This window comes from Brevibacterium sp. FME17 (assembly GCF_014897515.1).
Classification (GTDB): domain Bacteria; phylum Actinomycetota; class Actinomycetes; order Actinomycetales; family Brevibacteriaceae; genus Brevibacterium.
Window position 1 is genome coordinate 1 of the sequence record NZ_JABUYD010000010.1, and the last position, 57,671, is coordinate 57,671.

Annotated in this window: 52 protein-coding genes and 1 pseudogene (1 of these 53 running past the window's edge); 36 read left to right on the plus strand and 17 right to left on the minus strand. The window is 63.0% G+C overall.

What is annotated here, in order from left to right:
• Positions 1 to 45: 45 nt before the first annotated feature.
• The 15 genes and pseudogenes from INT40_RS10510 to INT40_RS10580 all read left to right on the plus strand — a co-directional run bounded on the left by INT40_RS10510 (position 46) and on the right by INT40_RS10580 (position 16,987).
• On the plus strand, positions 46 to 360 hold the full coding sequence (locus INT40_RS10510; RefSeq protein ID WP_193096045.1) for a hypothetical protein: 315 nt from the start codon (positions 46 to 48) through the stop codon (positions 358 to 360).
• Between the two features lie 93 nt (positions 361 to 453).
• Positions 454 to 2,064 carry a PucR family transcriptional regulator gene (locus INT40_RS10515; RefSeq protein ID WP_193096046.1) on the plus strand — a complete coding sequence of 537 codons (1,611 nt, stop codon included), beginning with the start codon at positions 454 to 456 and terminating at the stop codon, positions 2,062 to 2,064.
• A 149-nt stretch (positions 2,065 to 2,213) separates the two neighbouring features.
• Positions 2,214 to 3,719, plus strand: coding sequence for a diaminopimelate decarboxylase (locus tag INT40_RS10520; RefSeq protein WP_193096047.1), 1,506 nt, complete (start codon positions 2,214 to 2,216; stop codon positions 3,717 to 3,719).
• 315 nt (positions 3,720 to 4,034) lie between these two features.
• Positions 4,035 to 5,642, plus strand: a pseudogene (locus INT40_RS10525) (ABC transporter substrate-binding protein).
• A gap of 90 nt (positions 5,643 to 5,732) precedes the next feature.
• Positions 5,733 to 6,806: an ABC transporter permease gene (locus INT40_RS10530; RefSeq protein ID WP_319021973.1), complete on the plus strand. Its 1,074-nt coding sequence runs from the start codon at positions 5,733 to 5,735 to the stop codon at positions 6,804 to 6,806.
• Positions 6,806 to 7,786, plus strand: a complete 981-nt coding sequence (locus INT40_RS10535; RefSeq protein WP_226831145.1) for an ABC transporter permease — start codon at positions 6,806 to 6,808, stop codon at positions 7,784 to 7,786. The genes INT40_RS10530 and INT40_RS10535 overlap by 1 nt, the downstream gene beginning before the upstream one ends.
• Positions 7,786 to 9,441 (plus strand): ATP-binding cassette domain-containing protein, encoded by a 1,656-nt coding sequence (locus INT40_RS10540; protein WP_193096048.1) that lies wholly within the window; start codon positions 7,786 to 7,788, stop codon positions 9,439 to 9,441. The genes INT40_RS10535 and INT40_RS10540 overlap by 1 nt, the downstream gene beginning before the upstream one ends.
• Positions 9,434 to 10,537: a S66 peptidase family protein gene (locus tag INT40_RS10545; RefSeq protein ID WP_193096049.1), complete on the plus strand. Its 1,104-nt coding sequence runs from the start codon at positions 9,434 to 9,436 to the stop codon at positions 10,535 to 10,537. The genes INT40_RS10540 and INT40_RS10545 overlap by 8 nt, the downstream gene beginning before the upstream one ends.
• 96 nt (positions 10,538 to 10,633) lie before the next feature.
• Positions 10,634 to 11,452, plus strand: a complete 819-nt coding sequence (locus tag INT40_RS10550; RefSeq protein WP_226831147.1) for a serine hydrolase — start codon at positions 10,634 to 10,636, stop codon at positions 11,450 to 11,452.
• Between the two features lie 71 nt (positions 11,453 to 11,523).
• A complete protein-coding gene (locus tag INT40_RS10555) occupies positions 11,524 to 11,838 on the plus strand; it encodes a DUF3870 domain-containing protein (RefSeq protein WP_101573918.1) in 315 nt (104 codons plus the stop codon).
• 153 nt (positions 11,839 to 11,991) lie between these two features.
• Positions 11,992 to 13,143 (plus strand): DUF819 domain-containing protein, encoded by a 1,152-nt coding sequence (locus INT40_RS10560; protein WP_101573920.1) that lies wholly within the window; start codon positions 11,992 to 11,994, stop codon positions 13,141 to 13,143.
• 99 nt (positions 13,144 to 13,242) lie between these two features.
• Positions 13,243 to 14,313: a dipeptidase gene (locus INT40_RS10565; protein ID WP_193096050.1), complete on the plus strand. Its 1,071-nt coding sequence runs from the start codon at positions 13,243 to 13,245 to the stop codon at positions 14,311 to 14,313.
• Positions 14,310 to 15,020 (plus strand): type 1 glutamine amidotransferase, encoded by a 711-nt coding sequence (locus tag INT40_RS10570; RefSeq protein WP_193071212.1) that lies wholly within the window; start codon positions 14,310 to 14,312, stop codon positions 15,018 to 15,020. Before INT40_RS10565 ends, INT40_RS10570 begins: the two co-directional genes overlap by 4 nt.
• Before the next feature lie 40 nt (positions 15,021 to 15,060).
• A complete protein-coding gene (locus tag INT40_RS10575) occupies positions 15,061 to 16,491 on the plus strand; it encodes an APC family permease (protein ID WP_257930219.1) in 1,431 nt (476 codons plus the stop codon).
• A 100-nt stretch (positions 16,492 to 16,591) separates the two neighbouring features.
• Positions 16,592 to 16,987: a universal stress protein gene (locus tag INT40_RS10580; protein ID WP_101573928.1), complete on the plus strand. Its 396-nt coding sequence runs from the start codon at positions 16,592 to 16,594 to the stop codon at positions 16,985 to 16,987.
• An 82-nt stretch (positions 16,988 to 17,069) separates the two neighbouring features.
• Here the strand turns inward: INT40_RS10580 and INT40_RS10585 are convergent, their stop codons facing one another.
• Positions 17,070 to 18,152: an NAD(P)/FAD-dependent oxidoreductase gene (locus tag INT40_RS10585; RefSeq protein ID WP_193096051.1), complete on the minus strand. Its 1,083-nt coding sequence runs from the start codon at positions 18,150 to 18,152 to the stop codon at positions 17,070 to 17,072.
• Between the two features lie 485 nt (positions 18,153 to 18,637).
• Here INT40_RS10585 and INT40_RS10590 point away from each other — a divergent pair, with 485 nt between their 5' ends.
• The 3 genes from INT40_RS10590 to INT40_RS10600 all read left to right on the plus strand — a co-directional run bounded on the left by INT40_RS10590 (position 18,638) and on the right by INT40_RS10600 (position 23,638).
• On the plus strand, positions 18,638 to 20,902 hold the full coding sequence (locus tag INT40_RS10590; protein WP_193096052.1) for an HNH endonuclease signature motif containing protein: 2,265 nt from the start codon (positions 18,638 to 18,640) through the stop codon (positions 20,900 to 20,902).
• Between the two features lie 88 nt (positions 20,903 to 20,990).
• A complete protein-coding gene (locus INT40_RS10595; protein ID WP_193096080.1) occupies positions 20,991 to 22,064 on the plus strand; it encodes an LLM class flavin-dependent oxidoreductase in 1,074 nt (357 codons plus the stop codon).
• A gap of 485 nt (positions 22,065 to 22,549) precedes the next feature.
• Positions 22,550 to 23,638 (plus strand): C40 family peptidase, encoded by a 1,089-nt coding sequence (locus INT40_RS10600; RefSeq protein WP_193096053.1) that lies wholly within the window; start codon positions 22,550 to 22,552, stop codon positions 23,636 to 23,638.
• 259 nt (positions 23,639 to 23,897) lie between these two features.
• On the opposite strand, the gene pepN is transcribed toward INT40_RS10600, so the two are convergent.
• Positions 23,898 to 26,720: an aminopeptidase N gene (pepN, locus tag INT40_RS10605; protein WP_193096054.1), complete on the minus strand. Its 2,823-nt coding sequence runs from the start codon at positions 26,718 to 26,720 to the stop codon at positions 23,898 to 23,900.
• Positions 26,721 to 26,804: 84 nt separating this feature from the next.
• Between pepN and INT40_RS10610 the strand changes: the two genes are divergently transcribed.
• Positions 26,805 to 27,953, plus strand: a complete 1,149-nt coding sequence (locus tag INT40_RS10610) for an FUSC family protein (RefSeq protein WP_193096055.1) — start codon at positions 26,805 to 26,807, stop codon at positions 27,951 to 27,953.
• A gap of 12 nt (positions 27,954 to 27,965) precedes the next feature.
• Here the strand turns inward: INT40_RS10610 and INT40_RS10615 are convergent, their stop codons facing one another.
• The gene (locus tag INT40_RS10615; RefSeq protein WP_226831149.1) at positions 27,966 to 28,589 is read right to left on the minus strand and encodes a helix-turn-helix domain-containing protein; all 624 of its coding nucleotides are present in this window, start codon (positions 28,587 to 28,589) and stop codon (positions 27,966 to 27,968) included.
• A gap of 65 nt (positions 28,590 to 28,654) precedes the next feature.
• Here INT40_RS10615 and INT40_RS10620 point away from each other — a divergent pair, with 65 nt between their 5' ends.
• The 7 genes from INT40_RS10620 to INT40_RS10650 all read left to right on the plus strand — a co-directional run bounded on the left by INT40_RS10620 (position 28,655) and on the right by INT40_RS10650 (position 33,750).
• Complete coding sequence (locus tag INT40_RS10620) at positions 28,655 to 29,476, plus strand: AzlC family ABC transporter permease (protein WP_193096056.1); 822 nt, start codon at positions 28,655 to 28,657, stop codon at positions 29,474 to 29,476.
• On the plus strand, positions 29,473 to 29,979 hold the full coding sequence (locus INT40_RS10625) for an AzlD domain-containing protein (protein ID WP_193096057.1): 507 nt from the start codon (positions 29,473 to 29,475) through the stop codon (positions 29,977 to 29,979). Before INT40_RS10620 ends, INT40_RS10625 begins: the two co-directional genes overlap by 4 nt.
• Positions 29,980 to 30,148: 169 nt before the next feature.
• On the plus strand, positions 30,149 to 30,472 hold the full coding sequence (locus INT40_RS10630; RefSeq protein ID WP_193071220.1) for a DUF2516 family protein: 324 nt from the start codon (positions 30,149 to 30,151) through the stop codon (positions 30,470 to 30,472).
• A 21-nt stretch (positions 30,473 to 30,493) separates the two neighbouring features.
• Positions 30,494 to 31,309 (plus strand): alpha/beta hydrolase, encoded by an 816-nt coding sequence (locus tag INT40_RS10635; RefSeq protein ID WP_193096058.1) that lies wholly within the window; start codon positions 30,494 to 30,496, stop codon positions 31,307 to 31,309.
• Positions 31,310 to 31,318: 9 nt separating this feature from the next.
• Entirely contained in the window at positions 31,319 to 32,770 is a 1,452-nt protein-coding gene (locus INT40_RS10640) for a glycosyltransferase (protein ID WP_193096059.1), read from the plus strand.
• A gap of 31 nt (positions 32,771 to 32,801) precedes the next feature.
• Positions 32,802 to 33,329 (plus strand): YbjN domain-containing protein, encoded by a 528-nt coding sequence (locus INT40_RS10645; protein ID WP_226831151.1) that lies wholly within the window; start codon positions 32,802 to 32,804, stop codon positions 33,327 to 33,329.
• 22 nt (positions 33,330 to 33,351) lie between these two features.
• Positions 33,352 to 33,750, plus strand: a complete 399-nt coding sequence (locus tag INT40_RS10650) for an iron chaperone (protein WP_319021975.1) — start codon at positions 33,352 to 33,354, stop codon at positions 33,748 to 33,750.
• Here the strand turns inward: INT40_RS10650 and INT40_RS10655 are convergent.
• Positions 33,731 to 34,354, minus strand: coding sequence for a GNAT family N-acetyltransferase (locus INT40_RS10655; protein ID WP_226831174.1), 624 nt, complete (start codon positions 34,352 to 34,354; stop codon positions 33,731 to 33,733). The genes INT40_RS10650 and INT40_RS10655 overlap by 20 nt on opposite strands.
• 2 nt (positions 34,355 to 34,356) lie before the next feature.
• A complete protein-coding gene (locus INT40_RS10660; RefSeq protein WP_193071224.1) occupies positions 34,357 to 35,436 on the minus strand; it encodes a bile acid:sodium symporter family protein in 1,080 nt (359 codons plus the stop codon).
• 196 nt (positions 35,437 to 35,632) lie between these two features.
• On the opposite strand from INT40_RS10660, the gene INT40_RS10665 reads away from it, so the two are divergent.
• A complete protein-coding gene (locus INT40_RS10665) occupies positions 35,633 to 36,376 on the plus strand; it encodes a phosphoglyceromutase (protein WP_193096060.1) in 744 nt (247 codons plus the stop codon).
• 8 nt (positions 36,377 to 36,384) lie between these two features.
• On the opposite strand, the gene INT40_RS10670 is transcribed toward INT40_RS10665, so the two are convergent.
• A complete protein-coding gene (locus tag INT40_RS10670; protein ID WP_193096061.1) occupies positions 36,385 to 37,329 on the minus strand; it encodes a LysR family transcriptional regulator in 945 nt (314 codons plus the stop codon).
• Positions 37,330 to 37,400: 71 nt separating this feature from the next.
• Between INT40_RS10670 and INT40_RS10675 the strand changes: the two genes are divergently transcribed.
• Positions 37,401 to 38,351, plus strand: coding sequence for an EamA family transporter (locus tag INT40_RS10675; protein WP_193096062.1), 951 nt, complete (start codon positions 37,401 to 37,403; stop codon positions 38,349 to 38,351).
• A 10-nt stretch (positions 38,352 to 38,361) separates the two neighbouring features.
• Here the strand turns inward: INT40_RS10675 and phoU are convergent, their stop codons facing one another.
• Positions 38,362 to 39,024 carry a phosphate signaling complex protein PhoU gene (gene phoU, locus INT40_RS10680; protein ID WP_101573960.1) on the minus strand — a complete coding sequence of 221 codons (663 nt, stop codon included), beginning with the start codon at positions 39,022 to 39,024 and terminating at the stop codon, positions 38,362 to 38,364.
• Positions 39,025 to 39,274: 250 nt separating this feature from the next.
• Between phoU and INT40_RS10685 the strand changes: the two genes are divergently transcribed.
• Both INT40_RS10685 and INT40_RS10690 read left to right on the plus strand, forming a co-directional pair.
• Complete coding sequence (locus INT40_RS10685) at positions 39,275 to 40,621, plus strand: sensor histidine kinase (RefSeq protein ID WP_319020857.1); 1,347 nt, start codon at positions 39,275 to 39,277, stop codon at positions 40,619 to 40,621.
• Entirely contained in the window at positions 40,618 to 41,301 is a 684-nt protein-coding gene (locus tag INT40_RS10690; RefSeq protein WP_101573962.1) for a response regulator transcription factor, read from the plus strand. The genes INT40_RS10685 and INT40_RS10690 overlap by 4 nt, the downstream gene beginning before the upstream one ends.
• Positions 41,302 to 41,464: 163 nt before the next feature.
• Here INT40_RS10690 and INT40_RS10695 read toward each other — a convergent pair whose 3' ends face one another.
• Positions 41,465 to 42,046, minus strand: a complete 582-nt coding sequence (locus INT40_RS10695) for a hypothetical protein (protein WP_193096063.1) — start codon at positions 42,044 to 42,046, stop codon at positions 41,465 to 41,467.
• Positions 42,047 to 42,396: 350 nt separating this feature from the next.
• Between INT40_RS10695 and INT40_RS10700 the strand changes: the two genes are divergently transcribed.
• The 4 genes from INT40_RS10700 to INT40_RS10715 all read left to right on the plus strand — a co-directional run bounded on the left by INT40_RS10700 (position 42,397) and on the right by INT40_RS10715 (position 45,278).
• Complete coding sequence (locus INT40_RS10700; protein ID WP_009883639.1) at positions 42,397 to 42,879, plus strand: CarD family transcriptional regulator; 483 nt, start codon at positions 42,397 to 42,399, stop codon at positions 42,877 to 42,879.
• An 11-nt stretch (positions 42,880 to 42,890) separates the two neighbouring features.
• Positions 42,891 to 43,748 carry an IspD/TarI family cytidylyltransferase gene (locus tag INT40_RS10705; RefSeq protein ID WP_101574389.1) on the plus strand — a complete coding sequence of 286 codons (858 nt, stop codon included), beginning with the start codon at positions 42,891 to 42,893 and terminating at the stop codon, positions 43,746 to 43,748.
• Complete coding sequence (gene ispF / locus INT40_RS10710; RefSeq protein WP_101574382.1) at positions 43,745 to 44,269, plus strand: 2-C-methyl-D-erythritol 2,4-cyclodiphosphate synthase; 525 nt, start codon at positions 43,745 to 43,747, stop codon at positions 44,267 to 44,269. The genes INT40_RS10705 and ispF overlap by 4 nt, the downstream gene beginning before the upstream one ends.
• A 262-nt stretch (positions 44,270 to 44,531) precedes the next feature.
• Entirely contained in the window at positions 44,532 to 45,278 is a 747-nt protein-coding gene (locus tag INT40_RS10715) for a hypothetical protein (RefSeq protein WP_193096064.1), read from the plus strand.
• Here INT40_RS10715 and INT40_RS10720 read toward each other — a convergent pair.
• The 5 genes from INT40_RS10720 to INT40_RS10740 form a co-directional block, all read right to left on the minus strand.
• Positions 45,248 to 46,660 (minus strand): amino acid permease, encoded by a 1,413-nt coding sequence (locus INT40_RS10720; RefSeq protein WP_257930246.1) that lies wholly within the window; start codon positions 46,658 to 46,660, stop codon positions 45,248 to 45,250. The two genes, INT40_RS10715 and INT40_RS10720, sit on opposite strands and share 31 nt — an antisense overlap.
• 126 nt (positions 46,661 to 46,786) lie before the next feature.
• Entirely contained in the window at positions 46,787 to 47,458 is a 672-nt protein-coding gene (locus INT40_RS10725) for an MBL fold metallo-hydrolase (RefSeq protein WP_101574379.1), read from the minus strand.
• The gene (locus tag INT40_RS10730; RefSeq protein ID WP_101574378.1) at positions 47,458 to 48,549 is read right to left on the minus strand and encodes an S-(hydroxymethyl)mycothiol dehydrogenase; all 1,092 of its coding nucleotides are present in this window, start codon (positions 48,547 to 48,549) and stop codon (positions 47,458 to 47,460) included. Before INT40_RS10730 ends, INT40_RS10725 begins: the two co-directional genes overlap by 1 nt.
• 326 nt (positions 48,550 to 48,875) lie before the next feature.
• On the minus strand, positions 48,876 to 48,980 hold the full coding sequence (locus INT40_RS10735) for a methionine/alanine import family NSS transporter small subunit (protein WP_101574377.1): 105 nt from the start codon (positions 48,978 to 48,980) through the stop codon (positions 48,876 to 48,878).
• 3 nt (positions 48,981 to 48,983) lie between these two features.
• A complete protein-coding gene (locus INT40_RS10740; protein ID WP_374701041.1) occupies positions 48,984 to 50,627 on the minus strand; it encodes a sodium-dependent transporter in 1,644 nt (547 codons plus the stop codon).
• 290 nt (positions 50,628 to 50,917) lie between these two features.
• Between INT40_RS10740 and cysS the strand changes: the two genes are divergently transcribed.
• Together cysS and rlmB are read left to right on the plus strand one after the other, a co-directional pair.
• Positions 50,918 to 52,369: a cysteine--tRNA ligase gene (gene cysS / locus INT40_RS10745; protein WP_193071230.1), complete on the plus strand. Its 1,452-nt coding sequence runs from the start codon at positions 50,918 to 50,920 to the stop codon at positions 52,367 to 52,369.
• Between the two features lie 78 nt (positions 52,370 to 52,447).
• Positions 52,448 to 53,386, plus strand: a complete 939-nt coding sequence (gene rlmB / locus INT40_RS10750) for a 23S rRNA (guanosine(2251)-2'-O)-methyltransferase RlmB (protein ID WP_101574374.1) — start codon at positions 52,448 to 52,450, stop codon at positions 53,384 to 53,386.
• A 102-nt stretch (positions 53,387 to 53,488) separates the two neighbouring features.
• Here rlmB and INT40_RS10755 read toward each other — a convergent pair whose 3' ends face one another.
• The 4 genes from INT40_RS10755 to INT40_RS10770 form a co-directional block, all read right to left on the minus strand.
• On the minus strand, positions 53,489 to 54,988 hold the full coding sequence (locus tag INT40_RS10755; protein ID WP_193096065.1) for an amino acid permease: 1,500 nt from the start codon (positions 54,986 to 54,988) through the stop codon (positions 53,489 to 53,491).
• Between the two features lie 116 nt (positions 54,989 to 55,104).
• Positions 55,105 to 55,998, minus strand: coding sequence for an SDR family NAD(P)-dependent oxidoreductase (locus INT40_RS10760; RefSeq protein WP_226831155.1), 894 nt, complete (start codon positions 55,996 to 55,998; stop codon positions 55,105 to 55,107).
• Between the two features lie 189 nt (positions 55,999 to 56,187).
• A complete protein-coding gene (locus INT40_RS10765; RefSeq protein ID WP_101574371.1) occupies positions 56,188 to 57,456 on the minus strand; it encodes a DUF4032 domain-containing protein in 1,269 nt (422 codons plus the stop codon).
• 3 nt (positions 57,457 to 57,459) lie between these two features.
• Positions 57,460 to 57,671, minus strand: partial view of an ABC transporter ATP-binding protein gene (locus INT40_RS10770; RefSeq protein ID WP_226831157.1) — the end only. The gene runs 496 nt beyond the window's last position; the window shows 212 of its 708 coding nt (coding positions 497-708); its start codon lies off the right edge, out of view — the gene reads right to left on this strand; its stop codon occupies positions 57,460 to 57,462.

The following is a 57,671-nucleotide window of genomic DNA, read 5'->3' on the forward strand; positions in this document are numbered from 1 at the left end:
GTCGTCGATCAGCAAGCCGCCTAACTCCCTTTGGCCTCATTCACCTTGACAACTTCCGCAGTCCTCTTCATCCGGTCCGACCTCGGACAAGATGTGCTCTACGACAACGTGGCCTCACACGCCGGCTGTGAAGAGGTCCCCGCCCAAAGCGTCGTCGAGGACGCGGTCGCAGACTTTCCCACCTTCGATGATTCCTACGCATCTGCGACCAGCCGGTGTTCAGGCGCGATCATCGAAGTGCAGTACGGAAACCATGACACGAGACAGAAGCTGGAGACGTACCTGAACAGGCACGGCGAAAACGATCCGACGAGCGGCTGGTGGTGGCGATCGATCCCCGTCGAACTGCGGAATGTCTGAAGCCCGAGCAGATTCAGCAGATGGTCGGGTCACAGATTCGACAGCTGCTCGGGTCACGCCGTGTGCGGGTGCACTGTTGACTACAGTGGGTATATGAGTGAAACGAATGCCCTGCGCGTCTCCCGCCTGTTGCGTGAGACTGCGGGCTTTCTGCTTCCCCTGACTCAAGCCGAAACCGACGTCGAGGTGACTCGGATCGAGTTCGACCTCGATCTTCGGACCTCGGAAGTCGGTCTGGGAGGAGCCGTCATCCTCGTCACCGAAGCCGTGGACGGTGTGGCCGGACTCAACGCGATCCGCGCACGATTACACGGAGCCGCGGCACTCATCGTGCCACCTGGAACTCACATCCACCTCGGCGAGCGGACAGACACAACAACCTCGCCGATTCTGCTGGAACGGTCCACGGGCGTGACCTGGTCCGAGGTGCTGGTGCACCTGCGGCAGCTCAACGAAGGTGCCTCCAGTGCTCTGGCCTGGCCCGACGTCGATGATCTCAGCGCCCTGGCCGCAGTCATCGCGGAGCTGACGGGGGCGTCGATCACGATCGAAGACCCGGCCTCACGAGTGCTTGCGCACTCCAATCTCGGCGATGAGATCGATGACATTCGACGCGAGACGATCCTCTCCGGTGCAATCCCCGAGTGGCGCATCGCCGAGCTTGAGGAGTCCGGGTTCCTCGACGTGGTGCGCCGTTCGACCGATGTCGTCGAGAGGCCAGCCGCGGGGGCCACTCCTGCCCGTTCGGTGATCGCGCTGCGCAGCGAGGGCGAGCTGCTCGGTACGATCTGGGCCGCCTACCCGGATGCGGTGGATCCCGCGTCGCTGCGCGAGGTCCTGCGTGACGCTGCCCGCGCGGCGATCCCCGTGATGCTGCGGACCCTGCGACGCTCCCCATTCGAGAAGCGGATCCGTCGGGAGGCCCTCGCCACGATCCTCGGCGGATCACCGGACCTGGGGCCGGCCGCGACCCTGCTCGCTCTGCCCTTCTCCGGGCATTATGCAACCCTGGCCTTCGCCGAGGTGGAACCTGAGAAGGAGCCCGTGTTGAGATTTCATCTGCGGGCCGCCTTCGCCGATGCCGTGCTCGCACACGTCGGAACCGACGGACACCTGGCCGTGCTCGTGCACATGAGCGCTGGCATGACGGCAGTCGAGATCAAGGAGCACGTCGTCTCGGCCCTGCGCCGGTCCCTGTCTCAGACCGAGCCGCTTCGCTTCGGAGTGGGCGCCTCGGTTGAGCGCCTCGACTATGTGCACCGGTCATGGACCGAAGCCGTGTACGTCGTCGACGCGCTGCTGGCTGCAGGGACCAAGAGCGACAACTCCACCCTCGAGGGTTCTGCTTCTGTCTCGGAGACGGATCTGGTGCGCGGGGCGACAGCCGCGGACGTCGCCGCTGAACTTGTCGGGCTTGAAGCCGCCGACGCCCTGCTCTCGGTGGGGCCTCGCATCACCGAGCCTGCGCGGCTGCTGGCCGCCCACGATGCGAGGCATCAAGGGCAGCTGCTCGAGACCCTGCGTGTGTACTTCGCGACCGTCGGCAATTCCGCCGAGGCATCCCGTCGTCTGCATGTGCACACGAATTCCCTGCGGCATCGTCTCAACCGGATCGAGGAGATCACAGGGCTGTCGACGGCAGAGCGTGCCGGACGGCTGTGGCTGGAGCTCGCGGTGCTCGTCTTCGACCGCGAGCAGGGCTGACGCGGAGCAGTTCCGACGCTGATTCGATGTAGAGGCTTCCAGCACTGTGCGCTTCTCACAAGAGGTAACACCGAAGTTTGGCAGATTATTGTCCGTTCGTCCTGGTCCTCACGTTCTATGGTGACAGCACAACACGAACGAAGGACAGCATGCACAGCAACCAGTCGGGGCCATCGGTTCAGGTCATCCGTAATCGAGCGATCAAGGCAATCGCGAACAGCACGGAAGGCCACGTCCCGCAGCTTGACGATGCGACTCCGGTGATCGGGCTCATCGACCTCGACCAGATCGAAACGGCATACCAGCGTCTGTCCTCTGTGTTCGTCGGCCAGTCCGAGATCCTCCACGCGGTGGCCTGCAAGGCCGTGCCGCTCCAGCCCCTTCTGCGTTTCTATGCGGAGGCGGGTGCGGGCTGTGAGGTCGCCAGTCCAGGTGAACTCGAACTCGCACTGGCCGCAGGCTTCACGCCGGAGACCATCGTCTTCGACTCCCCGGCGAAGACGATGACCGAGCTCAAGCGCGCCGTGTCACTCGGTGTGTCGATGAACATCGACAATTTCGAAGAACTCGAGCGACTCGACGCGATCTTCGATGGGCAGGCCACCTCGGCGCAGGCGTCCGACTCCGTCGTCACCTCGGCGAGGGTAGGGGTCCGGATCAATCCGCAGTCGGGCACGGGCACAATCGGTGCCCTGTCCACCGCCACACAGACCTCGAAGTTCGGCATCGGACTGGCCGACCCGGGCGCCCGCGAAGCACTCATCGAGGCCTACCTGGCACGTCCCTGGCTCACCCAGATCCACGTCCACTCGGGCTCTCAGGGCATCGGCCTAGACCAGGCGGCGGCAGGCATCGACGTCGTCGTCGAGTTGGCGAAGGAGGTCAACGCTCGCGCCGCCCAGGTCCACGGACGGGAGCGTCAGATCACCCGCATCGACATCGGCGGGGGGTTGCCCGTGAACTTCGCCGGCGAGGACATCACGCCGACATTCGCCGAATACCGAGCCGTGCTCGAGGAGCAGGTTCCGGACCTGTTCGACTTCGACATCATCACCGAATTCGGGCGTGCACTGCTGGCCAAGGCCGGCACCATCCTCACTCACGTCGAATACGCGAAGACCACTGGTGGCCGGCACATCGCGATGACCCACGCCGGCGTCCAGGTCGCCACCCGCACGGCCTATGCCCCCGCCGACTGGCCGCTGCGTGTCCTCCCCTTCACCCCGGACGGCAATCCCAAATCCGCCGAGGCGGTCCCCACCGATGTCGCAGGCCCCGCCTGCTTTGCCGGTGACCTGCTGGCCCGCGAGCGCATGCTGCCGCGCCTCGACGCCGGTGACATCGTGGCCGTGCCCGACACCGGTGCCTACTACTTCTCCAACCCGTTCTCCTACAACCTGCTGCCGCGGGTGCCGGTATTCGGGTACCGGGTGGGCGCAAGCACGGGCGACGCGGACGTCCACAGCCACCTCGGCGAGAGGGACAGCGACGGGGGCAGTGAACAAGGCGTTGAATTCTCGCTCATCCGGCGCGGCCAGAGCCTCGCCGAGGTCCTCGCCCAGTCAGGGGAGACCCGGCTTCAGCCGTTGATCACCGAAGTGCCGAAAGCGGGTGAGAATGGCGCGAAACGACAGGGCGCGCTTGCTCCGAATTGAGTTCCCGAGAACTTAAGATGAAGTGTGAGCAGGCTCTCACCTGCAACGACCGATAACTGAATCTCCAGATCGAGACAAAGGACAATGATGTTCGCTCAATACAAGCTGCGCAAGCGGCTGGTAACAGGCCTTGCCGGCCTCGCGGCAATGGCGCTGGTCGGCTCTCTTGCCACATCCCCTGCCCAAGCAGAGACCACGGAAGCCACTGACGCTGCTGATGACTCCAAGGTTCTGCGGATCGCGACAGATGGCTTCATCGATTCGTTCAACCCGTTCACCTCCTTCTACCTGCTGCCGACGAACACGTTCCGGTACATGTACGAGAATCTCGTGAACAACAGTGCCGAAGACGCTCAGGTCACCGAGGGACTCGCCACCGAATGGGACACCGACTCCAAGGGCAAGGTCTGGACGTACAAGATGCGTCCCGACATGAAGTGGTCCGACGGAAAACCGCTCACGGCCAAGGACGTCGCCTAGACCTACAACCAGATGATGAAGAAGGACGAACTGGCGGTGGCCAACGGGGGCCTCGTCGAGAACTTCGACAAGGTCGAGACCCCAGACGATCAGACTGTGGTCATCACACTGAAGAAGCCGCAGTCGAACAACCCCGGCCAGGAGATTCCGGTCGTGCCGGAACACATCTGGTCGAAGGTCGACAAGCCCGGCAAGTTCAAGAACGACAAGAAGTCCGTGGGCTCGGGACCGTTCCAGCTGGAGAGCTACGAGGCGAACAAGTCCGTCACGCTCAAGGCCAACCCGAACTTCTGGCGCGGTGAGCCCAAGATCGATGAGATCCAGTACCGCTACTACACGAACTCCGATGCTCAGGTGCAGGCCATCCGCTCCGGCGAAGTCGACTTCATCACCGGACTGACCCCTGAGCAGTTCAAAGCCGTCGAAGGCGCCGACAACGTCGAGACCAATGTCGGCAACGGTCGCCGGTTCCAGGGAATCTCCATCAACCCGGGCGTCGCAGATGCGAAGAACAACGAGTTCGGAACCGGCAACAAGGCGCTGAAGGACAAGAAGGTCCGCCAGGCCATCCGTGCCGGAATCGACGTTGACACTCTGCGCAAACAGGTCATGCAGGACTACGCTCAGCCGGCCACAAGCTTCATCCCCTCGGTCTACGAGAAGTGGGCACTGCCCGCTGACAATCCGGTGGTTTCCGGATTCGACGTTGAGAAGGCGAAGAAGCTGCTCGACGACGCTGGCTGGAAGGAAGGCTCCGACGGCATCCGCAAGAAGGACGGCAAGAAGCTCGAGCTGCGTTTCCTCACCGACTCAGATGCCACTGTCGAACAGAACACGGCGAAATTCCTCGAACCGTGGATGAAGGACATCGGCATCAAGCTCAAGAACGAAGCCAGCGATGTTGACACCGTGTCGGAGCGCACCACCAAGGGCGACTACGACATGTACTTCTCGGGATGGTCGATCAACCCGGACCCCGATTACCAACTCGGCCTCAACACCTGTGGCCAGCGCCCCGACGCCGACGGCAACGGCGGGACAAGCCAGGACGGGTACTGCAGCAAGGCCTTCGACAAGCTCTACAAGGCCCAGCACACCGAGCTTGATGAGAAGAAACGCGTCGACCTCGTGCACAAGGCTTTGGCCCAGCATTACGAGGACACACCTTCGGTGACGCTGTGGTACCCGAATCAGCTCGAGGCCTACCGCTCGGACCGGTTCACCGGTTTCACCAAGCAGCCCACCGACGGCGGCATCATCGCCAACCAGGTCGGCTACTGGGGATACACCTCGGTGGAACCCGCCAGCGCGGACGACACGTCCGGTGAGGGCGGCGGCATGGGGGCCGGCGGCTGGATCTCCATCGCCGCGGCAGCCATCGTGGTCATCGGCGGAGGCGGCTTCCTGATCAGCCGTCGCAAGAAGTCCGACGATCGCGAATAGTCCCCACCTGCGAACCATCGTCGGCGAGCGTCGTAACCACGGCGCTCGCCGACATCACACGCTTCCCCCTGCGAGACCAGGAGTTTCCCAGTGACAACACCGACGCATGACCTCCCCACCCCGCCGGGTGGTCCTGACCCTGGTGGCACAGGCGTCCAAGTCGCTCGCGACATGGACGAACCGCCGAAGGGCGGGTCGTTCCTGGGCTACCTGCTGCGCAAACTCGGCGGTGCCCTGACCTCGATGATCCTCGTCATCGTCCTCGGCTTCTTCGCATTCCGCATGCTGCCCGGTGACCCCGTGCTCAAGATCGCCAAGGAACGGCCCATGAGCCCGGCACAGATCGCCGAGCTGCGCAGTCAGTACGGCCTGGACAAACCGGTGGTCGTCCAGTTCTGGGACTACCTGGTCGGCATCTTCACCGGCGACTTCGGCGAAAGCTACGTCTACCGCAAACCGGTTGCCTCGCTCATCGTCGAATATATGGGACCGACACTTCTGCTCACAGCCACGGCCGCGGTCCTCGCGATCGGCCTGGGCCTGTGGCTGGGTCAGCTCTCGGCCTGGCACCGCAACTCGCTCTTCGACAAAATCGCTTCGTCGACCTCGCTCGTGTTCTGGTCGGTGCCCACCTTCTGGCTGGGCCTCATCCTGCTCATGATCTTCGGCGGCACCCTGCAATGGCTGCCCACAGGCGGGATGATCACGCCCGGACTCGACCCATGGTCCTTCGCCGGCATCATCGACGTCGTCAAGCATCTGATCCTGCCCGTCATCACCATGGTGGCAGTCGTCTACGCGCAGTTCCTCATGGTCATGCGCGCCTCGCTCATCGAAGAGATGAGCGAGGACTACCTGACCACAGCACGCGCCAAGGGCCTGACCGAGGACGAAGTGCGCAAGAACCACGCGGTGCCCAACGCTCTGCTGCCTACGGTCACCGTCGTGTTCATGCACATCGGCGGGCTCATCGCCGGTGCCGTCACCGTCGAAGCCGTGTTCTCCTGGCCGGGCCTGGGTAAGCTCACATTCGAAGCGATCAGCGGGCCCGACCTGCCGCTGCTGCAGGGCACCTTCGTCGTGTTCTCGGCCATCATCATTCTCATGAACCTGGCGGCAGACATCGTCTACCGGTTCCTCGATCCACGAGTCAGGAGGGCCTGATGAGCAATTCCTTACCGACGACTCCGTCAGGAAGTGCCTCCGAGTCGAACGCTGCCGAGTCGAACGCTGCCGAGGTGAACGCCTCCGTCATCGACGGGACGAAACTCGTCCGCGAACGCCGGCTGAACAACGTCAAGAAGAACTGGTCCTTGTTCCGCTCCGACATTCCCGCGATGGTCGGGGCGATCCTCCTCATCTTCTTCATCCTGATCGCGATCTTCGCCCCGCTCATCGCTCCCGCCTCCATGCTCGATGTGACGAAGCAGCTCGATGTGCCCCGCTACGCCCCGCCGAGCCTCGACCACCCGTTGGGCACCGATAACCTGGGCCGCGAACTCTGGATCCGGATCCTCTGGGGAGCCCGCGTATCCATCCTCGTCGGCGTCGCGGCGACCGTCATGTCGATGGTCATCGGCACCGTCATGGGGCTGGCAGCGGGCCACTTCTCTGGTCTCTTCGGCGCAGTGGTCATGCGTATCATCGACTTCTTCATCGTCCTGCCCTCACTGCTGCTGGCGATCGTCCTCTCCTCCGTCCTCGAACGCGGCGTCTTCACGATCGTCGTCGCGATCGGAATCACCTCGTGGGCGTCGACTGCGCGCATCGTGCGGTCCCAGACCTTGAGCGTGGAGTCCCGGCTCTACATCGAAAGGGCGCGCATCCTCGGCGCCGGACATCGTCACATTCTGTTCAAGCACATGCTGCCCGCGGTGATGCCGCTGGTGCTGGCGAACACGACGCTGACCGTCGGCAGTGCGATCATCGCCGAATCCACCCTGTCCTTCTTAGGGCTGGGGGATACGAGCAAGGAGTCTTGGGGAACGATTCTGAAGAACTCGATGGACATCTCCGCTGCGACCTCCGGCTACTGGTGGTACGTGCTCACCCCCGGCATCGCGATCCTGCTCGTGGTGCTCGCCTTCACTATGGTCGGACGCGCATTCGAAGCCATCATCAACCCAGCCCTGAGGAGTCGCTGATGACCGACCTCAGATTCGATAAGGTCTCTATCACCTACCGCTCGGCCTCGGCCCGGGGCGACGTCCCCGCAGTCAGCGACATCAGCCTCGACCTGCCCACCGGAGCCACTCTCGGCATTGCCGGGGAGTCCGGATCGGGCAAGTCCACACTGATCATGTCGGTGCTGCGTCTGCTGCCCAAGTCCGCGAAGATCGACGGACAGGTCAGCCTCGGCGGGAAAGACGTTCAGGACCTCAGCTTCGGTGAGATCCGAGCGGTGCGCTGGGCGCAGGCCTCGATCGTCTTCCAAGGCGCCCTGCACTCGCTCAACCCGGTCCGTGAGGTCGGCGGGCAGATCATCGAGGCCCTCGAACATCATGCGAAGGGCACCTGGACCACACCCGCCAAACGACGGGATCGGATGTTCGAACTCCTCGACGAGGTCGATCTCGATAAGAGCAAGGCAGTGGCCTATCCGCATGAGCTCTCCGGTGGGCAGAAGCAGCGGATCATGATCGCCATGGCTCTGGCCTGCGAACCCGACATCATCGTCGCCGACGAACCGACCACCGCCCTCGACGTCATTGTGCAGAAGCAGATTCTCGTGGGCCTGGCGAAGCTCGTGGCCGAACGCGGAATCTCCCTGCTCATGATCAGTCACGACCTCGCCGTGCTCTCCGCGGTGTGTGAGAACCTCGCGATCATGCGCCACGGCAGGCTCGTCGAATACGGTCCCAGCGACCGAGTCTGCCTGGACCCGGAAGAGGACTACACGAAGCAGCTGGCGGGTGCGTTCCCACAGATCGGTGACGCCGAATCGCGGATGAATCCGCGCACCCTCAAGCCCGCCGAGGTGCGCCGGGCCCAGCCGTACACGATGACCGATGAGGTGGTCCTCGAGGCCAAGAACCTCAACGTCTCCTTCGACACCAGGCAGGGCAGGGAACGGGCCGTGCGCGACGTGAATCTGGCGCTGCACAAGGCAGAGATCCTCGCCGTCGTCGGCCAGTCAGGGTCGGGGAAGACGACCCTGGCCAGATCACTGCTTGGCCTGCAGGAGGTGGATCCGGGCTCGCAGATGGAGTTCGCGGGCAAGGCGCTGCCGAAGAAGGCGAAGGCCCTGCGCACATTCCGTCGCCAGGTGCAGATGATCCTCCAGGACCCCTCTGGTTCACTCAATCCGAAGCGCAGCGTCTACGAAGCGGTGGTTGAGGGACTGCGCGTGCAGAAGCTGACCGACAACGAATACCACCGGGTCATCGGGGCGCTCGAGGCGGCCGAGCTGACACCGGCCGCAGACTATCTCGAATCGATCCCGCAGGAACTCTCCGGCGGACAGCGGCAACGCGTCGTCATCGCCGGGGCACTTGCTCTGGATCCACAGGTGCTCATCGCCGATGAACCGGTCGCCTCCCTCGACGCCTCGGTGCGAGGGGAGATCCTTTCCCTGTTCCTGGCGCTGAAGAAGAACCTGGGCATGAGCGCCCTCATCATCACCCACGACCTCGGACTGGCGTGGAACATCGCCGACACCGTGGCCGTGATGAAGCAGGGCGAGATCGTCGAATACGGTGACGTCGACACCGTGCTGGCGAACCCGCAGCACACATACACGCAGGAACTCCTCGCCGCAGTTCCCCGATTGGGAAGTCAGAGTCTGGTCACGCATGAATAGCTCCACCACAATCACCTCGGGCGCTGCGACTGCGCTCGCAGGCGTCAGTCCGTACCTTGACACGGTGCCGCTGCAGGCCGGCGACAGCGTCCGTCTCATCGCTCCCTCGGGCCCGACCGATGAGGAGTCCCTGCTGCGCGCGATTGCGCAGCTCGAATCCTGGGGGCTGCGTGTCGTCGTCGGCGACAACATTCGCGCTCGCCACCCGCGCGTGAAATACCTGGCAGGAACCGACGAACAGCGCCGAGCCGACCTCATCGATGCCTGGTGCGATCCGGACGTCGCTGCGGTCATCGCACTGCGGGGCGGTTTCGGGGCGATGCGCCTCCTGGACGGCATCGACTTCGATCTCATGCGCGAGCACGCACTGCGGCCGGATGGGCGGCCCAAGCTGCTCACCGGGTCCTCGGACATCACCGCCCTGCACCAGGCCTGGGACCACCACCTGTCGGTGGCGACGCTGTTCTGCCCGATGGTCGGCAACGATCCGTTCAAGAACTCCACAGTCGTCCCCGCCGAGGTGGCCACCTGGCTGTTCGAACCCTGGGGCGGCCGTGAACTCGGGTTCCCGGCAGACGACCGCGAACCCGGGTTCCCGGAGGGAGACGGTGAACTCGGGTTGGCCGCGGAGGACGGTGCGGCGTATTCTCGCCCGCTCAGCCGGGCGCGGACGTTGGTTCCGGGGACTGCGAAGGGCCGCCTCGGCGGGGGAAACCTCAGTCTGGTCGCGGCCGGGATGGGAAGCCCGGAGCTGGCCGGGGTGCGTGAGCTGCGTGAGCGCAGCGGACCTTCGATCCTTCTGCTCGAGGACGTCGACGAGGAGCTCTACCGTCTCGACAATCTGCTCGTGCAGCTGGTGCGCGGCGGCTGGTTCGACTCGGCAGACGCGGTGGTGCTGGGCTCCTGGCAGGACTGCGCGGAGATAGCCGAGGTCGAGGCATTGATCATGGACTACCTCGGCGAGGCGGGCATTCCGATCGTCAGCGAGATGGGCTTCGGGCATGACCCCGACGCGCCGAGCACACCGCTGGGAGTCGCCGTCACGCTCGAGGCTCCGGCCCAGGGCAGACCGCGAATGTGGGTGGACGGAGCGTGAGGGGACTGTGATGCTGGAGGACTTCCAAGGATTCCAGGGCTTCCGGGACTTCGATGGAGATGAGGAATACACGCGATGATTGAGGATGCGAACAAAATGACTGAAGACGTGAACATGGGTGACGTGGACTTCGACCGCCTGCCGGGAGTGCGCTTCAGCGCCCTGGCCTTCGATATCGACAGCGGCGAACGCGTCTTCGCCCACAACGAGAACGACGAGCTCGACACCGCCAGCATGGGCAAGGTGTTCCTCCTGCACACGGTCCTGCAGATGCACGTCAACGGCAGTCTCAACCTGTCCGAGCGCCTGTCACGGCGGCCCTCGGAACGGGTCGACGAATCCGGCATCTGGTACCTCATGGAGCAGGATGATCTGAGCGTCTACGACGTGGCCGTGCTCGTCGGAGCCTTCAGCGACAACTTCGCGACCAATGTGCTCATCCGTCGCATCGGCCTCGAGAACGTCGCCCGCCAGGTCGAAGACCTGGGGTATCGCAGTTCCGGACTCCACGACTTCCTCCGTTGGCCTCGTCCGGCCAAGGCACCGCGCACCCTGTCGACGGGCACCGCGACCGAGTTCAGCAACCTCATGGCCCGGCATGCGAAAGACGAGTTCTGGGACGAGTCGACGAACGAGATCTTTCGCCGTTGGTTGGGAGCCGGCGCGGACACCTCGATGGTCGCCTCGGCGTTCGACCTCGACCCGCTGGCCCACTACAACTACCAGCGTGACGTGTGGGTATGGAACAAGACCGGCACGAACGGGACGATTCGCGCCGACTCCGGGATCGCGATGACACCGACCCGTCGCGTCGCCTACGCCGTGTTCGCAAACTGGGAGAAGGACACGGACCGGGTCGTCGACGTCATGCCGATCATGCGCGAAGCCGGCGACGCCATCCACCGCTTCCTCTGAGAAGACCGGATATCGAACGACTCGAGAATGTGGACTGTCACACGCTCTTCCTCGAGTATCGTTGATGTCCTATGACTTCCTCGATCTACCTCACCGGCGAAGCGAAGGCGCCGTCGAACAACCCGATCATGGCACAGTACGGGTTGTTCTACATCGCCTTCGAGATCGAGGCGGAGACACATCGAGTCCTCGATGTCGACTGCTCGGCGACGTTGGCCCTGACAAGGAAGTTCATCAGGAGCCTGTTCATCGACGCAGACATCAGGGACACCGGTCGACTCACGGATTCGATCACAGCCAGATACCACGGGTCCTCCCAGAAGGCGCTCATCGTCGCTGTGAACAACGCAGCGAAGAAGTACCAGGAGCTCCCAACCTCTAGCTGAGACGAGTCCTCGACCACCAAGATTGCCTGGGTCCCCACCGGACCGGATCCAATCGACAACCGCACATGGCTTCACCGCACACTGCGCCTGCACCTCGTGGACTGAACCGGGGGCGTCGCGGCGCGGTCCAATCCACCTGAAGGAGTGTCGTTTGTGATCACGGACGGTTTTCTATTCATCAGCCTGCTGCTGGCGATTTCGGCGGTTCTCGTCGTCGCCGACCGCAGCGGGAAATTCAAAGTATTCAAATATGTCCCCGGGTTCGTCTTCCTCTACATCGTGGCGGCCCTGCTCAACACGGTCGGCTTGTTCGACCACGACGCGATCGACGGCGTCGGTGACGGGCTGCAGGACGCGTTGCTGCCGGCGATGATCCTGCTCCTGCTGTTCAAATGCGATGTACGGCAGATCATCCGCCTCGGACCGAAGCTGCTGCTGACCTTCGTAGTCACGGCCGCCAGCATCATGATCGGCTTCATCGTCGCCTACCTGATCGTGCATTCGGCACTGGCTCCCGAATCCTGGAAGGCCCTCGGCGCGCTCAACGCGTCATGGACCGGCGGTTCAGCGAACATGGTCGCTGTTCAGAACATCTTGGAGGCGCCGGAGGCCATCTTCGGCTACGTGCTCATCGTCGACACAGTCCTCTACTCCTTCTGGCTGCTCCTCATCTTCTCTTCGGTCGCGGTCTCCGATAAGTTCAACAGATGGACGAAGGCAGATACCTCGAAGTTCGACTTCGCCGATCGGGTCACCGACGAGGAGGAGAAGCCGATGACCCTGTCCTCGATCATCGGTCTGCTGGGCTTCGCCCTCCTCGTCTCTGCCCTGGCCGCCAAGGCGGGCGAGTTGCTGCCGGAAGTGGGTACGGTGATCAACGCCTCGGCCTGGACGATCCTCATCGTGAGTATCCTGGGCCTCATCATCGGGTCGACTCGGTGGGGGCGGGCCGCAGGTTCGAGTCAGCTCGCGACCATTATGCTCTACCTCATCATCGGCATCATCGCCTCCGGATCCGACTTCACTTCGCTGGCCGAAGCACCGATCTATCTGGTCGCCGGTGTGATCGTGCTCCTCGTCCACATCGTCATCATGCTCGTCTATGCGAAGCTGACGAAGACCGAACTGTTCAGCATCGCCGTGGCCAGCACCGCGAACATCGGGGGAATCGCCTCGGCGCCGGTGGTCGCGGGCGCATTCAATCGTCAGCTGGTGCCGGTGGGCGTGCTCTTCGCGCTCATCGGAACGTTCTCTGGAACCTTCCTCGGACTGTGGTCGGCGCAGCTGATGTCGGGCATCGGATGATGAGCTTGATTCGGCGCCTGAGACCGCAGAGACTTCCACTCAACCCACCGATGACCACCCGAGCTTACCGATGACCATCCGAACTGAAGGAGCACACTCATGACATACGACGTCTTCGACGGACACAACGACCTCGCCTGGTATCTGCGTGAGGAGCGTGACTACAGCGTTGAGGGACTCAACGATCCCAAGGTCTCGCCGTTCACCACGATGGATCAGCTGCGGGAGGGCAGCGTCGCCGCACAGTACTGGTCGGTCTACGTCCATTCCTCGATCACCGGCGCTGATGCGATCAAGGCCACCTGGGAGCAGATCGACGCCGTGCAGCGTGTCGTCACGAGCTATCCCGAACGGCTCCAGTTCGCCCGCACCGCCGCCGAGGTGGTCGCCGCGCGAGACGCCGGAAAGGTCGCTTCGCTTATGGGTGTGGAAGGCGGGCAGCAGATCGACGAATCGCTGGCTGTGCTGCGCTCCTATGCGCGCGCCGGGTCCCGGTATATGACCCTGACGTGGTCGACGACGCATTCCTGGGCGGACTCGGCCACGGACGAGCCGCAGCATGGGGGCTTGAGCGAATTCGGCTGCGAGGTCGTGGCGGAGATGAACCGGATCGGCATGATCGTCGATCTCTCCCACGTCGCGCCCAGCGTCATGCACCAGTCCCTGGACATCTCTACCCTGCCCGTGATCTTCAGCCACTCCTGCGCCCACGGACTCAACCCGCATGCGCGCAACATCCCCGACGACGTCCTCGACCGGGTGCCCGGCAACGGGGGAGTGGCGATGATGACCTTCGTCCCCTCCTTCGTCTCCAACGCGCGCCGCGAATGGGTGGAAGCAGGGGAGAACGGCACCGCCCCCGAGGTGACTGTGGCCGATGTGGCCGACCACTGCGATTACGTACGCGAACGGATCGGAATCGACCACATCGGATTGGGCGGCGACATCTGCGGTGTCGATGAGCTGCCGAGCGGCCTCGGCGATGCCGGGCAGTATCCTGCGCTGTTTGAGGAGTTGGCCGGTCGCGGCTGGTCGGAATCAGACCTGCGCAAGCTCGGCTTCGACAATGCGATGCGCGTCCTCGAAGCACATGAGGATGCGTACACACGCTTCCTGGGGACCTCGGCGGGTACGGAACGCACGGCAACCTCGGCGGGGCAGCCGTCATGACTCGGCTCCTCATCATCGTCAACCACATCGAATCCCAGCCGGGGCTGCTCACACAGTGGATGATCTCCGAGAACATCGAGTTCGACCTGCGCATCGGCGGCGTCTCCCGTCTGCCGGAACCGAGTGCGCTGAGTGATTACGATGGGCTGATCATGCTCGGTGGCGGGTATATGCCCGATGAGACCGACCGGGCACCGTGGCTCGAGGCCGAGGCGCGGCTCTCGCGCCATGCTCTGGAGACGGATCTGCCGCAGTTCGGCATCTGCCTGGGCGGACAGCTCATCGCTCATGTCATCGGCGGGGACGTGCGGGCCCGGACCGGTGCGCCGGAGAAGGGGTACACCTGGATCGATATGACCGAGGACGCGGCACAGGATCCTGTGTTCTCCGCGATCGGGAATCGCGCTGCCTTCGTCGAAAGTCATGTTGATCGGATCGTCGATCTGCCGCCCGAGGCGACTCTGTTGGCAACAAGTACAGCTTGTCGGTTCCAAGCATTTAGAATCGGCAACGCGTGGGGCACACAGTTCCACCCCGAGTCGACAGGGCAGAATATTCGCAACTGGGACGCGGACAAATTGCAGGAACTAGGTTTTAATAAAGAGACCCTGCTGGAACAGGCAGAGGAACGCGGTGAGGACAGTCAGCGGGACGCGAAGGCGCTCCTGACGGCCTTCCTCGACGTAGTCCGCAGCAAACACCAGTGATCGCACGGCTGCGATCGCGGGCGAACACGGAGGAACCATCGTGAGTCACAGCGAGAACACCATTAAGTCGGGGCCGGGGGCCGAGCAGCAGCCGGAGACCTTGAAACGGGTCATGGGACCCAAGCTGCTCCTTCTCTTCATCGTCGGAGACATCCTGGGGACGGGTGTCTATGCGTTGACGGGCAAGGTCGCCGGGCAGGTCGGCGGCGCCGGCTGGGCTCCAGTCATCCTGGCCTTCGCCGTTGCGCTGATCACGGCGTTCTCCTATATGGAGCTCGTCACCAAGTACCCGTCTGCGGCCGGTGCCGCGCTGTACACGCACAAGGCGTTCGGGATCCACTTCGTGACGTTCCTCGTCGCCTTTGCCGTCCTCAGCTCAGGGATCACCTCGGCGTCGACAGCATCCAACGTCTTCGCCGCTAACATGGTGGCCGGGTTCGGATGGGACATGTCGGGCACGGGGGTCATGTGGATTGCGATCGGCTTCCTGGCCGTCATCGCCGCGATCAACCTCCGCGGTGTGGGGGAGAGCGTGTGGTTCAATGTCGTGCTGACGGTGATCGAACTCAGCGGCCTGCTGCTTGTCATTCTGGTCGGCTTCTTCGCTTTGGGATCGGGCAGTGCCGACTTCTCTCGTGTGCTGATCTTCGAAACCGCAGACGACAAGGGTGTCTTCCTCGCGATCACCGGCGCCACCTCGCTGGCCTTCTTCTCCATGGTCGGCTTCGAGGACTCGGTGAACATGGTCGAGGAGACCAAAGACCCGAGAGACTTCCCCAAGATCATGCTCACCGGTCTGTCGATCACCGGTGTCATCTACGTGCTCGTCTCACTGGTGGCAGTCGCTGCGGTGCCGATCGGAAAACTCTCCGAGAGTGAGACGCCGCTGTTGGAGGTCGTCAGGGCCGGTGCTCCGGGGCTTCCGATCGACCTGATATTTCCCTTCATGACGATGTTCGCAGTCGCGAACTCCGCGCTCATCAACATGCTCATGGCCAGCCGCCTGCTGTACGGAATGTCCAAGCAGAACGTGCTCCCGCCCGTATTCGCGAAGGTCCTGCGCGGACGCCGCTCACCCTGGGTGTCGATCCTCTTCACAACTATCATCGCCTTCTGCCTCATCTTCGCGGTGACCACGCTGCTGCCGGAAACGGTGACCGCGTCCCTGGGCGGCACGACCTCGCTGCTGCTGTTGGGAGTGTTCGCCGTCGTCAACGTTGCTGTGTTGGTCCTGCGGAAGAAGACGGTCGAGCACAAGCACTTCAAGGCCCCGACCTACCTGCCCTGGATCGGTCTCTTCACCTGCGCGTTCCTCGTCGGGCCGTGGGCTCGTCTCGACGACCTCATCCAGTATCAGATCGCAGTGGCGCTGATCGGAATCGGCGTCGTCCTCTGGGCGGTCACCTGGTTCTGGAACCGTTCGATCAAGGGCGCGAGCACCAAGTTCCGCAACCCCGAAGAACTCTCATGAGGGCTGCGGGGGCGGTGGGAGTTTCCGTCTTCTGCTCGACATATTCAATCCGTTCAGCACGTTCAATTCGTTCAATCCGTTCAACAAGTGAAGGTGAAAAATGACCATCGTCGTGGGCTACGTCAACAATCCAGCGGGTCACGCGGCCCTCGACAAGGGGATCGCAGAGGCGAAGAAGGACGGCCAGAATCTCGTCGTCGTCAACGCATCCCGATCATCCGAGCGCAGCGATTCCTACCGCCTCGGCGAGGGTGAGATCAAGTCGGTCCAGGACTACCTCTCGCGTTCGGGCGTGCACGGGCGGGTGCTCACGCGTGGCAGCGAGTACGACCCCGCTGAGCAGATTCTCGATGCCGCCGCCGAGGTGGATGCTGAGCTGATCGTGCTCGGAACCCGGAAGCGGACCCCGGTTGGGAAGTTCCTCCTGGGGTCGACGATTCAGAGAGTCATCCTGGAAGCCGTCAGTCCTGTTCTCTGTGTGAAGGCCGGCCGCTGAACTGATGTCTTCGTCGTTGAGTGTGCGCTGAGCCGCTGAGCTGCTGAGCTGCTGAGCCGCGGTCACCGGCGTGGCATGCCGGCTACGACACCGAGCTCATGATGAGTTCGGCGTTGATCTGCGCACCCACCATGACACCGCTGGCTGCGCTCGCCACCACCATGGCCGAGATGTCCGCGCTGTTTCCTACCGCCCAGACACCGGGCACCTCGGTCGCACCGTTCGCCTCGGCGGGGATTGACGAACCCATCCCGGTCGGATGGTCGACGACGGTGCCGCCGAGCTGCTCGAAGATTTCGCCGTTCGCGCGGAAATAGGGTCCCACGGACAAAGCATCAAAGGTTGTGTCTGAGAGGCCGGGGGCGGCGTCATGGTTGGTGCCGGGTCCGGCCTCAGGGCTGGTGACGAGCGTGACTTCGGTTCCGGCTTCTGTGCGTTCCACTGCTTCGACCGCGGCATCGATATAGGAGATGCCGAGCGAGTCGAGCATTTTCGCCTGCGCTTCGTCCGGTGCCGGAGCCTTGTGGCGCAGGAAGGTGACGTGGTCGCTGAGCTGGGAGAACATCATCGCTTGGTGATAGGACATCGCAGTCGTGCCGATGATGCCGATGTTTTGTCCGCGAACCTCGTAGCCGTGGCAGTAGGGGCAGTGGAGGACGGTCTCGCCCCACCCATCTGCCAGCCCAGGGATGTCAGGGAGTACGTCGGTAAGGCCGGTCGCGATGACGACTCGCTTCGCCTCGATGGTGGCTCCCAACGATGTCTCGAGGGCGAAGTTGAGCTTTTCTGGTGCCTGCGTAACATTCTGGGCGCTGATGACCGAGCCGTCGACGAACTGGACTCCATATGCTTCGGCTTCCCGACGGCCCTTGGCCACGAGCTCAAGTGGGTTGATGCCCTCGTGGCCGAGGACGTTGTGAGCGTGAGCGCTCGGTGCATTGCGAGGGGAGCCGGCATCGATGACGATGATGCTGCGCAGCGAACGGGCCAACGCGATCGAAGCAGCCAGGCCACCGGCGCCTCCACCGATGATGGCCACCTCGGCAGTGAGCGTCTGCTGACTTTGCAGGCTTTGTTGGTTCTGCTGGCTCTGCTGTGCGGGGCGGGCTTGGTTCGGTGTTCTGGGGTGGGACTGGTATTGCGGTGTGACGTGTGATTCTGACATAGCGGTCCTTGGCTTGTGGGGTGAGGAAACGGGGACTTCTGCAGTTTCACCCAGCAGGCACCCGATACGCAAGCAGATTTTCCGAACGGCAAAATGTGGCGCCATGAGGACCTTTGGTTGGGGTGTGTGCTTATGTCGTGTCGCGCCGCCGGTTCGCTCTGTTTCACGCTGCCTCCTCGCTCTGCTTCACGCCGCCGGTTCGCTCTGCTTCACGCCGCCGGTTCGGGCTTGCGGAGGCTTGCTCAGTTCAAGACAGCGCATTGCCGAGGCTGTCGGCTGGTCGTCCCTCCCGCTGAAGCGATGGGCAGCGAGTGCTCTTACTTGGCCCGATTCCGCATTCGAAGAGGATCAAATATAGAACGTAGTCGGAGAATTCTACTCGTGGAACCAAATAATCGAACAAAACTATAGACTTGGGGTCTGTGGTGAGCGTAGACTTTGAGCCAGGCGGACAACAGAGCAGTTGACGAACGGATTCCGAGATCATGACCCTCACTCCCGACCGCAAGCGTGACAAGCAGAATAGGCCCGAAGAAGCCGCCTCTTCCGCTGTCCCTGCGGGTGAGGAAGAGAAAAACGAATGTGGAGGTGCTCCAACCTATCGAGAGCTCCTGCGCGGGGCCGGCTTCGACTTGGACGGGCACCCATTGGCAGATCGCTTCGACGAAGTAGCGTCGCCACCTCCGAGTGACTTTGAATTCGCCGATGCAGAGCACCCTGTCGAACCTGTCGAACCTGTCGAAATCACCGAACCCACAGGGCCGGGGGAACCTGCAGGGCTCGGTGAGCCTGCGGAACCGGCAGAGCTTGACGAGCATACAGAAGCGAAGCGGCGGGCTCGTTGGAGCGGCCGCAGCCTGTGGGATGCGAGCGTTGATGATCCGGAAGCGGAGGCTGAGCTTAAGCGTCGTGCCGCAGAGCTGGACGCTGAAAAAGAAGAATGGATGCGCAGGAAGGCTGAGGAAGCCGAGGCCGAGCGCACCGCTGACGAAGACGTCTCGGGTAGCAGCGAAGAAGAGGACTGGGCAGCCTCTCTAGGCGTGCCGTCCGCCACCGAACTGAACGGCGGGCAATCCTCGTACCGCCCGGGACGCGCAAGCGAGACCGACTCCGCTTCTACTCAGACTGCCGTCACTGGCTCCGATGGTGACCCCACTTCGGAGCATCCTCTTCTTGACGAGCATGGGTTGGCGAAGCTTGCTCGCATCGCTCCCGAAGTAGTGAGCAGTATCCAGGGGCTGCGCTGCCTCGCCGCCGACTTCCAATCGCTCAAGCGTCCGATGAGTCCCGACGACGCGATAACGGTGGTGGACGGGCTTGAGACAGTCAACAGGCTGGTCGAATCGCTCTCCGTCGTGACTCTCTCCGTCTTCGAGCGGGTGGGGTCTCCCCGGGACTACGGAGCGAAGACGACGAAGGCCTTGGTCCAGAATCGTCTCAACCTCTCCGAGCGAGAAGCGTATCGGCGCTCCGTCCTGGCCGAAAAGCTTGGAGATCGGGTCAACTTCAGCGGCCAGTCGATAGGCCCGAAGTTTCCCCTGGTGTCCGAAGCGCTGAGAAACGGATCGCTGTCATCAACGCAGGCCAGCACAATTATCGAATGCCTGATGAACCTACCGTCTCGAATCGGCCAAGACGAACAGCTCGAAGCAGAGCGAATCCTGGTCGAAAAGGCACCGGCTGTGCGTGTGAAGGACATCCAGCAACTGTTCAACGAGATTCTCGGATGGCTCGACCCAGATGGTGAGCTGCCAGATGAGGCCACAAAACGTGATGAATTTTCGGTCAGTCTGCGCCAGCGAAAAGATGGAACCTGGGCACTCAGAGGAATCCTCGATCCCGTTACGGGCGGCATTATGAGCGGACACCTCACTTCGCGAATCAAAGCTGATGACAACGAGACTTCAACACAAGAGGAGCAAGGCGAGTCGGCCACAGGCGCAAATGCCACCTCAGCCGCCGACCAGGAAGTGGTCGACGTATTCAACCAAGTCCTGCAAGGCGAGCGACCAGACGCGGTGGACCCGTCTCTGAATCTTGGCTTCGACCATAAACCCAGCGACGGGGTGGACGATGCGAAGAAGTCCAGTGGTCAGGGCGACCGTGATGTACCACCCGGATATGGCGTGAGAGAAGACGGCTCCTTGGAAGCGATGGCCGGCCGCCAGCCGAGCGTGAAGAACAGAATCTATGAACGCTTCGCCACAATGATCGGTCGGATAGAAATGAATCGAGTGATGGCAGGTTCGCCCTTCGCACTCGTGGTCACGGCGAAGGCTGAGGATCTGGCGAAGCAGTCCGGTCGCGCGTTCACCGACGCGGAAGCAGCATTTCCGATGCAGACGGCATCCTACGAAGGGCTGAACGGCTCGGTGTTCTTCCACCTCATGGGTGAGAAGACGAAGACGATGGAACTTGCCACCGAAAGACGATTCGCCACCTCGAAGCAATTGGCGATCATTTCCAGCAGAGACCAAGGATGTACATTCCCCGGTTGTGACACTCCGCCGGGGTGGTGCGACGCTCACCATATCGTTCCGTGGGCAGATAAGGGCAGGACGGATGTCAATAACCTGACATTGACATGCGGATCGCACCACCATCTGATCGACAAGTCTGATTGGCACACCGTGATGCTCAAAGACGGTCGCCCAGCATGGGTGCCACCCGCGTCGATCGATCCCTCCCGACGTCCGATCCTGCACGCACGATTCGTTGCGAAAGAGATCACAGATACGCTTTTCGATTAGTGGAAGTTGAACAGCACAGGGGAGAAGTGTGCCGCAGGTCCCGCAGTTGAAGCGGAATGAACCTGATGGGGAGGCTGTTGCCTTGAGCATGGAACTTTCTATTCTTGACCTTGTGCCGGTCCGTATCGGACAGAGCACCTCAGATTCATTCGCTGCTTCCCACGAGCTGATTCAGTCCGCAGACAAGCTGGGCTACACCCGCTATTGGGTTGCAGAACATCACAACATGCCATCGATCGCCTCAACGATGCCCGGCGCAGAACTCATGTACCTCGGTCAGGGCACCGAACGCATCCGCCTCGGATCCGGCGGTGTCATGCTGCCCAATCACGCTCCCTTGGCAGTAGCGGAACTCTTCTCCCTCCTCTCAGCGGTCTACGGTGACCGCATCGATTTGGGGATCGGGCGGGCGCCCGGCACGGACCCGATCACCTCGGCGGCAATGAGGGGTCACCTCGGCGAAGGACGAATGGTTGATCGTGAAGGCCACACCGTCGACCCCGTCGAACAATTCCCGCAGCACGTCATCGACACATTGAGCTTGATGAGACCCGAAGGGCTGCGTATTCCGCTCCACGGCGGGCGGGAGCACGTCCTGCACGCGACGCCTGCAGCTGTGCCCGGGACACAGCCCCTGCCCTGGCTGCTGGGCTCATCGGGCTACTCCGCCCGACTGGCTGCCCAGCTCGGCATGCCCTACGTCTTCGCCAGCCACTTCGCTGCAGGTGCCACAACCGGAATGAAGATCTATCGCGACAACTTCACCCCGGGCGCCTACGGTGACAGGCCGCAGACCTTCGTCACAGTCAATGCAGTGGTGTCGCCGACCGAAGAAGAAGCACAACTGCGCTCGGAGCCGTTCCTGTTGCAGATGTCTCGCCTGCGAACCGGTGGCCGGATGGAGCCCCTGCACTTGGCCGGCGATGACGTGCGCTCAGTCAGGACGGATCAGGAGCGCATGGTCGGTGAAGAGATGTCCGAGAACTGGATCATCGGCGACGCCAAATCTGCCAGGGCTCAGCTCGAAGAGCTCGCCAGCCGGTTTGAGGTTGATGAGATCATGATTCAGCCCGTCGCCGGAGCGATGGAGGGGGAGGATCTCCGACAGGATGCTGCCCGGATCCAGTCTCTTGAACTATTGGCAGCCGAGTTCCTCGACTGACAGGAACGACTCACCTCAACTGACAGGCACGGGCTGGCCACAGCTGATTGCAATGCCCCGGTCCAGCCGACTGCAACGACCTACCTCGACAGATAGCAACGACCTGACGTGAACACGCCAAGCTGATCTGGAGGAGGTGTCTTTGGCGGAAGGAGTAGTCCCTAGTTGAAGGCGGCGTCCCGAATCGAGGACGCCGCCTTCAACAGAATTCAGGGCCTGAAGTCTCATCTCTATATCGATTCGGACAAGGGCACTTCTTTTCAACGTGGCATCGCGATATCCTGCCACAGTGTCGACGTTGTCGCCCGCTTTCGGGCGAGCGGTAATATTGGCACTGTGCGGCGCTTCGATGCGCATGGGTTCGATCGATGTAGACCACAGATTTCGATACCGGTCGATGCCATGAGTGGCGGAGCACGCATACCGAATGACCTTCGGAGACTTCCCCCACGCGGGCGTGACACCCGCAGACCGAAAGAGAAATAATGCGTACCAAAATTGCTGTTTCGGCGGCACTTGGGCTCGGACTTGTATTCGGCGCAGGCGCTCCTGCGCTGTCGAGCAATCTGACGTCGACCGATGAAGAATCTGCAACCGATTTGGAAGCTGCAGTCGTCCCAGGCCAGGAGCTTGAGCGGATCACTGACGGCAAGATTGAAAAGGGCGAAACGGCCTACGTCGATGTCACTGTTGCCACTCTGTGGACCGATTCGAAAGCGCCCCGGAAGGTCGACAAGCCAGCCCTCGGCCATCCTGTCGACCTCGACAAATGGAACAAGAACCTCAAGAAGACCGAAGTGCGGCGCGATCTCACCGGCAAGGTCGAAACCCAAGCCGCATACGGTTCCGAAGTCACTGTCCTCAAAACCAAGGGTGCTTGGGCCCAGGTCGCAATCAAAGACCAGACGACCTCCAAGAACAAGACGGGCTACCCCGGCTGGGTGCCGAAGAAGCAACTAGTCGAAAACGACCGGTTCGGGCAGCTCAAGGATGACCAGCCCCGCGCGGTCGTCACGAAGAAGAAGAGTGAACTCGAAGGCATCGAATTCACCAAGGACACCGGTGCTGATGTCAGCTTCAACGTCGATCTTCCACTCATCGCCCAAGACGTCGACGATGTGCGCGTAGCACTCCCCGGCGGCGGAGCCGCCTGGATCGACGTCGATGACGTTGCCGTCTACGACACCGATGGCAAGCCGGACAAGCCCAGCGGCTCTGACCTCGTCAAGACCGCGAAGCAGTTCGACGGTCTGCGTTACCTGTGGGCCGGTGTCTCGCCCTACGGGTTCGACTGCTCGGGCTTCACCTACAGCATCTTCCGCGCACATGGCATCGACATCCCTCGCGACTCGGGAGAGCAGGCCACAACCGGCAAGAAGGTCTCCGAAAGCAACCTCAAAGCCGGCGACCTGCTGTTCTTCTCGACCAGCTCGGGAACCGTCCATCACGTCGGAATGTACATCGGCGACGGCAAGATGATCCATTCGCCTAATGCGTCCAAAACCGTCTACGTCACCGACTGGAAGTCGTGGGACACCGGCAATGAGTTCTCAGGGGCCCGCCGAGTGATCTGAGCGAGCAGAGACGAGGCGATCGGCTGGTTCCCGACCGGCATCGACGTCGCACAGACGAGCGAAGGCCGATTCCCCGCATGAAACGGGGATCGGCCTTCGCCTTTGTGGTCATTCTCCTGGCCGACAGACGCCCGACAGACGCCCGACAGACGCCCGACGGGCGACTGATCGGGATACCTGAGCAAATCGGACTAACCGCGCCGAATAAGCTGCCCGAGCCGATCAATCCAGCCGAAGAGCAAGCCAGCCGAGGAGCCAGTCAGTGTCGTGAGCTCTGGGTCGACTTGAGATAGATGGCCCGAGCGAGATCGTCGCGTCGCTCGATGAGCAGACGGCGCAGCGCAGCTGGGGCGTCAGTGTGCGCGTCCAACCAGGCATCGGTCTTCTCAACCGTGGCCTCTTCGTCCACCGACCAGCGAGGATAGAGTCCGAGCACCAGACGCCGAGCGATCTCGATCGAATTGTCGCTCCAGAAGCTGGCAAGCCGCGAGAAGTACTCATCGACATAGTTCTCGATCAGCGGTATCGACGTGGGTGCCACGAAACCGGAGATAATGGCTGAGAGCACATCGTTGCTCAGCGCGGCCGCTTCGTTGATGACTTCCCATGCGCGGATCTTCACGATCGGCAGCGGCATGGCCGCACTCGCCGTCTCTGCATGGAGGCGACCCGATGAACTGGGATCGGACTGGTTCTCTCGAGCGATATCGGTCTGGTCTGCCCAGCCGAGGCACACGAGCGCGGTCAGTGCATTCCATCGCAGCGCATGATCATTGAGCAGGCCCTTGAACGGCAGTGCCGCCGCAGCATGGTCCGGAGACTCAGCTCGAGCAGAACCGGCCCCGCTGTTGTTCCCACCAGTTGGAGTGGTTCTCTGTTCGGCCATTGCGCCCGGGGACAGGCGATCGATCTCCTCGCCGACGGGAACAGCGAGAATCTGCGAAGCGAAGCTGCGGCCCATCGCGATCGCAGCACTGGACTCAAAGCAGCGTGCTGTACGCGAGGTGAGGGCAAGAACCAGATTCGCCAGATGCAGCTGAGCATCCGAACCGGACCGGGCCGTCGCTAATGCGTCGAGAGCAGCACCCAGCAGACCGGAGATCGCGGTCTCGAAGTTCCGCTCCGAAACCCACTGATCCAGGCAGGTCAGCGCCGTCTGGCTCAGCCCGGCCATAATTCCCGCATGGCTTTCCTTGCCCAGGCTGCGGGCATAGGCCTTGAGGTAACTCTGCACGGGTAGGAGGCCATCGCGAACAGCATTGTCCAATGCCGACCAGACCAATGCCCGGGACAGTGGATCGGCGATTCGGGACACCGAATTGATCGCAGCCTGCGTCGACGCCGGATCCAACCGCACACGTGCATAGTCGAGGTCTGCGTAGTTCACCAGCGTGATATCGCCGAGGGTGCGCCCGGCAAGCTGCTCAACCTCGGCGGACTCAGTCGAGAAGTCGAAGGAGAAAGTGTCGATGGGGACCAGCTTGCGTCCCGATCGTCCAAGCGTGGCGATCTCGAGCGTGTGCGGGCGCAGCAGCTGGGCACCGCGAGCTGAATCTGCCTGAGTGATCCGCGCGTTGGTGATGGTCTCTCGTCCGGAGCGTCGTGACGACGATGCGGCACTGCTGGCAGCAGATTCACTGCCGGTGCCTGATCCACTGCTCGTCGTCAGCTCCAACGACAGCTCGGAGACTCCGGAGGTGCCCAACCATGCACCGGCCCAGCTGGCGAGGTCCCGGTCAGGAGCCGCCTCGGCGAGGCATTCGAGGAAATCGGCGAGCTCGGTATTGCGGTATTCGAAGCGTTTGAAGTACAGACGTGAGCCCGCGAAGAACGCCTCACGACCGACGAACGCGACGAGCTGCTTGAGCACGGACGCACCCTTGGCATAGGTGATGCCGTCGAAGTTGAGCTTCGCTGCCTCGACGTCGGGGATGTCGGCGACGATCGGGTGCGTGGTCGGGTACAGGTCCTGCGTGTACGCCCACGCCTTGCGGCGCAGTGCGAAGGTCACCCAGCCGTCGGTGAAGCGGGTCGCCTCGGCCAGCGCCAGCCCGCCCATATAGTCGGCGAAGGATTCCTTGAGCCACAGATCGTCCCACCATTTCATGGTCACGAGATCGCCGAACCACATGTGGGCCATCTCGTGCAGGATCACGTTCGCCCGCGACTCATACATCGCGTCGGTGACCTTGTCCCGGAAGATCAGGCTGTCTGTGAACGTCACCAGTCCAGGATTCTCCATGGCGCCGAGGTTGTACTCCGGAACGAAGATCTGATCGTATTTGCCCCACGGGTAGGGGTAGTCGAACTCGGAACTGAAGAAATCCAGCCCGGCCTTCGTGATCGAGAAGATGTCCGAGGCGTCGAGGTGGTCGACGAGGCTGGCGCGGGTCCATGCGCCCAGTGCGACGACTTCTCCCGTCGCGGGATCCGTCCAGTGATCGGTCGCGCCCTCGTATGGGCCGGCGGTGATGCAGGTGATGTAGCTCGACTGCCGCAGCGTCGGAGCGAAATGGTGGGTGATCGCGGGGGAATCCGCGTCGACCGTCTCGGGGTACGTCTCCTGGCTCGGTCCCTGACTCGTCTCGGCTCGGTTCGACAGAACCTGGAAGTGCTCGGGAGCCGTCACGTTGAAGATGAACTCCGCTTTGAGGTCCGGCTGGTCGAAGTTCGCGAACACGCGGCGGGCATCGGTCGGTTCGTACTGAGTGTAGAGATAGACATTGCCGTCGGCAGGGTCGGTGAAGCGGTGCAGTCCCTCTCCCGAGGTGGAGTAGTAGGCCTGCGCCTCGATCAGCAGGGAATTCTTTCCCCTGCGGACGGGGAAACCGACGCGTGCGCCGTCGAACACCTCGGCGGGGTCGAGGATCTTGCCATTGATTTCAGCGTATGTGACGGAATCCGCGATCAGGTCGATGAATGTGGAGCAGTCGGCGCGAGAGTTGAACTCCACGACGGTACGCGACAGATATGTCGGAGCTCCGGTTTCCGCGTTGCTGACGTCGATATCGACGGTGTAGGTCGAGACATCGAGCACTTGGGTGCGGCTCTGCGCTTCACCTCGGGTCAGGTTGGTTGTCATTCATAGCCTCCTCGGCGCACAGACTTTAGCATGTCACAATTCCGGTACGCTGGGTACAGCGAAAGCGAGCACGAAGGGGGACTGATGGCGAAGTCCGAGGTCAGGGAGTTGCCCGAGCGCGCCTTCAACACTTTGCTGCACCGATCTCGGATGGGTCTCAGACGGGTGCAGGCCAACGCGGGGCAACTGATCCAGATCCCGATCGCCGCCACCGCAGCCTATGCCTTCTGCGTCTATGTCCTCGGCCATCCCTATCCGTTTCTCGCAGCGGTCGCCTCTGCCGTCGGCATCGGCCCCGTCGCAGATCGTCGTCTGCGTCGAGCCATGGAGATCGGCTTCGGCGCGACCTTCGGCGTGCTCGTGGGCGAGGTCCTCGTCAACGTCTACGGCACCGGGATCTGGCAGCTCACCGTCACTCTTGCCATCGGCCTCTTCATCGGCACGATGCTCAATTCCGGTGGCATCTTCATCACTCAGATCGCCGTCCAGTCCGTCTACGTCGTCGTGGTCCCTGCCACTGCTACCAGCATGCCGTTTCCCCGCACGCTCGACGCCCTCACCGGGTCCATCTGTGCGATCCTGCTCGCACTCATCCTCCCGCGCGACGCTCGCAAGGTCCCACGCGGACTGGCTGCCAGCATGCTCGACGAGATCAGCGCCGTTCTGCAGATGATGTCTCGAGCGCTCAAGGACTCCGATGTCGCACTCGCCAAACGTGCGCTGACTCGGGCCCGTGAAACTCAGGACATCATCGACTCGTGGGGCTCTTCGCTCAAGATCTCGAGGGAAGCGGCGATGATCAATGCCAGAGGCAGGCGTCATTCCGCCGAGGTGACCAGGCTGTCCCGTGCTCACACCCATTCCGATCGTGCCATGAGGACCATTCGAGTCATTGCTCGCAGAGTCGTGGGAATCACCGAATTCGGTGTGGAGAAACCGATCATCGCCGGCTATGTGGGGTCACTGTCCGAAGGGTCGAAGAAGCTCGAAGTTGCACTGCGCCGAGGAACCGATCGTGCCCTGGCCGAAGCGGCGCTGACCGAAGCCGCCTCCAGCCTCGATCCTCGCGCGGAGAAGAGCTGGGACATCCATGATGAGTCTCTTGTCCTGCTGCTGCGCCCCGTTGCCGTGGACCTGCTCGAAGCCTGCGGGCTGACCAACGAGGCCGCCCAGAACCGACTTCCCTCCCTCAGTGAAGACACCCGAGACTCGGGCGGGCCCCCTGCGGAGTGACCCTCGAACGGTTCAGCGGCTTTCGACGATGAAGACGACAGTCGTCTCGGGTTTGAGTGCGGTGAACTTGTGCGGCTGATCGCCCGGGTAGGTGAGGTAGTCGCCGACGTGGAGTTCGTATGCCTGCCCGAGCACCTCGATGCGTGCCGCTCCTTGCCCTAAGATCACGTGCTCGATGGTGCCGACAGGATGCGGCTGTGAGTCTCGCGGCTGCCCCGGTTCGGCCTGGATGAAGTAGACATCACGCCGGGCATTCGATGGGGACGCCGAGAGCAGAGTCGCCGCATAGTTCGCGGTGTTCGACGGCAGGCTGGGCAGATCCTTGGCATGCAGGAGCGCGACCTCGTGCTGTGGGGGATCGAGCAGTCTGGCCAGGGGGATGTCGAGCGCGGCCGCCAGTGCCCACATCGTTTCGACGCTGGGGTTGCCGGCTCCAGCTTCCAGCCCGGACATGGTCGACTTTCCGATTCCAGCCCGACGAGCAACCTCGGAGAGGGAGAGGTTCGCGCGCATCCGCTCTCGTTTGATGGCGACGGCGATCTGCTCGCGCGGAGTTGGGGCAGACGAGGGGTCCCCTGGTTCGGAGTTGTCGGCTGTGTCGTTCGCGGTGGTCTCATCGCGTGGTTGAGAACTCATGGGTTCACTATAGCGACAAATCGTTCTAGTTGACGAACGAGTGGAGAGTGTGCAGTATATAGAACATGAGTTCTGTGTTCCGCACGATCAATCGGGTGCTTCCGGGCTCGACCTATCGTGACGTCGCTATAGTCACGATCACGATCATCGCGGTCGCTCTGTCCTACGGGGCCATCTCGGCGGTGTCCGGATTCCCGTGGTGGCAGACGTTGCTGCTGGCGATGTTCGCCCTGGGCGGTGCCGCCGAATTCACCTTCGTCGGCGTGATCGCCGCAGGTGGCGCACCGGTCCTAGCGGTGCTGGCCGGGCTGCTGGTCAATTCGCGGAATTTCGCTTTCGGTGTGTCCGTCGGACGGTTCTTCCCGCAGGACTGGCGCGCACTCATCGCCGCACATTGGGTCAACGACGAATCGATCGCAGTCTCGCGGACGGTCACCACCGACCGTGCCCAGTGGCACGCGTTCCTCCTCATGGGTGCGGCCATCGCGCTGATGTGGCCCAGCGGCGCCATGGTCGGGCAGTGGCTCGGCAATGTCATCGACGCCGATATGCTCGGGCTCGACGCGGCCTTCCCGATCATCCTCTTCTGCCTCATCCGAGGAGACCTGAAGAGCAAAGCCACGCTGTCGCTCACGGTTGCGGGCATGGTCATCGCGATCCTCTTGACCCCGATCCTGCCGCTCGGCCTCGGGGCGGTGACCTCCCTGTCGGTGTTCGTGTTTGTGGCAGCCGGCTGGTCGATCCGTGCAGCCATCAGGAAGCGCCGAGGTGGCACCGCCCAGAAGACCACAGGTGACGGGCCAGCCCAGACCGATGCCAGCGGAGGGCCAGCACAGGTCGATGGCAGTGACGTGGACGATTTCGATCGACAGGAGGGGAGCCGATGAGCCCGGTCAGCTTCCTCATCGCGCTCGCCGCGCTGAGCATCGGAACCTACGCCATGCGCTTCGCCGGTGTGAAGCTCGGTGCGGCGATCGCCACGAAGGGCAAACGCCGACAGCTCGCGACCACCTCGGTGGGGGCAAGCAGCCCAGAGGCGGGAAGCAGTCCAGAGGTGGGGGCAAGCAGCCCAGAGGCGGGAAGCAGCCCAGCGTCAGCCGGCGGCTCAGCGTCAGCAGGCAGTCCAGCAGAGTCCTCTGAGAAGCCGGCGGAGTCGGAAGTCGACTCGACGGCGACGGTGACGAAGTGGATGGATCGCGCGACGGTCGTTCTCATCGGAGCGGTCTTCGCGACGACGGCGGTCTTCGACGGCCAGGACATTGCAGACCCGGCACGGCTCATCGGCGTCGGCGTGGGAGTCCTTGCCTCGATACTGCGAGCCCCGATGCTCATCTGCGTAGTTGTGGGCATGGGCGTATGCGCTGGCATTCGCATGACCGGGATCCTGTGAACGACTGAAACTCCGGCCGCCTGCGGTCTGTGCGCTCCGACCACCGGTGATCTGTGCGCTCCCACCGTCGAGGCGATTCATGTGTGGAGAGTGAACCGAGCGTGGGGATTCGCCCAAGATCCGAGCCAGCTCCATGTCCGGAAGAGCTGCGATTGCTAGGCTGGATGGTATGGAAATCATTGCTGGCTTTCAGCGCATCGTCTTTCTCGCCTTGTCGGTCGCTGCCTTCGGCCTTCAGCTGTGGGCGTTCATCGACTGCCTCCGCTACAAGGACGAAAACTACCGCGCCGTTGACAAGCAGAGCAAGAAATTCTGGGTCATCCTGCTGGGTATCGGCCTTGCCCTCGCAGTCATCGCGCTTCCGCCGATGGGCATGCGCATCATCTTCCTCAACCTGATCGCGCTCGTGGCCGGAATCGTCTACCTCACCGACGTCCGTCCGAAGATCAAAGCCATCGACCCGCGCAATCGCAATCGGAACTACCGGCGCTGAGCTGGCGACGAACACGCATTGATGACGAAAGACCTCAATCTTCCGGGCCCCGACACCGACTACATCGCCACCTTCGGCAGCGGTGAGCCTCACACGCTCTTCGGCCACGGATTCGCCGGCGCGATCCGTGATACTCGCCCTTTCGGCACCGGTGTCACCGGCACCAAACACTTCCTCCACCTCCCCGGCCACGGTGGCCGACCTTCACCGGGCCCGGGGTGGAACTACGGCCAGATCGCCGAGGCGCTGGCACAGGCCCTGACATCCACCTCGGCGACACAGGCCCTCGGTGTCTCGATGTCCGCCGGCGGACTTCTGCGACTGCTGAGCACCACTGATCCGAGAACGCAGAACCTGAAGAAGGTTGCGCTCGTGCTCCCGGCATCCTTCACCGGATTCTCCGCCGAGGTGGCCGAAGCCAACCGTGCATACCTGGAGAAACTGCGCGGCCCGGTCGCTTCCGGCGACGTCGAATCCATCACGGATCTCATGCTCTCGCGCGAACCGGCAGGGGTGGCCGAGCTCCTGCCAGTCAGAGCCTGGACGAAGACCAGGGCTGAGAATCTCGTCGACACGGACATGTCGGACGGACTCGGCTTGGCTCTCGAGATCGCCGTCGACGAGAGCACAGGAAACGACCCCTTGAGTGCTCTGGCTCGATTCCCCGGAGAGGTCCTCGTGCTCACCCATGCAGATGATCCGGCACATCCGGTCGAGGTCGCCGAGGCGATTGCAGCCGCGATTCCCGCGGCCCGCTTGGAGGTTCTGCCTGCAGGTTCGATCCTGTGGCGCGGTCGTCACGAAGTGCGCCGGATCCTCGGCGAGTTCTTTGGCTAAACTGGCACAGTGCGCATATCCGTTCTCTCCCTCCACACTTCGCCTGCGGCTCAGCCGGGTCAGGGTGATGCCGGAGGTATGAATGTCTACGTCGATCAGTCGGTGCGTGCCTTAGCAGCCGCCGGTCACATGGTCGACGTCTTCACCGCCGATCCGAGCGGCATCGACGGGTTGGGACACCGTGACGGGCTGGGTATCGACACCCTCCAGATTGCTGAGAACGTCAGGCTCCACCAGTTGCCGATCGAGGCGGCCAGCAAGGACGAACTTGCCGACGCCATCGACGAACTCGCACTGCTCCTCCTGACCCAGCCGAGCTTCACTTCGGCCGACCTGATCTGGGCCCACTATTGGATCTCCGCCGAGGCGGCACTGCGCGCCCAGGAACTTCGTGCCCAGGAGCTTCGCCCGCCTGAACTTCGCTTGCAGGAAGCAGACGTCACAGGTGACGCGACCAGGCCCGCTCAGCGCCCCCGGATCGTCGTGAGCATGCACACGATCGGCGCGGTCAAAAACCGCGACTCTGAAACCAGCCACGAGCGTCCTCAGCGTCTGGAAGCTGAGGACAGGATCGCCTCGGCGGTGGACCTGATCGTCGCCAACACTCCGGCAGAACGTCGCGATCTCATCTACGAACTCGGCGCCGATGCTGACACCGTCGTGGTGGCCAGGCCCGGCGTCGACCACGAACTCTTCTCCCCGGGGGATCGAGCTCAGGCCAGAGCCGAGCTGGGGCTCGACCCGGACGAATTCATCGCCCTCTACGTGGGGCGCATGCAGTTCATCAAGGGCACCGACGTCGTCGTCGATGCGATATCGGGCCTGCGGGAGAACAACCCGCACCTGGCGTCGCGGACGCGGGGAATCCTCCTCGGTGCAGTCTCCGGCCAGGAAGCGTCGACATCAGCCACCCCGTACCTGCACGAACTGAACTCGGCGATCGCCGCCGAACCCAGCGTCGAGGTGCGACCTCCGGTCCCCGCACACGAACTCGTCACCTACTATCGTGCGGCGGACATTCTGTTTGTCCCCTCACGCAGCGAATCCTTCGGACTGGTCGCGGCCGAGGCATCGGCATCGGGGCTGCCCGCCATCGCCTCGGCGGTGGGCGGCCTGCCCGATATCGTCGAGCACGCGTATTCGGGCGTGCTCATCGCCGACCACAACCCCCGGCATTGGGCTATGGCACTCGAGCACATACTCCTCGATGATGAACTGCGGCACGAACTCGCAGGTCATGCGGCAGATCGCTCCGCCCGATTCGACTGGTCGGCCACTGCAGCGACGGTGCTCGGCGCCCTCGAGGTGCCGGACTCGGCACTGACCACGACGTTGACGACCCGGGCAGACGCGACGGTGACGACCACGGCAGACGCGCCGCTGAGGACTACCGCAGACACGACGCTGGCGGGCACGGAAGAATCGAATCCGACGACGAGCCTCGTTGGGCGCACCTGCTGAACATGTCAACGAATCGCTGACGGAAGGACACATGATGACGACCGACACCGAGACGATCCTGGCTGGAGTCAGGCAGTGGGCGCACGATAACGAGGTCGAGGTCGACGCCGTTGAGGACTCGCAGATCGCTGTGGTCCTGCCCGGCGAAAAGAAACTGAAGACGACCGTGTCGATCACCATCTCTGCGCGAACGGTGCAGCTGCAGGCGTTCGTCATTCGCCATCCAGATGAGAATGCCGCGGAGTTCAACCGTTGGCTGCTCATCAAGAACATGAAGCCGGGGCCGGTGTCGTTCGGAATCGACACCCTCGGCGATGTGTATCTGGGAGCCAGCGTTCCCCGGGACCGGCTGCTCGACGAACTCGACTCACTGCTCGGGGCGATTTTGGCGACCGCCGACTCCTCGTTCAATGAACTCCTGCTCATCGGCTTCCTCACCGGAATGAAGAAGGAGTGGGCCTGGAGGATCAGTCGTGGGGAATCGACCCGGAACCTCGCGGCCTTCGAAGACATCCTCAGCGGGTCGGACAACGAATTCCTGGAGAAGCCTGAGGCGTGAGGATCGGATCATGACCAAATGAGTGGACACGAGCAGGCCCGCCGATCTCGACGAATACATCGCAGGCTTCGAGGATGCGCACACGCGGGATTTTCTAGGTCGCCTCGGTGCCTTCAGCCGCACCGCTGCACCCGGAGCGGAGGAGGGCCTCAAGTGGGGGAACCCAGCCTATTCGCTGGACACGATCCTCTTCGCATTCGCTGGCTGCTCCAAGCACGCGAACTTCGTGTTCACCCCCAGCACCAGAGAAGCCTTCGCCGATCGACTCAGCGAATTCGACACTGGAAAAGGCTCGATCAAGCTCTACTGCGATCGCGAGATCGCCACCGACCTGGCTTGCGCAGATGATCGCTCACCGCATCCGCGAGTTCGAAGTCGACGGCGTGAAGTGGATGTGAGGCTCAGCTCAGATCGCGCTTGAGGCCCTCGTGGCTGGCCTCGTATCCGAGACGGGCATAGAACCGCTGCGCATCCGCGCGTGATTTATCGGTCGTCAGCTGAGCCAGCGACGCCCCGAACCGGTGCCCGCAGTCATGAGCCCAGTCGAAGACAGCCGTGCCCAGACCAAGCCCCTGAGCATTCGGCCCGACCCTCACCGCTTCGATCTGCAGCCGCGTCGAACCTCGCCGTGACAGGCTCGGGATCAACGTCAGCTGCAGGGTTCCGACAAGGGCAGCCGGGCGGGTTTCAGGCGACTGCTGTGGTGCATCTGCACCATGTGACTCGGCACCGTGTGACTCGGCACCGTGTGACTCGGCACCGTGTGACTCGGCATCATTTGTGACCTCGTCAACCGCGACGAGGAGCTGATTGGGATCGGAGTCGATGAGGCTGAACGCATGTTGGTAGCCGGCCATCTCCTCGGCGCCGGAACCCTCGCGACTGGCACCGAGAGCGTCATCGCGAAGCAGGGCCGCCAAGCCTGGCACGTCGGACTCGGTGGCACGCCGAATCAGAAATCTCCTGTCGGCCAGCGTGATCGTCTCGGCCTCGAAGACGGAGAATCCAGATGGAGTCGGTTGCATGGTCACCGCACCGACTCCTGTGCACGAGCATTCGCGGCGACCTGCTCACGGGGTGGCTTACCGTAGGGGCGACGTGCGAACAGTGAAGCCAGAAGTGCGCCGGAGACGTTGTGCCAGACGCTGAACACGGCGCCGGGAAGAGCCGCCAAGGGGGAGAAATACGTCGTCGCCAAGGTGGAGGCGAGGCCGGAGTTCTGCAGACCGACCTCGAATGAGAGCGCGCGCCGGGTCGGGGTGTCCAACCGGCAGGCGGTCGCGACACCGTAGCCGATGCCCAGTCCCAGGACGTTGTGGGTGATGACCGCCAGAAGGACAAGGAGTCCGGCCGAGGCGATGGAGTCGGCAGATCCGGCCACGACGATCGCGACGATGTAGGCGATGGCGACCGATGCCAACCAGGGCAGGACGGGTGAGATCACGTCGACGAGCTTCGAGGCCACAAGCCGCACCAGGACACCGACGATGACGGGCACGAGCACCGTTTGGCAGATCGAGACGAACATCGACCAGAACGGCACATCCATATAGGAGCCTGCCAGCCACAGGGTCAGCAGGGGAGTCAGCACCGGAGCGAGCAGGGTCGACAACGTCGTGATCGACACGGACAGCGCGGTATCGCCCTTGGCCAGATAGGTGACGACGTTCGATGCGGTGCCGCCGGGGGCACAGCCGACGAGGATGACACCGACGGCTATCTCGGCCGGCAGATTGAACAGCGTGACGACGAGGAGACCGAGCAGCGGCATCGCGATGAATTGCGTGACGACACCCAGCGCCGCGATCCACGGCTTCTTCGCGATCCTGGCGAAGTCGGGCAGGGTCAGCGTCAGCCCCATGAAGAACATGACGACGCCGAGGCTCCACGTGATTGTGGGTGCCAACGGCGTGAACGTGTCGGGGGAGAAGAACCCGAACACTCCCGCGAGGACGACGAGAACCGGCAGTGCGGTGACAGCGATGATCGAACTGCGGTCGGAGCTCGGCTGTTGAGCTGGCGACGGAGTCTGCCTCGAGTGCGAGTGCGAGTGCGGGCTCGGAGTATGCTGTGGGCCGGATGGTGGTGGCGTCGGTGATTCGGGCATGAGTTCAGGTTAGCCGTGCATTTCGGATGCCAAGACGATATGTCGAATAGTGAGAAACGTCTCGATGCTATTCGCTGCCGGTGAGGTGGCCTGCCGTTTGCCGAGCAGCTGGCTCGTCCTCTGCCGGTCAGCCGCCGAGACGGTCGGTCCGTGGGCGAGTCTGTGCACGGAGGTGCTGTCGTGCAAAAATGGTGCCATGACGCATAACCTCATCCTGCTGCGCCACGGCGAGAGCGAATGGAACCAGAAGAATCTGTTCACCGGTTGGGTCGACGTGCCCCTGACAGACAAGGGCCGAGCAGAGGGCCAGCGGGCCGGTGAGCTCCTGCGCGAGGCCGACCTCATCCCCGATGTCGTATACACCTCCCGCCTCAAGCGGGCCATCCTCACCTCGAACCTGGCGCTCGAGGCCGCCGACCTCTCCTGGCTCGACGTCCATCGCAGCTGGCGACTCAACGAACGCCACTACGGTGCGCTGCAGGGCAAGGATAAGAAGGAGATCCGCGAGAAGTTCGGCGAGGAGCAGTTCATGACCTGGCGTCGCTCCTTCGACACTCCGCCGCCGGCACTCGGCGATGCCTCCGAATTCTCACAGGCCGGAGATCCTCGCTACGCCAACCTCGGCGATTCTCTGCCTCGTACGGAATGTCTGGCCGATGTCATCGATCGTCTCCTGCCGTACTGGTACGACCGGCTCGTCCCCGAACTCACCGTCGGACGCACCGTGCTCGTCGTCGCTCACGGCAATTCGCTGCGGGCACTCGTCAAGCACCTCGACGGGATCTCCGATGCCGATATCACCGGCCTCAACATTCCCACCGGTATCCCGTTGCACTATGAGCTGACCGAGGACTTCACTCCGGTCAAGCCCGGTGGCACATACCTTGATCCTGCTGCCGCCGAGGCCGCGATCGGTCAGGTCGCCAACCAGGGCCGCTGAGGCTGACCTCAACGAGAACCTGCACCACCGGGTGCCGAGCCAGCGCTATCGGGTGCCTCCTCGACGACCGACCTCATCTCCTTCAGGAGGAGTGCGATCGCCGGGGAGGCGCTCATCGATGATCGCCATACGAGATAGATCCAGCGGGCGATGCTGGGATCGTCGAGCTCGACGACAGCGACGTCTTCTGGCAGGTGCGGTCGGCCCAGCCTGGGTACGAGGGCCAAGGCTCCGACCGCCCGTGCGAACTCGATCTGAGTGTCATACTCCATGGCCCAATATTCGATCCGCGGTTCGGCGTTGAGCGGGTCGAAGAGTGCGGTGAGCCAGCGGTGACATACGCCGTTGCGTGGTGCCGAGACGAAGACCTCGTCGAGGAGGTCTCGGCGGGTCACCTTCGACCGTGAGGCCAGATGGTGGTCCCGGTGCATGACGATATCGGCACGATCTACGGCGATGAGTTCGGAGTTCAATGTCGACGGCACGAGGGGCAAGGATTCCCGCCAGTCGAAGATCAGAGAGGCGTCGATCCGGCCGGCCGTGACCATGTCGATGAGTTCGTCGGGTTCCTCTTCGATGTTGGTGATCGACAGTTCAGGTGCTGTGGTCTTCAGCCGCGGCAGCGACGGCACCAATACTCCGCGGATGCCGGTCGAGAACCCGCCTACGGTGATCCGTCCACGCGGTTCTCCCGATCTTGCCCGAGCATCGGTCTCGAGGCTCTCGAGCTCCTGCAGCAGCTGGGTGCCGCGACGGCTGAGCTCACGCCCCATGGGGGTCAGTGCGATTCCACGTCCGGTGCGCTCGGTCACGGGCGCCCCGATATACCGGGAGAGCTTCTGCAGCTGGTGGCTGATGGCCGCCGAGGTGTAGCCCAGGGCCTCCGCTGTCGCCGTGACTGAGCCGACTGAGTCCAAGACGACGAGGGTACGCAGGGCGAGAACATCGATCATCAAAATAGTTTAACGAAACCAGGGACTTATGTTCAATAGAATTTTGATGTCTGAGCTGAGATCCTGGAAGCATGCGTCCCGTCCATTACATCCTCGCCCTGCTCGTCGTCGTCCTCTGGGGTGTCAACTTCATCTTCATCGACTTCGGCCTGCGTGACTGGCCGCCGCTGCTCCTCGTCGCAGCCCGCTTCACCTTCGTCGTCATCCCCGCGATCTTCTTCGTGAAGTTCCCGCGTGGGGACTTCCGTCGCGTTCTGCTCATCGGCGTCTTCATGTCCGCGGGGCAGTTCGGTCTGCTCTACACATCGATGTCCCTCGGTCTTCCGGCGGGGCTGACTTCGATCGTCATTCAGATCCAGGCGGCATTCACCGTCCTCGTCGCCGCGCTCGCGCTGCGTGAGATCCCGAACCGGCGACAGATCGTCGGCATCATCATCGGGCTCTCCGGGCTGGGTGTCATCGGCCTCAGCCTGCAGGCCTCCGTCCCGATCGCGGCCTTCCTCGTCGCCCTCGGCGCCTCTATGTCGTGGGCGGTCGGCAACGTCATCGCCCGCGGGGTGAAGGAGGGGACCAATGGTGTGCAGATGACCGTGTGGTCGGCACTCGTCGTCCCGGTTCCGATGTTCGTGCTCTCGGTGTTCCTCGATGGCCCCGCCGAGGTGGCCCATGCACTGACGCACCCCACCTGGGGTGTCGTGGCCTCGGTCGTCTACACCGCCGGCTGCGCCTCACTCATCGGCTATGTCATCTGGAACTCGCTGCTCGCGCGGTTCCCGACCTCCCAGGTGGCGCCGTTCTCGCTGCTCGTCCCGCTGGTCGGTGTGCTCTCTGCGTGGCTCGTCCTCGGTGACCGTCCCACAGTGCCCGAGCTCATCGGCGGCGCTCTCCTGCTCCTGGGCGTCGCGGTCACGACAGGAGTGCTGAAGACCATCGCGCGCAGCCTCACCAGCAGGATTCGGCGCTCACGGAAGGTGATCGTCAGCGAAGAGCCCGAGGTCGAACTTTCCTCGGCCTCGGGCTGATGCGGCTATGTCACTTCTTCGACAGGTAGGGTTCCCAGTTGCCGGTGAGCAGGTATTCGACCTTCTGGGACACGGACACAGCATGGTCGCCGAAACGCTCGTAATAGCGTGAGAGCAGGGTGACATCGGCGATGTGGCGAGGTGCCAGCGAACCGGCGGGAGCCTCAGCCAGCTTGGCGAAGATGCTCAGATGCAGTTCGTCGAGCTCTTCATCGATTGCGTTGATCGTGGGCACGGCCTGCAGTCCCGGGTTCGACAGCAGGTTCTCCGTCGCCTCGGCGATCTTCTCTCCCGATTCGCCCATCCGGGTGAAGGTGTCGGCGAAGTGCTCGGGGATCGCTGACTCCGGGTAGCGGATGCGCACCTGTTGAGCGATGTGGCGAGCCAGGTCGCCCATGCGCTCGAGGGAAGCGGACATGCGCAGGGAGCCGATGACCGCGCGCAGATCTGCGGCGACGGGTGCCTGCAGAGCCAGTATCTCGGCGGCCTGCTGGTCGAGAGCGAACTGCATATGGTCGATCACGGCGTCGGCTTCGATCACCTTTTCGGCCAGCTCAAGATCGTTGTTGCGCAGGGACTGGTTCGCCAGGCGCATCGCCTCGTGTACCTTGACGGACATGTCGACCAGCTGTGTGGCCAGGTCGTCCAGCTCATTTCTGAAGACTTCGCGCATTGACAACGGTTCCTTAATCTCATGGATCACTTGCAAGACTGACGTGCCTCGTATCGCCCCGGGGCGGACAGTCGTCCGATCGGGGCGCTTGCCCCATCAGGACGCCTGCCCCATCGGGGCAGGCACACTGACTCAGCCTGACACCAGTGGGTGAACGTTATCTGACGTGGAGGTGAATTCCTCGGCAAAACCGACGCTCTGGGCCCGAATCGGTGCACCTGCGAAGCGGACAGCGCATAAGCTTGATGCCGTGGACCTCTTGATCGTAGCGGTCCTGACCGGCATTGTCGGTCTGGGACTGGGCATAGCGGGAATTCTGGCGTTTCGTTTCAGCGAACGCTCCCGTGATGCTGCCGATCTGCATTCCGAAGACGACCTCCCGGAGGGCATCGCTGAGGTTCTGGCCGTGCTGCCCTCGGCCGCGATCGTTCTCGACGCCGGCGATGACGTGGTCAAAGCATCCCCTGCCGCCTACACGTTCGGCCTGGTCAGAGGGCATTCCCTCGCGTCTCCCGAAATGCTGCGCATGGTCGGTCGGGTCCGGTCCAGAGGTCTCATCGAAGAGATCGACCTCGAACAGAAGCGCGAACAGACCGATTCGATTCTTCGTTTCCTCCATGCGCGGGTCGCGCCCCTGGGCACCGCCTTCGTGCTCGTCCTCTGTGACGACCAGACAGAGTCCAAGCGCGTGGACTCCATCCGACGTGATTTCGTCGCCAACGTCTCCCATGAACTCAAAACTCCGATCGGTGCGATGTCTCTCCTCGCCGAGGCGGTCACCGACTTCTCCGATGATCCGGAGGCCGTCGAACGCTTCGGCGGACGCATGCAGCGGGAGTCGAAGCGGCTGACTCAGCTGGTGCAGGAGATCATCGACCTGTCCCGCGTCCAGGACCACACGGCCCCGTCTGCGACGGAGAAGATCTCCGCCGCCGAGGTGGTCGATGATGCCGCTGACCGTGCCCGCACCCGTGCCGAAGGCAAGAACATCCACATCGAGGTCTCGCCTCCGGGCAGGATGCTCATCGAGGGCAACTACGAACTTCTCGTCAATGCGGTGCGCAACCTCATCGACAATGCCATCAACTACTCACCCGACGGCACTCGCATCGGCGTCGGCGTCGAACTCGTCGACGAACGCGTCGAGATCTCCGTGGCCGATCAGGGAATCGGTCTCTCCACCCAGGACACGGAGAGGGTCTTCGAACGGTTCTACCGCGTGGATCCGGCACGCTCGCGTATCACGGGTGGAACTGGCCTGGGGCTGAGCATCGTCAAGCACATCGTCGCCACCCACGGCGGACAGGTGAAGGTCTGGAGCCGCCTCGGCAAGGGCTCGACCTTCACCATCGTGCTGCCGCTGGCAGGCACCGTCTCCGATGACGAAGCATCCTCCTCGGCGCCCGATGGGGTCCTGCTCGAGCACTCGGCGCGGGCGGATGCCGATGCCGTGGAGCGGGCCATACCCGAATCCGAGTCCGGTGCCGATGATGTCACCGAAGAAGACGCTGTCGACGACACGGGCGACCGCGCAGTGGAGAATGAGACACCCCAGGTTCTGAACACCGGAAGCGAACAAAGGAAGCTCACAACGTGACTCGAATTCTGCTTGTCGAGGACGAGGATTCGTTCTCGGATCCCCTGTCGTATCTGCTCGGTAAAGAAGGATATGAGGTGACAGTTGCCGATGACGGTTTGAAGGCTCTTGCAGAGTTCGACCGCAAGGGCGCCGACCTCGTTCTCCTCGACCTCATGCTGCCGGGAGTCTCCGGCACCGAGGTGTGCCGAGAGCTGCGCGCGAAGTCCAGTGTGCCGATCATCATGCTCACGGCAAAGGACTCGGAGATCGACAAGGTGGTGGGGCTCGAGCTCGGCGCAGACGACTATGTGACCAAGCCCTACTCCTCGCGTGAGCTGCTGGCCCGGGTACGAGCGGTGCTGCGACGCAATGTCGAATCCGAAGCCTTCGATGACGAGTCGGTGCTCGAAGCCGGGGGAGTGCGCATCGATGTCGAACGTCACGTCGTCAGCGTCCGCGGCGAAGAGCTGTCGATGCCGCTGAAGGAGTTCGAGCTGCTCGAGATCCTCATCCGAAACTCCGGTCGAGTCATGACACGCGGCCAACTCATCGATCGGATCTGGGGAGAGGACTACGTGGGCGATACGAAGACCCTCGACGTTCACGTCAAACGTCTGCGTGCCAAGGTCGAGCAGAACCCATCGGAGCCGCGTCTGCTCACAACCGTGCGAGGACTGGGCTACAAGTTTGAAGCCTGAGCATCCTCGGGAAGGCTGGGCGTCCTCAGGAAGGCTGAACTTCCCTGGATGCTTGATCCTCTCGGGAGATCAGGGCCAAGAGGCAACGATCAGGTGAGACAGAAGGAGCCGCCCACATCATGTGGGCGGCTCCTTGAAGTTCTCAGCTCTCGTGGGGCTGGGTTCAGCCGTTGGCGCTGGTGGCTGACTCGCTCTGCTCAGCGGAAGCTGATGCGCCCTCGCTGGGCTGGCCGCTCTCGCTGGGCGAATCCGACTTCTTCTTGTCTGGTATGTACTCTTCGTAGTACGGCAGAGTATTGGACAGGACCTGAGTCTGGACGGTCTTCTCGTCACCGCCGACCTTGACGGTGATGTCGGCCAGGTCGCCGGGCTTCGCCTTGAGTCCGTCCACGATGATGGGCTTCTTCGACGACGTCGCTGAACTCTGCGGGTCCTGGACGAACGTTTCGCCGGCCTTGACCGACTCTGTGGTCTTCTGTCCGTCGACGTCCAGAGACACCGAAGCAGTGGAGTCGCCCTTGTTGATGAGCGTGAAGAACAGCTGGGCAGGGCCTTCGCCGGTCTCATCCATGATCAGCATCAGACCGCGAACCTCGACGTCTCCGACAGATGCCCATGCACCGTCGCCTGCGTTGTAGGTGTAGTCGGCGGTCTGGTGGGGCGACAGCAGGCTTGCACATCCGCTGACTGGGATGACGAGAGCGAGTGCGGCAACTGCGAGTGCCGCGCGGTTGTGCCGTTTCATTTTGCTCCTTGAAGTGGCAATACAAGATCAATCTGTATACTACCCGGTTTTTGACCGGCCGTAGAACCCGGAGTGAGACCGAGCAGATTCTTGGAGCGGGGCCGAGCAGGTTCTCAGAAAGGGGACTTCGATAGCGCCCGGTCCTGGTGATGCGGGTACGGACGTGGGCGGGTGCGGTTACGGATCCTGGTGCGACGGTTACGGACGCGGGAAACCCGGCATCGTCCGAGATGAGGTGCTGGACGCAAAACCGCGCAGCGGAGCCTAGCACGAGGAATCCGCAGCCTGAACGATTTCTGTGGCGCGCCTCATGGTAAACTGGAAGTCCGCGAAAGGGGTTTGAAGAGATTATGAGTTTCGAGGTCGGCGACACAGTTGTCTATCCACATCACGGTGCAGCGACAATCCAAGATATCAAAAAACGAACCATTAAAGGTGAGGAGAAACTGTACCTCAAGCTCCAGGTCGCCCATGGCGATCTAGTGATCGAGGTTCCTGCGGAGAACTGCGACCTCGTCGGTGTGCGAGATGTCGTCGGTGAAGAAGGTGTCGAGAAGGTCTTCAACGTCCTCCGCGCCGAATTCGTCGAGGAACCCACGAACTGGTCTCGCCGCTACAAGGCGAATCTTGAGAAGCTGCAGTCCGGTGACGTGATCAAGGTCGCCGAAGTCGTTCGTGACCTGTGGCGTCGCGAGCAGGACCGCGGCCTGTCGACTGGCGAGAAGCGCATGTTGTCCAAGGCTCGACAGATCCTCGTTTCCGAACTCGCATTGGCCGAGAAGAAAGAGGAATCCGAAGCCGAGGCCATCCTCGACGAAGTGCTCGCGTCCTGAGTACCTGCGTCATCGTTCCGGCCGCAGGGTCGGGATCACGCTTGGGCAGTGCAGAACCGAAGGCCCTCGTTCGGCTGAACGGGAAGAGCCTTCTGGCTCGCAGTCTTGAGACGATCATCTCCTCGGGAGTTGCTTCCACAATTGTGGTTGCCGCTCCCGAGGAGTTTTTAATGAGTGCCCGCAGAGAAATCGATTCCATTTCAGAATCGCGGCCCAAAAATGCGAAAAGCAGTGTTTCGGATATTCGAATCACGGCTGTAGCGGGTGGGAATGATCGAATAGAATCTGTGCAACTAGCCTTGAAATATTCAGGTGACGCAGACATTGTGCTGGTCCACGATGCCGCACGTGCTCTGACACCTCCCGATGTCTTCCGTCGTGTGGTCGCGGCTGTCCGTGCCGGTGCCGAGGCGGTCGTTCCCGTCCTGCCCATGGCCGACACCGTCCGTCGCGTGGAGACACGTCGGGCAGACGCAGACGGATGGCAAGTTCGGGTCGATTCCGGAGCCGAATTCGGCCAGAACCTGCCAACCGTTGAGGTTCTCCACGGTGATCTCGACCGCTCGATCCTGCGTCGAGTTCAAACCCCACAGGGTTTCGCCGCAGGCACCTTGCGTCGAGCACACGAGAAGTACGAAGACGATCGGGCTGCTGGAGGTCCTGGGTCGCCGGTGGCCACGGATGACGCGGGACTCGTCGAGCACCTCGGCGTCGATGTGGTCGCCGTTGATGGTGACGAGGAAGCACTGAAGATCACGTACCCGCTCGACCTCGTTCTCGGTGAGCACATTGCAAAGAAGCGCGACGAAGAGACCTGCGACGCTGCGAAGCGCGACGGGACAACGAGCGAAAGAGGGCAGCAACGATGACCATGGTGATTCCGCGCACCGGTATCGGAGTGGACGTACATGCGTACTCCGAGGACCCCACTCGCGAGCTCTGGGTTGCAGGACTGAAATGGCCTGGCGAACGCGGACTCGAGGGCCACTCCGATTCCGACGTAGCCGCCCATGCCTGCTGTGATGCGCTGTTCTCCGCCGCGGGCATCGGCGATCTGGGTCAGCATTTCGGCGTCGACCGGCCCGAGTTCGCCGGTGCCTCCGGGGCCGCTCTCCTCGCAGAGGCGGCACGTCAAGTCCGTGCCGCAGGTTTCGAGATCGGCAATATCTCCGTCCAAGTCCTCGGCAATCGTCCGAAGATCGGCACCAGGCGGAACGATGCCCAACGGGCGCTGTCGGAGGCAGCTGGCGCCGAGGTGTCTGTGTCCGGGACAACGACCGATGGTCTCGGTCTGACCGGACGCGGCGAGGGTGTCGCGGCCATCGCGAATGCTCTTGTCTATTCTGTCGCGCGCGCCGACGCGTCGACGGCAGCGCCGATGCACCGGTGACCTCAGAATGAAGGTCGTGTTCCAAGGCGCCGGAGCGATCGGCATCGCAGCCGCCGCACTGTTCGGCCACCGGCACGAAACGGTCGTTGTCTCACGGTCGGTGAGTTCGACCAGAGACACACTGCCGACTCGAGACACAGTGCCAACCAGAGACACACCGCCAACCCGAGACTCACTGCCAACCCGAGGCGCCGCATACCCTCGACGGGTGAGGTCCTTCGGGCGCGGGTCCGTGCGACGAGTCAGCGCCATTGACTGGGCCGTGGCGAGTTTGGAATCGTGGGACCTGATGGTGCTCACGACTCGGCCGGGTGACCTCGACGATTCGGTCGCCGCGTCGATCGTCGCTCTCAGCCCGCCTATCATCGCGCTCACCAGCCAGGTCGACGGTGACCGGGACATTGCCGCATCGATGTTCCCCGAGTCTGAGATTCTGATCTTCTCCCCAGCACTCCTGTCAGAACGGACCACGGGCCGAAACGTCCGTTACTGGCATCCGCCCGGAACACCGGTGTTCATGGCCAGCGGCCGACGGGAAACCGTGGCAGCACTGCGCCGCGAGCTCGGTGGCCTCATCGTCGGTGTTCCGGGCGTTATGATCTCGGCTTCGCCGGCAGTGTTCATTCCCTATGTCGCCGAACTGAGTGTTCGTGAGGGAAACTGGGCTGCGCTGGAATCGCACCTGCGTCGACCTACGCAGGCAGCCTCGGAAGCGGTGAATGCCGCCATCGGTATCCGGCTGCCGATGTCGGCACGAGCCGCCCGCCTCGTCCTCGACACTTTGGAACGATGTGTACCCATCGACGTCAGCCAGTACGCGGGCCGACACTTCGGACGCCACGAGGGCCAGACACTGGACATGCTCGAGGGGTGGATCAGACGAGCAGCGAGACGGGCTCCAACCTCGGCGAGGTCAGAGCACCCGGCCCTGCGTGAACCGGGGGCCGTGCGCGATATGGCGGCCCTGCGTGAACTGGCTCAGTCCTTGCGCTTGCGCGTGACCAAGTAGCCGATCCCGTAGAGCGCTGCCGTGAAGATCAGTGTGCCGAGTATCTGGATGCGCACGGATTCCACGGTCAGACCGAGGATGATGATCATGGCGATGCCCGCGAGCGTCACATATGACAGCCAGGGGAAGAGCCACATCTTCAAGGGCAGTTCCTCGCCGGCGGCTTCGGCACGGCGCCGGATGATGATCTGGGACACCAGCGTCACGACCCAGGTGACGATGAGCGTTGAACCGACGACGTTGAGGAGAACTCTGAGCACCTCGGCGGCCCAGAAGTAGTTCAGTCCCACTGCCACGAATCCGAACGCCGAGGTGGCCAGCACCGCTGCCATCGGAACGCCGCGTTTGGTCGCGCGCCCCAGTCCCGCCGGCAGCATCTTCCGATCGGACATGGAGAACGCCATTCTGGAAGCCCCGTAGATGTTGGCGTTCATCGAAGACAGCAGGGCGATGACGATGACTGCAGCCAGCAGCGAGGCGACGACGGGAAGACCTGCGGTGTCGAGGACCGCGACGAAGGGTGACTCGCTCAGCCGTTCGTCCTTCCAATTGAGGACGAGGACGATGATCGCCACAGAACCGATGTAGAGGAACAGGATGCGCCACACGATGGTTTTGATCGCCTGTGTCACGCTTCGGCTCGGGTTGGCGGTCTCGGCCGCAGCAACCGCTACGATTTCGATGCCGCCGAAGGCGAACGCCACGACGAGAAGTCCGGCTGCGACACCGGGCAGGCCGGTGGGCATGAATCCGTCGGTGAAGACCGCCGCCGGTGGGTCTGCAGGAGTCCAACCGAACACGTACGCGGCGCCGAGGACGAGGAACAGAGTCACGAAGGCGACCTTGATGAGGGAGAACCAGAACTCGAACTCTCCGAAGCTGCCCGAAGTGGTGAGGTTGACAGCGGTGAAGACGACCATAATGGCCAAGGCGATCACCCACTGTGGGATCGATGGCACGTAGCTGGCCGCGATCTGTGCTGCGGCCGTGGCCTCTGCGGCAACGACGAGGCAGAGTTGGACCCACCACAGGGCGCCGACGGCGAAGGCTGCCGCTGGGCCCATGGCTCGGCCGGCATAGTGGGAGAATGCGCCCGGATTCGGATCGGCGGCCACGAGCTCTCCGAGGGCGCGCATGACGAAGATGACGATGAGCCCGGCCACCACATAGGAGATGAGGACGGCGGGTCCGGCCGCCTGGACACCGGCTCCCGAGCCCACGAACAGGCCGGCTCCGATTGCCGACCCGAGGCTCATCATGACCAGGTGGCGGGGCTTCATTCCGACCTTGAGGCCAGAACCGCCCCGGGACGCTTTAGGTGTCAGCGCACCCGATGATGAGTCTGCGGGTACAGGGGACTGTGGTGATTGAGATTCAGGCACCAGATGAGTCTAGCGCCCGTGCTCGATCTCTCGACATTGCGGTGCGTTCTGAGTCCACAGCGGTGGAGACGAGGAGGGGCCGTGGTCGCAGATCTGCGACCACGGCCCCTCCTCACTCGAAGAATCTCACTCTCCGCGTTTGATCCAGTCTTCCAGCGATGGAGCTTCGGCCCCGATCGATGTCGGCTCACCGTGTCCGGTCAGGACGACCGTGGCATCGGGGAGCTTGAACAAGACGTTCTGGATCGATTCGATGATCGTCTCGAAGCTCGAATGCGAGCGACCGGTTGCTCCCGGTCCGCCGTGGAAGAGGGTGTCTCCTGAGAAGAGGACAGGTCCGACGGCACGTCCGGCTCCCGCCGAGGCTGGGATCGGCAGTCCGGTTTCGATGAAGAAGCAGGTCGAACCGGGGGAGTGGCCAGGGGTGTGCAGGGCTTTGACCCGCACTCCGGCCACGTTCCAGGTGTCGCCGTCGGAGATCTCCTCATCAGGCCGGTAACCCTCATAGGTCATGTCCCAGAGGACATAGTCCTCGGGATTCAGGTAGACGGGCGGATTGCCCACGCGGTGGGCGAAGTCGCGGACGACTCCGACATGATCATCGTGACCGTGGGTCAGCAGGATCGCCTTGACCTCACGCGAGCCGACTTTCTCCGCGATGGCGTCGACATCGTGCGCGGGGTCGATGACGATGACTTCGGAGTCATCGCCGATGATCCAGACGTTGTTGTCGACATCCCAGGTTCCGCCGTCGAGCGAGAACGTTCCGGACGTGACCAGATGCTCAATAGTTGTCATCAGAGTTCCACCACCGATCGCAGTACTTTGCCTTGGCTCATCTTTTCGAATGCTGATTCGACGTCGCCGAGCCCGATCCTCTCAGACACGAACTTCTCCAAGGGCAGGCGTCCCTGCTGGTAGAGATCGACGAGCATCGGGAAGTCCCGTTCGGGCAGGCAGTCGCCGTACCAGGAGGACTTGAGTCGGCCGCCGCGGCCGAAGACGTCGAGCAGCGGGACGCTCAGCTCCATCTCCGGAGTAGGCACGCCCACGAGCACCACGGTGCCCGCGAGGTCACGGCCGTAGAAGGCCTGACGCCAGGTTTCCGGACGTCCCACAGCATCGATGGCGACATCGACGCCGAAGCCTCCGGTCAGATCCTGGATCGCCTTCACGACTTCGTCTTCACTCTTGCCGCGGGTGTTGACCGTGTGGGTGGCTCCGAGATCCTTGGCCCACTCGAGCTTCGTGTCATCGATGTCGAGCGCAATGATCGTGCCGGCACCTGCCAGTGCAGAACCGGCGATGGCCGAGCAGCCGACGCCGCCGCATCCGATGACGGCCACAGACTTGCCGCGGGTGACTTCGCCGGTGTTGATGGCGGCACCGATACCGGCCATCACGCCGCAGCCCAGCAGGCCCACGACAGCGGGGTCAGCCTCGGGGACCTTCGTGCACTGTCCTGCCGCGACCAGGGTCTTCTCTGCGAAGGAGCCGATGCCCAGTGCAGCCTCGAGTTCGGTGCCGTCGGGCAGCGTCATCTTCTGTGAGGCGTTGTGAGTGTCGAAGCAGTACCAGGGTTCACCGCGTTTGCAGGCCCGGCATTCGCCGCAGATCGCGCGCCAGTTGAGGATGACGAAGTCGCCCACCTCGACGTCGGTGACGCCTTCGCCGATCTCCGAGACCGTGCCGGCCGATTCGTGACCGAGCAGGAACGGGTAGTCGTCGCTGATTCCGCCTTCGCGGTAGTGGAAGTCTGTGTGGCAGACGCCGCACGACTTCACATCGACGATGACCTCGCCTGGGCCCGGGTCGGGGATGACGATGTCGGTGAGCTCGACCGGCGCCCCCTTGCTGCGGGAGATGACACCTTTGACCGTCTGTGGCATTGCGTCTCCTAGTGCTCTTAGGCGTTGTGCTCTGTGCGCTGACAACGCATTGTCAACGGGTGAGTGCGCCCGACGATGAGTTCGTACAGCCCTACCCTAACCAGGCATTGCCCTCACGACCAGCGCGCTCACCGAATGGCAAGACAGTGCGATAGCAGACATTGAGACAGGCAATAGGCCAGGTCAGCCGACAGGCGATAAGACAGGGGATACGCCAGGTCAGACGCCAGATGATACGACGAAGGCGGTCCGACGCCTGTTGCCAGGTGTCGAACCGCCTTCGTCGGAACGGATCTCAGGTGTGGATCAGTGCCTGTCGGCGGTGACTACTCCTCGTCCGGGTGCTTGCGCAGGTGCATGATCGCGGCGCCGAGGCCGCCCCATACGGTGACGATGGCGATGATCATCATGACGATTGCCGAGGTACCCATGGTTCAGACTCCTTTGCTTTCTGTTTCGGTGGTGTTCGCAGCGACAGGGCTGTTGTCGGCGGCCTCTGGGTCGATGCCCGCTGCCTTGCGCTTGTTCTCCTCGAGGACGGAATCGGCGATTGCGCTTTCCGCGTTTTCGAGTGATTTCTTGGGCCATCTGACCAGTGTGAGCACGATGGCCAGCACGGCCAGCAGGCCGATCATTCCCCATCCGAAGATGCCCAGAAGGCCAGCGGGATAGTCCTCGTAGCCCTCGGTGGCGTAGGTGATGATCTGCTGGACGAGCATGTAGACCAGCAGCACCGGAGTGATCAGGCCGACGCATGCCATCCAGAACTTGTTGACCTTGAAGCTGGAGACCGCGTTGAGATGGTCGCGCAGGATCGGCAGCTTGCCCAGGTCGCCCCTGAGCACCCAACCGACGACGAGCAGTGCGACGACAGCGGCACCGACGATGCCGAGGTTGTTCGCCCAGGCGTCCATCGTGTCGAGGACGTAGAGGCCCGTGATCGTCGTCAGGAGCAGGATGGAGACAATGGCCATGGCGCCGCCGACGATGAGGACGGACAGCTTGTTGCCCCAGCCGAACTTCTCGCGCAGAGCCTGGATCGGCACCTGCACGATCGAGATCAGCGAGGTCAGACCGGCGAAGACGAGGCAGGCGAAGAACGCGAAGCCGAAGAGCGCACCACCGGGCATCTGCGAGATCAGAGTCGGGAAGGCGATGAAGGCCAGGCCGATGCCGCTGGAGGCGACATCGCCGACTGCCACGCCCTGCGCTGCAGCCATGAAGCCGAGCGCGGCGAAGACGCCGATGCCGGCCAGGATCTCGAACGCGGAGTTTGAGAAGCCCACGACCAGGCCCGAACCTGTGAGGTTGGTCCTCTTCTTCAGGTACGAGGCGTAGGTGATCATGATGCCGAAGCAGATCGAGAGTGAGAAGAAGATCTGACCATAGGCCGCGATCCACACCGCTGGATCAGTCAAGGACTTGAAATCAGGTGTGAACAGAGCATTCAGGCCCTCGGCAGCGCCCGGCAGGAACAGGGCGCGGACGACGATGATGAGGAAGACGACGACGAGCAGAGGAATGAAGATCTTCGAGAACCGGGCAATGCCGTTCTGGACGCCGAGGTAGAGGATGGCGATGGTGACGATCCAGACCAGGATGACCGGGATGAGCACACCAGGAACGAAGTCGAGTGAGACTCCGGGATCGCCGATGTGCAGGTAGTCGTTCATGAAGAAGCCCTCTGCGTCGTCTCCCCAGGCTTGGCTGAGGGAGAAGAACATGAAGCATCCGGCCCATGCGATGATCGCTGCGTAGTAGACACCGATGACGAAGGCGACGCCGGTCTTGAACCAGCCGATCGGCTCAGCAACTCGGCCGAGGGTGCGGTAGGCCAGCGGTGCAGAAGCCCGCGTCCGGTGGCCGAGTGCGTAGGTGAAGAACAGCAGCGGAATGCCGGCTGTCAGCAATGCGACCAGATATGGGATGAGGAACGCGCCGCCGCCGTTTTCGTAGGCGACGTAGGGGAAGCGCCAGATGTTGCCGAGGCCGACCGCCGACCCGATGGCGGCGAAGATGAACGCGCCGCGGGTGGCGAAGACCTCCCTCTGGGGGGCTTTGGTGGAAGACAATGGAATTCCTTTCTGTACAACCACAGTGTTGTGAGGCTGATGCCGGTGTGGCGGTCTGCTGTGACCGTGACGTCGGCAAGTTAGCGTACCGCTTCCAAGGGTTCTCCTTGTGGTGGAGAAGCGCGGTCTCGTTGACTTGATCCCCAGCATACTGGGAGTTTTCTGTGAAACGTGCCGTAAGTCACGTGAGCTGAGTAACAGTCTTGTATCAAATGTCGGACACCTCATAGTCCTCTCGGCGTCATGAAGCCCGCTCAGTCAGTGACACCACGCCTGTCCCCGGTAGACTTGTGTGCGTGACTATCGCTCTGTACAACACCGCCAGCCGCACCACCGACGAACTGCGCCCCGTCAACGCCGGGCACGTGGGCATCTACGTCTGTGGTGCCACGGTGCAGGGCGAGCCCCACATCGGCCACCTGCGCTCCGCCTCGGTCTTCGACCAGCTTCGCCGTTGGCTGCTCTACCGCGGCTACAGCGTCACCCTGGTCCGCAATGTCACGGACATCGACGACAAGATCCTGTCGAAATCCGCCGAGGTGGGCCGGCCTTGGTTCGCCCACGCCTTCAAATATGAGCGGGCCTTCACCCAGGCCTATGACGCCCTCGATGTGCTGCCTCCCAGCTACGAGCCTCGCGCTACGGGACACATCACCGAGATGATCGAACTCATCGATCGACTCATCGAAGCGGGATACGCCTACCCTGCCCTCGACGACAGCGGCGATGTCTACTTCGCGGCCACCACGTGGGCCGACTACGGCGAACTGACTAACCAGCGCCTCGATGACATGGAACCCGCGAACGATGCGGACATGCGGGGTAAGAAGGACGCCCGGGACTTCGCGCTGTGGAAAGCCCACAAGCCCGGCGAACCCGGCACCGCCTCGTGGCCGGCACCCTGGGGTCGAGGCCGACCGGGCTGGCACATCGAGTGCTCGGCCATGTCGACGAAGTACCTCGGCGAGAATTTCGACATCCACGGTGGCGGACTGGATCTGCGCTTCCCTCATCACGAGAACGAGCTGGCTCAGTCGCGTGCGGCCGGTGACCGGTTCGCCAACATCTGGATGCATTCGGGCCTGCTCAACGTGGGCGGGGACAAGATGTCGAAGTCACTGGGCAACTCCGTCTTCGCCTCCGAGCTCTTCCACCGCTATAGCCCGCTGGCCGTGCGCTACTTCCTTACCGGCGCCAGCTACCGGTCGATCCTCGAGTTCTCACCCGAGGCCATGGACCGGCAGACGGCTTCGCTGGACCGTTTGGCGAACTTCCTCCAGCGGGCCCGGCAGGCGCTCGGCGACGACGCGCCCGCACTGCCCGATGTCAGCGATGCCTACAGCAGTCGCAGCGTCGACGTGCCTGCGGACTTCGCTGCGGCACTCGACGACGACCTCGGCGTGCCCCGTGCACTGTCCGTGGTCTTCGCGAAGGTCACCGAGGGTGCGAAACTCCTCGACTCCGGCAAGGACCGCGACGAACTCACGCAGATCGTCGCCGAGGTGGAGCTGATGCTCGATATCCTGGGAGTCAATCCCAGCGCCGAGGCATGGGCGCAGTCGGGAGCGGGCGCGAGCGTGGAATCGGCATTGGATTCCCTCGTCGATGCGCTCGCCGCTCAAAGGGCCGAGGCGAAGGCGCAGAAGGACTTCGCCACCGCCGACGCGATCCGCGACAACCTGGCCTCTGCCGGGATCGTCATCGAGGACACGGCCGACGGTTACCGCTACCACGTCAAAGACAGCTGACCCGCTGCACTCTTCTCCAAAAATTTCTCCCGGTGACGAACCTCGGTTCGTGACCACCAACGATTCTTAAGGATTCACATGGTTTCCAACCCACGTGCCGGCGGCTCGAAGAAGGGCCCGACCAAGGGCTCCGGCGGCAAGAACAAGCGCAGCCTGCAGGGCCGCGGACCCACGCCCAAGGCCGAGGACCGTGTCTATCACAAGGCACATAAGGCATCGGCGAACAAGAAGGCCGCCAACGCTTCGGCGCAGGCCAAGCGACGCAAGAAGGAAAACGGGCCGAACATGGTCGCCGGGCGCAACTCGGTGCTCGAGGTCTTGCGTGAGGACGTTCCGGCATCCGCTTTGTACGTCGCCGGTCGGATCGATTCGGACGATCGCGTCCGAGAAGCCATCACCTTGGCCACCAAGCGCGGCATTTCGATGCTCGAGGCGAGCAAGCCCGACCTCGACCGACTCACCGACGACGCGATCCACCAGGGCATCGCCCTGCAGATCCCTCCCTACGATTACGCCGAGCCTCGTGATCTGCTTCAGGTTGCGGCCGACCAGGGCGAGGCGCCGCTGCTCGTCGCACTCGACGGCATCACAGATCCCAGGAACCTCGGTGCGATTGTGCGCTCCGCCGCTGCCTTCGGCGGTCACGGCGTCATCATCCCCGAGCGTCGTGCCGCGTCGATGACCGCTGCCGCGTGGAAGACCTCCGCCGGTGCCGCAGCCCGCATCAAGGTCGCCCAGGTCGTCAACCTGGCTCGTGCCATCGACGAGCTCAAGAAGCAGAACGTCTTCGTCGTCGGACTCGACATGGACGGAGACGTCGAGCTGCCGGAACTGACCTTCAGCCGCGACCCTGTGTGCATCGTCGTCGGTTCAGAGGGTAAGGGAATCTCGCGCCTCATCGCTGAGAAGTGCGACCAGATCGTCTCGATCCCGATCGCCGCGACCACGGAGTCCCTCAACGCGGGAATCGCTGCGGCCGTGTCCCTCTACGAAGTCGCCCGCACCCGCCGCGGCTGAGGGGCGGCCTGCCCGCACTAAACCTCCCCGACGTCACTAATAACATCCGGCGCCGGGGAGGTTTTGTGACGTCGGGGAGGTTTAGCGAGCCGCACCCGCCGCTCAGGCGTTGATGCTGGCGCGGTATTCGCTGTCGCTGAGGGCGCCGACGCGGGAGTGGCGGCGGCTGTAGGTGAGGTAGACGACGAAGCCGACGAGCATCCACAGGCCGAAGACCAGCCAGGTGGTTCCGCCGAGGTTGATCATGAGGAACGCGCATGCCAGAGAGCCGAGGACCGGGATGATCGGTCCGAAGGGCACCTTGAATGAGCGCGGCAGGTTCGGACGTTTGACGCGCAGGTAGATGACGGCGATGTTGACGAGGCAGAAGGCGAAGAGTGTGCCGATGCTTGTGGCATTTGCGAGTTCGCCCAGCGGGATCAGTGCAGCGGTGATCGCGACGAGCACGCCGGTGACCAACGTGCCGACCAGGGGAGTGCCCGTGCGCGGGGAGACGATGCCGAAGACTCTTGGAACCATGCCGTCGCGGGACATGGAGAGCAGGATGCGTGACTGCCCGTAGAGGACGGTGATGACGACCGAGAAGATCGCGAGCACCGCGGCGACGGCGAAGATGAAGACCGCGAGGTTGGACTGTGTGAGCTGGTGGACGATCTGGACCAGGGGAGCGACGGTCGTCTTCAGCCTGAACCACTCCCATTCCCTGGCACCGATTGCGGCGACTGCCACCAGCACGTACATCGTGGTGACGATGACCATCGAGAGGATGATCGCCCGCGGCATGTCCCGCTTCGGGTTCTTCGCCTCCTCACCAGCAGTCGAGGCGGCATCGAAGCCGATGTAGGAGAAGAACACGCTCGAGGCCGCTGCTGTGACTCCGGCGGCCCCCATGGGAAGCATCGGTGCGAAGTTCCCGGCCTGGAAGGCCGTGAACGCGACGATGGCGAAGAAGACGAGGATGCCGAGTTTGACGAACACGATGATCGTATTCACGATGGCCGACTCCTTGGCCCCGCGCATGAGCAGGACCGTGGCGAGGAGGACGACGATGAGCGCCGAGAGGTTGACGGCGCCGCCGGGGCTGTCAGCTACACCGGGGCCGGCGGTCAGACTTGGCGGCAGTGACAGACCGAAGATGCGCAGCGTCTCATTGACGTAGTCGGCGGCACCGACGGCCACTGCTGCCACGGAGACCGCGTACTCGAGGACGAGGCACCAGCCGCAGACCCAGGCCACGCCCTCGCCGAGGGTGGCGTAGGAATACGAATAGCTGGATCCGGAGACAGGGACCATGCCCGCCATCTCCGCATAGCTCACGGCCGAGAGCAGGGCGGTGATTCCGGCCAGGATGAAGGCGATCCAGATGCCGGGACCGGCGATGGGCACGGCCTCGCCGAGGATGACGAGGATGCCCGTGCCCAAGGTGGCGCCGACGCTGATCATCGTCAGTTGGAAGACGCCGAATGTTCTGCGCAGACGGCCCGTGGACGCAGCCTGTGTGTCCTCGACCATGCTGCTGATCGACTTGCGACGGACCAGCTGACTGGCCAGCCGAGGTCGGTCGGTCGCAGTCGGGGAGGTGGTGCTGTCTCGAGCGGTCATGCGAATATTCTTGCACGTGCAGCCACGACGGTCGCACTCGCCTGCCCCCTACGACCGCTCGCGCGATCGCCGCAACAACTGCGCTCGGCCGCGGAGCTTTACTCGGCAGCGGAGCTTTACAGCCGTGGTGAGAATCGGCCGTCCTGGGCCATCCAGCCGCCGTCGACGAGCTGTGAGTGACCGGTGACGAAGGTCGAGGCATCTGAGGCGAGGAACAGCACGGGTCCGGCGATTTCATGCAGGTTCCCCCAGCGGCCCAGAGCGGTCTTCTCCGCATACGCGTTCCACCACTCCTCATCGGCCTTGATCTGCTGGGTCAACGGGGTGTCGAAGGGCCCGGGCAGGATCGCGTTGACGCGCACACCCTGTGGCCCCAGCTCGCTGGCCAGCGTCTTCGTCAGCTGCACGACACCGGCTTTAGCCGCGGCGTAGATGCCCTGGCCCGGTTCGATCGCCAGAGCCCGGAACGAAGAGTAGGTGACGATGGAGCCGCGGCCGCGCTCGGCCATTTCGGCGCCGAAGCCGCGCATCAGACGATAGGTGCCTTTGAGGTTGATGTCGATGACCCGGTCGAATTCCTCATCGGTGGTCGACAGCAGTCGCTTGCGCACGTTCGCGCCCGGGGTGATGACGAGAACCTGGGCATCCGGGTGGGCCGCGACGAGGGCATTAACCGACTCGGTGTCGGTGATGTCGACGCGGGCGGTCTCGGCGCCCGGCGAGGAGGTGGCGCGGTGCCCGCCCTTGCCACCGGCCCGTTCGGCTCCTTGGCGTTGGGAGATGATCCGCACCGTCTCCTCGGCACCTTCGAGGTTGAGGTCGGCGACGACGACATGAGCTCCGGCGTCGGCGAGGCCGATCGCGCTCGCCTGGCCCAGCCCGGACCCGGCTCCGACGACAACGGCAGTGCGGCCGCTGAGGTCGAAGAGGGACGGGATCGACGGATTGTCCTCATTCGACGGCATGGAGTTCTGGCTCGACGGCATGGAGTTCTGCGGGGTTTGCGACATCGGAGGTCCTTCCGGGGTTTCTCGTGGGGGAGGGCGGCAACGACGGTGGTCGTCGTCGACCCGATTCTGATGTTCTCAAACATATGCCCGCCGAGGCGGCTCCGGGGTCCACGTTCCACGTGGTGGAATTCCAGCGCGAACCTGCTTAGCCAAAACCCGGCGCGCAGCTGCTGCGCGAAAGCTCTGGCCTCAGAACTTTCGGCTGTCGACGTAGAGGGCTTCGTCGGGGAGGTTCGCGAGGTAGTCGACGATGAAGTAGGCGATGGCCTCCATCGTCGGAATGTCGCGCTGCCTGGCTCGGGACATCACCCGCCGGTGCTCGACGAACTCGTAGAAGATCTGTCCGGGTTCCAGCTTGTGGGTGAGGTTCTCCGGGATGGCGGAGATCAGGGGCTTGTACACCTCGTCGAGCCAGTGGCGGGCAGCCTGGTCCTCATCGAGTTCGACGGGCAGCTCGCCGGAACCGTGTGCTCCGCCTGTGAATCCGGGCGCACTGCGGTGGGAGTCGAGGTCGTTGAGCATCGTCCGCGCCTGGTTCTCATTGGCGCCGATGCCGGTCAGTCGCAGGAGTCTGCGGGAATGGTGGTTGGGTTCGACGACCTTCGGCTCGACCAGCAGGCTGACTCCGTCGAGGTCGGTGGTCACGGTCAGCTCGCCCAGGTCGAAGCCCAGATCGTTGAGCCGGCGGATGCGTTCGTCGATGCGCCACCGTTCATTGACGGAGAACTCCTCGACCCGAGTCAGCTCGGTCCACAGTCCGTTATAGGCCTCGAACAGGCGTTCACCGGCCGCCAACGGGTCGACGGCAGGATCGATGAGACCCGCGGCCTGCAGGTCGAGGAAGTCACCGGCGATGTTCGTGCGCGCGATGCGCAGATCCATCTGCCGCTGACCGTTCGAAAGCTGGTCGTGGAGCTCACCGGTCTCCACGTCGACGACATAGGCCGCATAGGCGTCGGCATCACGCCGGAACAGGGTGTTCGACAGGGACACATCGCCCCAGTAGAAACCGACGAGGTGGAGTCGGGCGAGCAGGACCGCGAGGGCATCGACGAGGCGACCGGCCGTGTCCTCGGCCAGGGACCGGGAGAACAGGGCACGGTAGGGCAGCGAGAAGTCCAGATAGGCCGTGAGCAGTGCTCCAGGCAGTTCCGTCGCCGAGGTGGTGGATCGGTTGGTCACATAGGCGCGGGGTTCGACCGTGGGGACGGCCAGATTCCCGAGCACACCGAGGATGTCGAATTCGCGCAGGGCCCGACGGTCGTCGGTCTCCTTGATCGCGAGGACCTCCTCGTCGATCTCGACGAAGCGCACGACGTGCCGGGAGATTCCGCGGGGCAGTCCGCCGAGGAAGTCCTGGGGCCAGTCAGCGAGGGGTAAGTGCCAGGGGAGCCGCGCTATCGCAGCATGGTCGGCACTGTGGACCGCCTGGACCTGGGGTGCTGAGGTCTCGGGCACCGATCAGGAGTCCACGTCCGCGATCGAGGCGACGAGCGCCTCGGCGACTTCAGGTTTCTCCACCCCGATCAGGCGCCCATGGTCGAGGAAGGCGATGCGGTCGCCGAGGACCTTCGCGTCCTCGAGGTCGGCCGTGGCGTAGAGTGTGGTCAGCCCGAGTTCCTGCTGCAGGTCCTTGACCAGGCGCAAGGTGTCGGCCTGGTGTTCGGGGACGA

Bases quoted from the DNA above. Each gene is read 5' to 3' on its own strand.
- INT40_RS10565 (WP_193096050.1), top strand. From the start codon at position 13,243: ATGACATACGACGTCTTCGACGGACACAACGACCTCGCCTGGTATCTG.
- INT40_RS10610 (WP_193096055.1), top strand. From the start codon at position 26,805: ATGGCGAAGTCCGAGGTCAGGGAGTTGCCCGAGCGCGCCTTCAACACT.
- INT40_RS10730 (WP_101574378.1), bottom strand. From the start codon at position 48,549: ATGCCACAGACGGTCAAAGGTGTCATCTCCCGCAGCAAGGGGGCGCCG.
- INT40_RS10620 (WP_193096056.1), top strand. From the start codon at position 28,655: ATGAGTTCTGTGTTCCGCACGATCAATCGGGTGCTTCCGGGCTCGACC.
- INT40_RS10600 (WP_193096053.1), top strand. From the start codon at position 22,550: ATGCGTACCAAAATTGCTGTTTCGGCGGCACTTGGGCTCGGACTTGTA.
- INT40_RS10665 (WP_193096060.1), top strand. From the start codon at position 35,633: ATGACGCATAACCTCATCCTGCTGCGCCACGGCGAGAGCGAATGGAAC.
- INT40_RS10535 (WP_226831145.1), top strand. From the start codon at position 6,806: ATGAGCAATTCCTTACCGACGACTCCGTCAGGAAGTGCCTCCGAGTCG.
- INT40_RS10580 (WP_101573928.1), top strand. From the start codon at position 16,592: ATGACCATCGTCGTGGGCTACGTCAACAATCCAGCGGGTCACGCGGCC.
- INT40_RS10635 (WP_193096058.1), top strand. From the start codon at position 30,494: ATGACGAAAGACCTCAATCTTCCGGGCCCCGACACCGACTACATCGCC.
- INT40_RS10655 (WP_226831174.1), bottom strand. From the start codon at position 34,354: ATGCAACCGACTCCATCTGGATTCTCCGTCTTCGAGGCCGAGACGATC.
- INT40_RS10645 (WP_226831151.1), top strand. From the start codon at position 32,802: ATGATGACGACCGACACCGAGACGATCCTGGCTGGAGTCAGGCAGTGG.
- INT40_RS10585 (WP_193096051.1), bottom strand. From the start codon at position 18,152: ATGTCAGAATCACACGTCACACCGCAATACCAGTCCCACCCCAGAACA.
- INT40_RS10555 (WP_101573918.1), top strand. From the start codon at position 11,524: ATGACTTCCTCGATCTACCTCACCGGCGAAGCGAAGGCGCCGTCGAAC.
- rlmB (WP_101574374.1), top strand. From the start codon at position 52,448: ATGGTTTCCAACCCACGTGCCGGCGGCTCGAAGAAGGGCCCGACCAAG.
- INT40_RS10570 (WP_193071212.1), top strand. From the start codon at position 14,310: ATGACTCGGCTCCTCATCATCGTCAACCACATCGAATCCCAGCCGGGG.
- phoU (WP_101573960.1), bottom strand. From the start codon at position 39,024: ATGCGCGAAGTCTTCAGAAATGAGCTGGACGACCTGGCCACACAGCTG.
- INT40_RS10760 (WP_226831155.1), bottom strand. From the start codon at position 55,998: ATGTCGCAAACCCCGCAGAACTCCATGCCGTCGAGCCAGAACTCCATG.
- INT40_RS10695 (WP_193096063.1), bottom strand. From the start codon at position 42,046: ATGAAACGGCACAACCGCGCGGCACTCGCAGTTGCCGCACTCGCTCTC.
- INT40_RS10625 (WP_193096057.1), top strand. From the start codon at position 29,473: ATGAGCCCGGTCAGCTTCCTCATCGCGCTCGCCGCGCTGAGCATCGGA.
- INT40_RS10550 (WP_226831147.1), top strand. From the start codon at position 10,634: ATGACTGAAGACGTGAACATGGGTGACGTGGACTTCGACCGCCTGCCG.
- INT40_RS10675 (WP_193096062.1), top strand. From the start codon at position 37,401: ATGCGTCCCGTCCATTACATCCTCGCCCTGCTCGTCGTCGTCCTCTGG.
- INT40_RS10515 (WP_193096046.1), top strand. From the start codon at position 454: ATGAGTGAAACGAATGCCCTGCGCGTCTCCCGCCTGTTGCGTGAGACT.
- INT40_RS10630 (WP_193071220.1), top strand. From the start codon at position 30,149: ATGGAAATCATTGCTGGCTTTCAGCGCATCGTCTTTCTCGCCTTGTCG.
- INT40_RS10755 (WP_193096065.1), bottom strand. From the start codon at position 54,988: ATGACCGCTCGAGACAGCACCACCTCCCCGACTGCGACCGACCGACCT.
- INT40_RS10545 (WP_193096049.1), top strand. From the start codon at position 9,434: ATGAATAGCTCCACCACAATCACCTCGGGCGCTGCGACTGCGCTCGCA.
- INT40_RS10700 (WP_009883639.1), top strand. From the start codon at position 42,397: ATGAGTTTCGAGGTCGGCGACACAGTTGTCTATCCACATCACGGTGCA.
- INT40_RS10670 (WP_193096061.1), bottom strand. From the start codon at position 37,329: ATGATCGATGTTCTCGCCCTGCGTACCCTCGTCGTCTTGGACTCAGTC.
- pepN (WP_193096054.1), bottom strand. From the start codon at position 26,720: ATGACAACCAACCTGACCCGAGGTGAAGCGCAGAGCCGCACCCAAGTG.
- ispF (WP_101574382.1), top strand. From the start codon at position 43,745: ATGACCATGGTGATTCCGCGCACCGGTATCGGAGTGGACGTACATGCG.
- INT40_RS10735 (WP_101574377.1), bottom strand. From the start codon at position 48,980: ATGGGTACCTCGGCAATCGTCATGATGATCATCGCCATCGTCACCGTA.
- INT40_RS10660 (WP_193071224.1), bottom strand. From the start codon at position 35,436: ATGCCCGAATCACCGACGCCACCACCATCCGGCCCACAGCATACTCCG.
- INT40_RS10590 (WP_193096052.1), top strand. From the start codon at position 18,638: ATGACCCTCACTCCCGACCGCAAGCGTGACAAGCAGAATAGGCCCGAA.
- INT40_RS10540 (WP_193096048.1), top strand. From the start codon at position 7,786: ATGACCGACCTCAGATTCGATAAGGTCTCTATCACCTACCGCTCGGCC.
- INT40_RS10725 (WP_101574379.1), bottom strand. From the start codon at position 47,458: ATGACAACTATTGAGCATCTGGTCACGTCCGGAACGTTCTCGCTCGAC.
- INT40_RS10520 (WP_193096047.1), top strand. From the start codon at position 2,214: ATGCACAGCAACCAGTCGGGGCCATCGGTTCAGGTCATCCGTAATCGA.
- INT40_RS10595 (WP_193096080.1), top strand. From the start codon at position 20,991: ATGGAACTTTCTATTCTTGACCTTGTGCCGGTCCGTATCGGACAGAGC.
- INT40_RS10615 (WP_226831149.1), bottom strand. From the start codon at position 28,589: ATGAGTTCTCAACCACGCGATGAGACCACCGCGAACGACACAGCCGAC.